Genomic DNA, 57,671 nt, shown 5'->3' with positions numbered 1-57,671 from the left:
ACCGCGTCGTGGGCCGCCCGGGCCAGGGCGCCGAACTCCGGGTCGGCGGACAGGTCCACCGGCACCGGCAGCGGGTTGACCAGGTAGGCGACCAGGTCGGCGAAGCGGCCGCGGACCCGCCCGGCGTGCACGAAGCCGAGCGGAAACGTCGCCTGGCCGGCGTAGCGCGACAGCACCGCCGCGTAGCCGGCGAACAGCACGGCGGTGCGGCTGACCCCCTGCGAGGCGGCGAGCGCGTCGATCCCGGCGCACAGGTCGGCGTCGAGCCGGAAGGCGTGGGCGGCGCCCCGGAAGGTGCGCACCGACGGGCGGGGCCGGTCGGTCGGCAGGTCCAACGGCACGAGGTCGGCGACCTGGGCCTGGCACGTCGCGGTCAGCTCCCGGCCGGCCGGGCCGTCCAGGAAGGAACGCTGCCAGGCCACGAAGTCGGCCGGGTGGGCGGCGGGTGCGGGCGGTGCCGCGTCGTCCCCGGCGGCGTGCCGGCCGTAGCCGGTCGCCAGGTCCTCGACCAGCACCGCCAGCGACCACACGTCCATCACGCTGTGGTGGGTGCAGAGCAGCAGCGTGTGGCGGTCCGCCGCGTGCCGGAACAGCACGGCGCGCAGCAGGGGCGGGCCGGCGAAGCCGACCCCGAGTTCCGCCTCGATCTCCTCGTCGAGCCGGCCCGCCGGCCAGCCCGCCGCGTCGCGCACCTCCAGCGTGACCTCGGCGTCGTCGGCCACCCGCTGGGTCACCTCGGCGCCGGTGTCGTCGTAGCGGGTGAGCAGGGCCGGGTGCCGCACGCCGAGGTCGCGCACGGCGCGGGCCAGCGCCCCGGCGTCCAGCTCGCCGTCGACGGTGACCGCGCGGCACAGGTTGAGGTTGGCCGGGTCCTCGGCGAGGGCGCCCTGGAACCAGATCGCCCGCTGGCCGTACGACAGCGGGTAGGGCCGGTCGGCGGCGGCCGGGGTGGCCGGCGGGTCGGCCGACGCGGGCGCGGACGGCAGCGCGGCGGCCAGTTCAGCCACCGTGCTGTCGCCCAGCAGGTCGGTCAGGGCCGGGCGGACGCCCCACTCCCCCTCGATCAGGTGTTGCAGCTCCACGGCCCGCAGCGAGTCGAACCCGAGCTCCGGCAGGGAACGGTCCGGGTCGATCCGCTCCGGGTCGACGTCGAGCAGCCCGCCGGCCAGGGCGCGCAGTCGCTGCGCCTGCTCCGGCGCGGCGGCCGGGGCGGGGCGCGCCGCCGGGCGCAGGGGATCGTCCGCGACGATCGTGGCGCTGCCCGCCGCGTACGCCCGCGCGCAGTCGCCACGACGGGTCTTGCCGCTGGTGGTGACGGGGATGGTGCCGGGCGGTACGGCCAGTACCCGATGCAGGTCCAGGCCGTGGACGGTCACCACGGCCCGGCGGGCCGCCTCGGCGATGGCCGGCGCCTCCTCCGACGCCCGGTCGGAGCGGGTCTCGTACCACAGGACCACGGCCTCGCCGACGCCGTGGCCGTCGTCGGCGACGTCCACACCGAACGCCGCGATCCGCCCGCCGAGGCGGGGGCAGGCGGCGCGGACGGTCTGCTCGATGTCGTCCGGGTAGTGGTTCTGGCCGCGGATGACCACGGTCTCCTTGATCCGGCCGCGGACGTACAGCTGCCCGTCCTGGCGGAAGCCGAGGTCGCCGGTGCGCAGGTAGGGGCCGTCGTCGGGGTCGCCGCCGAGGGTGGCGTGCAGGGTCCGCGCGGACTCCTCCGGCCGGTTCCAGTACCCGTCGACGACGCTGCCGCCCCGGACCCAGATCTCGCCGGCCGTGCCGTCGGGGACGGGGTGGCCGGTCGGGTCGACGATCCGGACCTCCGCCTCGGGCAGGATCTCGCAGCCGACCACCTCCGTGCCGGGGCGGTGGGCGGCGGGTCCGGCGGGGTCCGGGTCGGCCACCGTGGTCACGACGGGCCGCTGCGCCCGGGCCCGCCCGGCGACCAGCAGCGTCGCCTCGGCCAGTCCGTAGCAGGGCAGGAAGGCCCGCTCGTCGAAACCGTGCGGGGCGAACGCCGCGGCGAAGGCGCGCAGGGTCGCCGCGCGTACGGGCTCGGCGCCGTTGAACGCCACCCGCCAGGAGCTGAGGTCCAGGGCGGCACGGTCGGCCTCGGCGACCTTGCGCACGCACAGGTCGTAGGCGAAGTTGGGCCCGCCGCTGATGGTGGCCCGGTACCGGCTGATCGCCTGGAGCCACCGCACCGGGGTACGGATGAACGTCGCCGGGTCCATCAGCACCGTCGGCACGCCGAGGTAGACGGGGGTGAGCAGGGTGCCGATCAGCCCCATGTCGTGGTGCGGGGGCAGCCAGGAGGCCATCACCGTCGCGTCGTCGAAGGCGAAGGAGCGGCGGATGGCCCGCAGGTTCTCCAGCAGGTTCGCGTGGCTGACCATCACGCCCTTGGGGGTGCTGGTGGTGCCCGAGGTGTACTGGAGGAACGCCAGTCCGCCCTCGGCCACCGCCGGCTGCCAGCCGGCGGGCGCGGCGTCGAGGGACTCCAGTTCCAGGACCGGCAGCCGACGACCGGGCATGAGCGTGGTCAGGTCCACGGCGCTCGTGACCGCGCGGGCGGCCAGCACCGCGGTGGCCTGCGCGTCGTCGAGGATCCGCCCGACGACCGGGGCGCTGGCCCGGTTGAGCCGGGCGGCCAGCGGAACCGGCACGGTGCCGGCGTAGAGGCAGCCGAAGAAGCCGGCGAGGAAGTCGACACCCGCCCCCACGAGCATCAGCACCCGGTCACCGGGGCGGCAGTGCCCGGCCAGGGCCGCGCCGACCCGGCGGGCCCGGGCGTCGAGCGTCGCGTAGTCCACCGTGTCGGCGGAGCCGTCCTCGGCCACCAGGTGCAGGGCGGGGCTCTCGGGCTGGATCCGCGCCTGGTGCGACAGGGCGGCACCCAGGTTGACGACGTCGGCCGCCTCGTGGATCAGGGCGCCGGTGTGCTCGGTCATCTGGCTCTCCACTCGCTGCACAGGGGTCGGACCGGGGGTCACGGCTGCCCGGGCGCGAGCCGGGCGGCCAGCTCCGCGACCGTCGGCGCGTCGAAGATGACCGCCACCTCGACGTCCGCCCCCAGCTTTGCGCCGGCCAGGGCCACGATCCGGGTGGCCGTGAGGGAGTCGCCGCCGAGGTCGAAGAAGTCGTCGTGGATGCCGATGCCCTCGCGTCCGAGCACGTCGCACCAGATGTCCAGGAGCACCCGCTCGCGCTCGTCACGCGGCCCGTCGGCCCCGGCCTTGCCGGGCTCGTCCTGCCCGGGTGGCGGCAGCGCCGCCACGTCGAGCTTCCCGTGGTTGGTCAGCGGCAGCCGGGGCAGGCTGACGAAGGCGGCCGGCACCAGGTAGTCCGGCAGCCGCCGGCGCAGGTGGGCGCGCAGGTCCGCGGTGCCCGGCAGGTCGTCGCCGACGACGTAGCCGACCAGCCGGGCGTCGCCGCCGGGCGGGTCCCGGCGTACGACGACGGCGGCCTCGCGCACCGCCGGGTGGCGGCGCAGCGCGGACTCCACCTCGCCCGGCTCGATGCGGTAGCCGCGCAGGTTCAGCTGTCCGTCGCCCCGGCCGAGGAACTCCAGGACGCCGTCCGGGCCGAACCGGGCCAGGTCGCCGGTGCGGTAGACGCGGGCGCCGGGCGTGTCGGCGAACGGGTCGGGCAGGAACCGCTCCGCGGTCAGGGCGGAGTTGTCGAGGTAGCCCCGGGCCAGCCCGGCGCCGCCGACGTACACCTCCCCCGCCACGCCCGGCGGCACGGGCTGCATCGCGTCGTCCAGCACGTACACCCGGACGTTGGCCATCGGCCGGCCGATCGGGACGAAGGGCCGCTCGTCGGCGGGGTCGCACGGCCAGGCGGTGCAGGAGACCGACACCTCGGTCGGGCCGTACAGGTTGAACATGGTGACGTCGAGCCGGTCGAAGACCAGCCGTTGCGTCTCGGGGGTGAGTTCCTCCACGCCCGAGACGATCCGCCGCAGCGACTTGAGGTCCGCGGCGTCGGCGGTGAGCAGCACCTCGCGCAGGGCGGTCGGCGCGAAGTCGGCGTCGGTCACCCCGTGCTGGGCGATCACCGCCGCCAGCCGGCGCGGGTCGAAGGTCGCCGTCTCGGGCATCAGCACGCTGGCCGCACCGTTGAACAGGGCCCGGAACAGCTCGTCCAGGGAGACGTCGAAGGTGCAGGCCGCCTTGCGCAGCACCCGGTCGTGCGGGTCGAGCGGGAAGTTGCGCTGTGCCCACAGCATCCGGTTGGTGAACCCGCGGTGGGTGACCTGCACGCCCTTGGGCTGCCCGGTGGAGCCGGAGGTGAACAGCGTGTAGGCCAGGTTGTCCGGGTGCAGCGGCACGGCGGGGTCGGTGGCGGGACACGTGGCGGTCAGCGACGACTCCCCGTCCAGGTCGATGATCCGCCGGCCGGGGCTCCACACCTCGTCGCACAGGTCCCCGGCGGAGATCGCGACCGCCGGGCGCACCTGCCCGAGCAGCGCGTCCCGGCGGGCCTGCGGGTCGCGCGGGTTGACCGGCAGGTGGTAGCCGCCGGCCTTCAGCACCGCCAGGATCGCCACCACCTCGGCGGCGCAGCGGGGCAGGCACACCGCCACCGGGTCCTCCACGCCGACGCCGAGGTCACGCAGGTGGTGCGCCAGGCGGTTGGCCCGCTCGTCGAGTTCGCGGTACGTCGTGCGGACGTTGCCCTCGACGACCGCCACCGCGTCCGGCGTACGCCGCGCCTGCGCCTCGACGAGGCGGTGGACGAGCGCCTCGGGGCCGAGGTCGGCGGCGGTGTCGTTCCACTCGTGCAGGATCCGGTGGCGCTGCGCGGCGTCGAGCAGCGGCAGCCGCCACACGCTCGTGTCGGGCTCCCGCGCCGCCTCGACGAGCAGCAGCTCGAACTGCCGGGCCAAGTCGCGTACGGACTCGCCGGTGAAGAGGCTGGTGTCGTACTCGAACTCGCCGACGAGTCCGTCGGCCGTCTCGGTGATCTTCACCGTCAGGTCCATCCGGGACCGGCCGGTCTCCATCTGGTGCACGTCGACCCGCAGCTCGGGCAGGTCCAGCCGGCCGGTGGGCACGTTCTGGAGCACGAAGGCGACCTGCGCGAGCGGCTGGTGGCTGCGGCTGCGCTCCGGCTGCAACGCGGCGACGAGCCGCTCGAACGGCACGTCGCGGTGCCGGAACGCGTCCAGCGAGGCCGCCTTGACCCGGCCCACCAGCTCGGCGAAGGTCGGTTCGCCGGACAGGTCGGCGCGTACCACGATCATGTTCAGGAAGCAGCCGATGAGGTGCTCCAGCTCGTGCTGTTCCCGCGTCGCGATGGGGCTGGCGACGACCATGTCCCGCTGCCCGCTGTGCCGGGCGAGCAGCACGGTGAAGGCGGCGAGCAGGGTCATGTAGGTGGTGGCCCCCTGACGCTGCCCGAGAGCGCGGATCCGGTCCGCGTCGGCGGCGCCGAGCCGGAACCACTCGGAGGCGCCGACGAACTGCTGCACCGCCGGGCGTGGGCCCCGGGTGGGCAGGGTGAGCAGGGGTGGCACGCCGGCCAGTTCGTCGACCCGCTCGCGCAGGTGCGCCGCCATCCGCTCCTCGCCGACCGCGGTGCGCTGCCAGGCGGCGTAGTCGGCGTACTGGATCGGCAGCTCGGGCAGGTCCGGCGTCGCGCCGGCGGCGAAGGCGGCGTACGCGGCGGCCAGCTCGCGGCAGAAGATGGTGAACGACCACAGGTCGCAGACGAGGTGGTGCACGGTGACCCCGAGCACGTGCACGTCCGGGGCGATCCGGTAGAGCACCGCCCGCATGCTCTGGCCGGCGGCCAGGTCGAGCGGGACCCGCATCTCCCGCTCGACGGCGGCCCGCAGCACGGCGTCGTCGGGGCGCGCGGTGGCGCCGGGCAGGTCGACCACGTCGATGCTCAGCGGGGCGGGCGGCGTGACGGCCTGCACGACCCGCTCGCCGAGCTGACAGAAGGCGGTACGCAGGATCTCGTGCCGGCGGACGACCTCCTCGATGCTCCGGCGCAGCGCGACCTGGTCCAGCGAGCCGGTCAGGATCAGCAGGGTGGCGTCGTTGTGGTGGACGGCGTCGTCCTCCAGCCGTTCGATGAACCAGAGCCGCTCCTGGGCGAAGGACAGGGGTGCCTCGGCGGCGTCCAGGCGGGGGATGGCGGCGCTGGCGGGTGCCGGATCGGAGCGGCTGGCGCGCAGCCGCTCGTCGAGCAGCGCCCGCGCCGAACTGGACAGCCGCGCCACACGTTGCGTGACGTCACTCGCGACCGGATGCTCCTGCCGTCCCACTGGTCCTCCGTTGTCCGTCGGTGATCCGGCCGCGGTCCGGGGCCTCCACCGGATGCGAGCGTCGCACCGATGCGGGTGCCGATCCTCGATCTCTACCAGGCTGACTGAGCGCTTAGTCAGCATGATGAGCGGTAATAGGGGTTTGACCTCACAATTCATGACATCTGTTCCGAGTCCTAGGGGTTGGGCAACCGGTTTCCCTGCCACATGATGGGCACGCTTGTGACGCCGCCGGCGCGCCAGCACGCAACCCGTTCGACCGGCCGACCGGAGGTGATGCCAGGTGCGCGACGACCTCCGGATCCTGGCCGACCGGTCGTACCGGATGCTGTTCCTGGCCCGCACGCTGTCACTGCTGGGCAGCGCCGTGATCCCGGTGGCGCTCGCCTTCGCCGTCCTCGACGCGCCGGGCGGCTCCGCCACCGACCTCGGCCTCGTGCTCGCCGCCCGGTCGCTGGCGCAGGTCGCGCTGCTGCTGTTCGGCGGCGTCCTCGCCGACCGGATGAACCGCTTCCGCCTGATGGTGGGCTCCGACCTGCTGGCCTTCGCCGCGCAGGCGGTCCTGACCGTGGTGTTCGTCAGCGGCCAGCCCTCGCTGCCGGTCGTGATCGCCCTGTCCGCCGTCAACGGCGCCGCCGCCGCGCTCTTCCTGCCGGCCTCCCGCGGCGTCGTGCCGCAGGTGGTGGCCCAGGAGCAGCTCCAGTCGGCCAACGCGCTGCTGCGGCTGTCGCGCAACAGCACCACCATCGGCGGCGCAGCCCTGGCCGGAGTGCTCGTGGCCGCGTTCGGCGCCGGCTGGGCGCTGGCGGTACCCGCGGCCACCTTCCTCGGCTCGGCGCTGCTGCTGGCCGGGGTCCGGGTGTCGCACCCCGGCCGGGCCGCCACCGGCACCATGCTCGCCGACCTGCGGGAGGGCTGGCGGGAGTTCAGCTCCCGGTCCTGGGTCTGGCTGGTGGTCGTGCAGTTCGCGTTCGTCAACGGATGCTTCTCGGCGATCTACGTGCTCGGCCCGCTGACCGCCAAGGAGCAGCTGGGCGGCGTCACCGCCTGGTCGGTGATCGTCACCGCGCAGGCCGTGGGCCTGGTCGGCGGCAGCCTCGTGGCGATGCGGATCCGCCCCCGCCGGCCGATGCGGGTGGCGGTGCTGGCCACCTTCGGTTTCCTCCCGCCGTTCGCGCTGATCGCGGCCGGCGCGCCGGTCTGGCTGATCGCGGCCTCGATGCTCGTCAACGGCGTCTGCATCGACATCTTCGAGGTCCTGTGGGACACCGCCCTGCAAAACCACGTGCCCAACGAGGCGCTGTCGCGGATCAGCTCGTACGACGCCATGGGCTCGTTCGTGCTCGGCCCGCTCTGCCTGGCCGTCGTCGGCCCGGTCGCCGAGCGGATCGGCGTCGCCCAGACGCTGCTCATCGCGGGCGGGGTGCTCGGTCTCGTGACCGTCGCGACCTTCTCCGCGCGGTCGGTGCGTCAGCTGCCCGCAAGAGTCCCCGCCGCACAACCCGCCACGGTGTGAATCCGGCTACCTCGCCGGCCACGGATCAGGGTGGAGATCGGAGCAGGATGGAGCACCGGATAAGTCGGCAGATGACCGACGCGACCGACGCGTACGGACGGCGCTTGGGGGCCTACCTCGAGCAGTCCTCCTACTCGCGGCTGCGCGGCGGCCCGGGCGTGATCGACCTCGCCTTCGGCGATCCGCACGAGTTTCCCGCGCCGGCCCTGGTCGAGGTCCTGCAGCGGCACCTGAGCCCGCAGCACACCGACTGGTTCGCCTACACCCGGGACCACCCGCCGGCCCAGGAGTCGGTGGCGGCCATCCTCAGCCGGGAACTCGCCCTGCCGTTCACCGCCGACGACGTCGCCCTGACCAACGGGGCGTTCGCGGGACTCACCATCTGCCTGCGCAGCGTCTGCGACCCGGGCGACGAGGTGATCTACCTCGACCCCGCCTGGTTCTACTACGAGCCGATCATCGCCTCGGTCGGCGCGATCCCCCGGCCGGTGGCGTTGACCCCCGGTTCCTGGCGACTCGACGCGGAACTCGTCGCGGCGGCGATCACGCCCCGGACCAGTGCCGTCATCGTCAACAGCCCGAACAACCCGACCGGCGCCGTCTACACCGACGAGGAGTTCGCCGCCCTCGCCGAGGTGCTGCGGGAGGCGTCGGCCCGCAACGGCCGGCCGATCTACCTGCTGTCCGACGAGGCGTACCGCCGCATCGTGTTCGACGGCCGGACGTGTCCCAGCCCGGCGACGCACTACCCGTTCACGTTCCTGGTGCACACCTACACCAAGACGCTGCTGCTGCCCGGGGAGCGCGTCGGCTACGTGGCGATCCCGCCGACCATGCCCGACCCGGCGGTGCTCCGCCGGGCCCTGACCGTGGCCCGGCTCACCACCGGCTGGGCGTTCCCCAACAACTCGCTGCTGTTCGCCCTGCCCGAGCTGGAACAGCACGCGCTGCAGGTCAAGCCGATCGAGCAGCGCCGCGACCTGCTGGTCGACGCCCTGCGCGAGGCCGGGTACGAGGTCCAGCCGAGCGAGGGAACGTTCTACCTGCTGGCCCGCGTGCCGGACGCGGACGACTGGGCACACGCGGCCCTGCTCGAGGAGCACGGCCTGCTGGTGCTGCCGGCCTCGGTGATGGGCGCGCCGGGCTACCTGCGGCTCTCCCTCACCGTCACCGACGACATGCTGGAGGAGACCATCGGCCGGCTGCGGTCGGCGCGGCCCTCGACCCGGGAGCACGCCAGTGTCCAGCGGTGACCTCCGCGAGGCCGACGCGGCCGTGACGCTCACCGCGGCGCCGGACGCGCCGGCCCCGGGCCGCCGGGACGCGACGGTGTCCACCGAGGAGGCCCGGCCCGACGTCGAGGCCACCATGGCCCGTGCCCGCCGGGCGCAGGCGGAGGTCGAGTTCTGGCCGCAGGACCGCGTCGACGACCTCATCGCGGCCCTCGGCTGGGCGGCCTACCAGGAGGACACCGCCCGGTCGCTGGCCGACCTCGCCTACCGGGAGACCGGCCTCGGCGACCAGGAGCACCTGTTCACGCTCTACCGGCGCCGGGTCCTCGGCACGCTGCGTGACCTGCACGGCGTCGTCACCAGCGGGATCATCGAGGAGCTGCCGGAGCGTGGCCTGCGCAAGCTGGCCAAGCCCATCGGGGTGATCGCGGTGGCCAGCCCCGCCACCGCGCCCTGCTCCGGGGTGGTCGGCAACGCCCTGCCGATGCTCAAGACCCGCAACGCGGTGGTCATCACCCCCAACCCCCGGGCCCGGCACTCCGCGGCCCGCACCGTCGAGCTGCTGCGTCGGGCCCTGGAGTCGGTCGGCGCCCCGCCGGACCTCGTCCAGTGCCTGCCGGTCACCGACCGACAGACCACCGAGGCCCTGATGGCCGCCGCCGACCTGGTGATCGCCGCCGGCGGGCCCGGCACGGTACGCCGGGCGTACCGCAGCGGCACCCCGGCGATCAGCGCGGGCGTCGGCAACCCGGCGGTGATCGTGGACGACTCGGCCGACGTGGCCGCCGCGGCGGAGCTGATCGTGCTGGGCGGCAGCTTCAACAACGGCACCTCCTGCTCGTCGGAGAGCAACGTGCTGGTGGACGCCCGGATCGAGGCCGCCTTCCGCGACCAGTTGGCCCGGCAGGGCGCCCACCTGTGCGACCCGGCCGAGACGGCACGGCTGCGTACGCTGCTCTGGCCGGACGGGCGGGTGCTCAACCGCGACGCCGTCGGTCGACCCGCCGCGGCGCTCGCCGCCGCCGCCGGGATCGACCTGGCCGAGCCGACCAAGACCACCGCCCTGGTGGCCCAGCTGCCGCCCCTGGCGCCCGGCGGTGTCCCGGCGCTCGACGACCCGATGCTCGGCGAGAAGCTGGCGCCGGTCTTCACCGTGTCGACGTTCAGCGCCTTCGACGACGCGCTGGCCGCGGTGGAGACGCTGCTGGGCCGGATCGGGCAGGGCCACAGCTGTGGCATCCACACCGACCGGCCCGACCGGGTGGTCAGGCTGGCCGAGCGGGCCCGCGCCGGACGGGTGATGGTCAACCAGTCGACCGCCGTGGGCAACAGCGGCAGCTTCGACAACGGGATGCCGTTCACCCAGGTCATCGCCAGTGGCAGCTGGGGCGGTTGCTCCCGGTCGGAGAACGTGACCTGGCGCGACTTCCTCAACTACACCTACGTCTCACATCCCCTGCCGTTCAGCCTGCCGGACGAGGAGACCCTCTTCGGCGCCCACTGGCGACGCCTTCCCTGACGGAGACCCCGCACATGGACATCAGCCCTCCCGAGGCGCCACCGCGCGACCTGACCCAGGCCGAGATCGACGCGTTCCACACCGACGGCGTGGTCCGGCTCTCCGGCATGATCGACGACAAGTGGCTCGGCCGGATCGCCGAGGGCGTCGAGTACCTGCTCGCCAACCCGACCGTGCTGGCGCAGGCGACGGCGTTGCTGGGTGGCGGCGGTTTCGCCGGGGACGCCTTCATGTGGAAGACCCACGACGGCTTCCGCGACTTCATGTTCTTCTCCCCCGCGGCGCGCATCGCCCAGCAACTGTTCGGCTCCACCGCGATCACCGCCTTCTACGACCAGATCTTCGCCAAGCCGGCCGGATCGGGTGCCCCGACGCCGTTCCACGAGGACGTCAGCTCCTGGCCGATCGCGGGCGACCAGGTGTGCGCGATGTGGATCCCCCTCGACCCGTGCACCCCCGACACCGCCGCGTTGCAGGTGGTGCGCGGTTCGCACCGCTGGGGCCGGCGCTACGTGCCGATCACCCCGGGGGCCACCCACCTCGGCCGGCGCGAGGAACTCGAGGCGGTGCCGGACGTGTCCGACCACGAGATCCTGAGTTGGGACCTCACGCCCGGCGACATCGTGCTGTTCCACCCGGCCGCGTTGCACGGCGCCACCGGCACCGGCCCCGAGCGGCAGCGTCGGGCGTTCGTCTCCCGGTGGGTGGGCGACGGCGTCACCTTCCAGCCGCAGCACGCCGTCCTGCCGCTGCTGTGGGAACACGGCCTGCGGCCCGGCGATCCCATCGGAGGTCCGCTGTTCCCGAGGGTGCTGCCGACGCCGGTGCCGACGGAGACCGGCGCCCGCTTCGACGGCCCGCAGCAGCCCCATGCCGAGCGGGCGGAGGAGTTCCTCACCATCCTGAGGATGCTGTAGGTGTTCGGAGAGCTCACCGCCACGACCGCCGCCGGCCGGGAACTGGTCTCCCTCGCCGAAGGCCACGTCGACACCCTTGCCGAACGGGCCGGCCGGCACGACCGGGACAACACGTTCGTCGCCGACAACTTCGCCGACCTGCGCGACAGCGGGGTGCTCGCCGGGTGCGCCCCAACCCGGCACGGCGGGCTGGGGGTCCGCTCCCTGCACGACGTGCTGGTGGCCGTCTCCCGGCTGGCCCGGGGCTGCGGGTCGACGGCCATCTGCGCGAACATGCACATGGCCTCGGTGTGGGGGCAGGTCCGCCGGTGGGAGCGGGCCGAGGCGGACGGCGACCGGGTCCGGGCGGCGCAGCTGGACGCGATCCTGGAGGCGTTGGGCGGCTCCGACCTGATCATGGCCGGGGCCTCCACCGAACCGGGCGCGACGTGGAACGGCGCGCTCACCGAGGCCGTCCGCAAGGGCGACGAGTACGTCGTCACCGGGCGCAAGACGTTCGTCACCAACTCGGCGGTCGCGGACTCGTTCAACGTCGCGGTCCGGGTCGCCGATCCCGACGGCGGGTGGCGGCAGGCCGAGGCCGTCGTCCTGGCGGGCACGCCCGGGCTGACCGTGCTCGGCGACTGGGACGCGTTGGGCATGCGGGGCTCCGGCAGCCACGGCCTCCTGCTGGAGGACTGCGTCGTGCCCGCCGGCCGGGTCACGGTCGGGGAGCCGGTCGGCCCGCCGACGCCGGCGGACCTGGCGCGCTCCTGCGCGATCAACTTCCCCCTGCTGGGCGCCTCACTGGGAATCGCCGAGGCGGCCTTCCAGATCGCCGTGGAACACGCCACCAGGGTGCCCCGGCAGCCCGGACGGGCGGCGCCGGCGCACCACCCGTCCGTGCAGCGCGAGATCGCCACCATGGAACTCGACCTGGCGGCCACCCGGGGGGTACTGGAGCGCTCCGGGCGCCTGGTGGACGCCCTGTTCGCCGCCGACGACCCGGCGCAGCGGTCCGAGGCCGCCGTCCGCGACGTCGTACGGGGGTGGCAGACCGCGAAGCTCCTGGCGAACCGTACGGCGGTGAGCACGGTCGACCGGGCCATGACGATCTGCGGCGGGGCGTCCTTCAGCAGCCGGCACCCCCTGTCCCGGTTGTACCGCGACGCCCGCGCGGGCGGCTTCATGCAGCCGTTCGGATCGCTGGACGGCTACCCGTACATCGGGCGGGTCGCGCTCGGACTCGACCCGCACGCCGACTGAGGCCGGCGGACGCCCGGCCGCCGGCGCGGGCGCGGTGGCGTTGCGCCCGGGGCGGCCGGGCAGGGAGCTACCGTCGCGCGGCGGGCCTGCCGGGTGCCGGCAACGCGCGCACGTCCAGCTTCCCGCTCGGCGTGCGGGGCAGCTCGTCGAGGCACACCACGGCGCCGGGCAGCAGGTAGTCGGGCAGCGTCTCGCGGAGCTGGTCGCGCAGCTCGCGGGCGGTCGGCCCGGGCGGCTCACTCGGCACGACGTACGCGACCAGGCGCGGGACGGAGCCGGTCCCGGCGACCGGCACCACCGCCGCCCGGCGCACCCCGGCGCACCGGCGTACCGCCTGTTCCACCTCGCCCAACTCGACGCGGTGGCCCCGGATCTTGACCTGGCCGTCGCGGCGGCCGTGGAACTCCACCAGTCCGTCGGGGTGGCGGGTCACCAGGTCACCCGTGCGGTAGCACCGGCCTTCGGGATGGTCGGTCGGGAACATCTCGCCGGTCGTTCCGGGGTCGTCGCGGTAGCCGCGGGCGAGCCCCGCGCCGAAGATCAGCAGCTCCCCCTCGACGCCCGCTGCGACCGGGCGCAGGTCAGCGTCGACGACGGCGACCCGCGCGTTGTCGATCGGGCGGCCGATCGGCACGGTGGCGGTGCCCGGGCGCGCCGCCGGGTCGGTCGGCACCTCGAAGGTGAGCGCGCCGACGGTGGTCTCGGTCGGGCCGTAGTGGTTGACCATCCGCACGTCCGACAGCTCTCGAACCTGGTCCACCAGCTCCCACCGGCACACCTCGCCACCGACGATGAGCAGGCGGCGGGGCAGGGCCCGCTCCGCCGCCTCGTCGAGCAGCGCCGCCAGGTGCGACGGGGTGATCTTCAGGACGTCGACGCGGTGCTCGTCCTGGTAGTCGGCGAAGTCGTCGGGATCCGTCGCGGTCTCGGTGGGCACCAGGTGGACCGTGTCTCCCCCGGTGAGCGCCGGGAAGACCGCGGTGTGCCCGAGGTCCGTCGCGAGGCTGGTCACCGACGCGAAGCGCAGCCGTTCGCCGTCGGCCCGTTCCGGGTCGACCAGCCGGGCGACGAAGGCCGCGTAGTTGGCCAGGGCCGCGTGGGGGATCTCGACGACCTTGGGTACGCCGGTGGAGCCGGACGTGAACACGGTGTAGGCGAGCTGGTCCCCCGCGACCGGCAGCGGACCGCCCAGCGCCCCGGCGCGCTCCGCCGCCGCCCCCGCGCCGATCCAGCCGGCCAGGTCGACGGCGAGCACCACCTGCCCGGCCACCGGCGGGTCGTCGCGATCCGTCACCACGACGGCGGCCCCGCAGCCGCGCAGCTGGCTCTCGACGCGGGCCCGGGGCTGGTTGGCGTCCACGCAGGCGTAGCCGACCCCGGCGTGCAGCGCGGCCAGGCACGCCACCAGCTGGGCGGCGCCGCGGTGGGCCAGGACGGCCACCGGGGCGGCTGTCGCACCGTGGCGCCGCAACACGTCGGCGAGACCCGCGACGGCGTGGCGCAGCTCGGCGTAGCTCAGTGTCGCGTCCGCGCCGACGACGGCCGTACGGTGGCCGTGCCGTTGGGCGGCCGCCCAGATCAGCGCGGGCACCGCCCGGTCGGGGTGCCACCCGGTCGGCGGTCCGGTCACCTCGGGATCGGCAGGCATGGCAGGTCCCTTCGGTTCGACGGCGGCGGGCCGACAGGTCGCCGGTCGACCGTGGGGTCGCGCGGCACGCGCTTGCGGTGGCAGCGATCGTGACACGGGGGCCGCACCGCGACAACACCTCATTCGTGCCGCGAACCCCTATCGTCGGGGCCGCTCGGCGGACGACGACGCGTCCGGTGTGGTCAGACGGCCACCATGCAGTTGTCGGAGCCGCTGTCGCGCCCCCGGGCGCTGACGATCCCGGCGGAGCCGTCGCCGTAGTAGCGGCAGAACAGGCCCGCCGCGCGTCCGCCGAACAGCAGCGGCCCGATCACCGGGGCGACCTCGACGTCGTGGGGTTCGTCGGCGCCGTCGGCGACGAGCGAGACCCGGCACGTGCGTGGCGCCACGAAGTCCTGCACCACGCTGGTGCCGTCGGCGGCGGCCTCGGCGACGGCGGACTCCCACGTCGCCTGGTCGAGCTCGCCGCCGATGACCACCTGCTTGCCGCTCTCCCCCAGGCCCGCCTTGAGCACCAGCAGGTCCCGGTTCGCCAGGACGAACGGGAGCAGCTCGACCTCGCGACCCGCGCGGCTGGTGCGGCGGTCCGCGAGGATCCGCGTCCACGGCACGTACCTGTCGACGAGGCTCCGGTCGGCCGCGCTCATCCACGGCCGGCCCTCCGAGAGCAGGCCCATGGTCAGCTTGCTGTGCATGAAGGTCGACGTCTGGGTGCCCACGAGCAGGCAGCCGTTGTCCAGCGCGTCCTGCACGTAGCTGGTGTCGAGGCCGGCGTCGAGCCAGTCCGGGATGGTGAAGTTGCGCAGCCCGATCGGGTAGCGCAGGTGGGGCGGGCAGTCCCACGCCTCCGGCAGCTCCTCGGGCTCGAAGAAGCGGGCGGTGAGGCCGTGGTTGTTGAGGTAGTCGGCCTCCAGCTGGAAGTAGCGGCTCTGCACGCCGTAGACCCGGGCGCTGCCGACGATGGCCACCCTGGGCGCCAGCCCCAGCTCGGCGCAGAGCGCGCGGTACATCTCGGCGCGCACGGCGAACGGGTCCGGGGAGCTGAACGGGGTCCTGCCCGCCGCGTCGGCGTGCAGCCTGCGCCACACCTCGAGGCGGCAGCGCGTCTCCACCACGCCGCCGAGCGCGCCGCTGACGTTGAACTCCAGGAACTGGGGCCCGTCCGGCCCGATGACGACGTCCGGCCGCACGACGCAGTCCGGATAGCGCTCCTCGACGAACGGGTCCCGCACGAACAGCTGGTCCTCGCTCTGCGGCATGCGGTAGGCCGCCAGCCGGCCCTGCGTGGTGGGGGCCGTCTCGAGGGCGGTGCGGCGGAGCAGGTCGACCAGCGCGGCGGCCGCCCGGAAGATCTCGGCGTAGGACGCGCGCGGGATGGCGATCGGTGCCGCCGGCAGCAGCCGCTGGTAGGGCCAGCCCGTGTCCCGCAGCTCGTGGCGGAGCATCCCGCGGATCGTCTCCGCCGGCGCGGCCGGCGCCACGCGGTGGGTGCCGAACCACGGATGCCCGGCCGGCCCCGCACTGCCGACATGCTCGCGCACGGTCATCTGACGCTCCCCGGAGTAGCACGTCGGGCCGGCGCCGGTGCGTGCTCGCCGCGGGACCGGTATCTCCGAAACGATGATCGACATAGACTAACATTCACGTCCGACGGGGACCGCGTCGGTTCGTCCACCTCCGACACGGGAGAACCGCCGATGACCTTGCGTCATGTCCAGGGCAACGAGTACCGCGAAGAGCACGGCGGGGACTACGAGGACTTCGAGCCCGGCATGGTGATCCGGCACTGGCCGGGCCGCACCATCTCCGAGACCGACAACACCTGGCTGACCCTGCTCACCATGAACCAGCACCCGCTGCACTTCGACGAGCACTACGGCGCGGGCAGCGAGTACGGGCGGGTGCTCGTCAACAGCGGGATCACCCTGTGCCTGATCGGCGGCATGACCGTGCAGGCCCTGTCGGCGCGGGCGGTGGCCAACCTCGGCTGGGACAAGGTCCGCCTGCGGGAGCCGGTGTTCGTCGGGGACACGTTGTACGCCACCAGCCGCATCCTCGACAAGCGCCTGAGCCGGTCCCGGCCCGGCCAGGGCATCGTCACGGTGGAGACGACGGGCGCGAAGTCCACCGGCGAGACGGTCATCGTCTTCGAGCGTTCCTTCATGGTCCGCTGCCGGGACAGCTCCGCCTGACCTACGCCACGGACGCCGCCCCCTCGTGCAGCGCCACCGCGGCGGCGGTGTCCTCGATGGCCATTCCGACCGTACGCAGGACGGACGTCCCCCCGCCGACGCGCACCCCGCCGGTGACCAGCGTGCCCAGCTCGTGCAGGTCGTCCACGCCGAGCAGGCCGGCGGCCAGGGCGGCGCGCACCTCACCGGCGCCGTCCAGCGCCGCGGTCCGGTCCTCGACGACCGCCACGGCGTCGGCCAGCAGGGCGGGGTCGAGTTCGATCGCGTCCGGGTGGGTGCCGCCGATGACGTTGACGTGCGCCCCGGGCGCCACCCAGTCCGCCTCCACCAACGGCGTGTTGTCGCTGGTGGAGGTCGCCGTACAGATGATCGCCGCGTCGGCGACGGCAGTCTTGGCGCTGTCGCAGACGCTCGCGTGCACCGGGTGGGGCACGGCGTCGCGCACCCAGTCGGCGAACTGCTCCGCCCGGTCCCGGGTCCGCGAGAACACCCGTACGCTGCGGATCCGGCGTACAGCCGCCACCGCGCGCACCAGCGACCGCGCCTGCACCCCCGCCCCGATGACCGCGAGGTCCTCGGCGTCCTCGGCGGCGCACCAGCGGGTCGCCAGGGCGGCGACCGCACCGGTGCGGACGGCGGTGAGCTCCGCGCCGTCGAGCAGGGCCGTGATCTGCCCGGTGGTCAGGTCCGTCAGCGCGACGACCCCGTGGATCAGCGGCAGGCCGCGCCCGGGGTTGTCGGGGGTGAGCGTGGTGATCTTGACGCTGCCCACCCCGCGCCGCTCCCAGACCGCGGGGCTGACCAGCAGGACCCGCTGGGGGCCGTGTTCGATGACGGTGCGCGCCGGGGAGTCGGTCCGACCGGCGACCAGGTCCGCGAACATCTCGCCCAGCGCGTCGATCACCCGCACCAGCTGGGGCGTGCCCGCCATCTGTGCGGCGTCGACCGTCACCGGCCCGGTCATCCGGCAGCTCCGTCGGTGCCGAACCGGGCGGCCCAGGCGTCCTCGCGCGACACGGTGGCGCGGGCCATCCGGGCAAACGGCGGGCCGACCATGTTGCCGTCCAGCACGGCGATCCCGCCGTTGGCCGCCCGTACGGCGTCGGCCACCCTGCGCGCCAGGCGCAGGTCGTCGGCCTGGGGGCGCAGCACCCGGTTGATCTCGTCGAGCTCGCCCGGGTGCACCGTCGCCTTGCCGTGGAAGCCGAGCGCCCGCACCCGGGCGGTCTCCTGCGCCAGCACGGCCGGCTCGGCGAGCCGGAAGTTGGCGGTGTCGATGCAGGCGGTGCCGTGCCGGGCGCAGGCCAGCGCCATCGCCTGCCGGGCGGCGAGCATGGCCTCCCAGGTGATCTCGACCCCGAGCGTGGCGGCCAGGTCGGCCGAGCCGAGGACCAGCCCGTCACTCGCCCCGGCGATCGCGTCGATCTCCGTGACCGCCTCCACGGTCTCCACCGTCACGTAGATCTCCGGGTGCGCGTCCGTGCTGGCCAGGATCTGCCGCAGCAGGGCCACCTCGGCCGCCGACGTCACCATCGTCATCATGACGATGCCGGGTCGCACCGAGCACTCCGTGAGGGCCACCAGGTCCTGCACCGCCGCGACGCTGCCCAGCTGGTTGATGCGCACCGCGACGTTCTCCGGCCGGGGCGCCTTCTCCAGGGCGGCCCGGCACACGGTGCGCGCGGCCGGCTTCTCGGCCGCCGGTACGGAGTCCTCCAGGTCGATGAGGTGCACGTCCGCGTCGTAGGACCAGGCCTTCACGACCCGGTCCAGCGACAGCGCCGGGGTGTAGAGGATGCTGCGCGGGATCGCCCGCGCGGCGCCGGTCATCGGGTCACCGGCTCGGGTCGTTCGGCGGCCGGGCGGGCGCCCGCCTCGACGAGCACGGAGCACAGCCTGGTGATCTGTTCCTCGGTCTGGCCCGCGCGCAGCATGACCCGCAGGCCGGCGGTGCCGCGGGCGACGATCGGGAAGAACACCGGCGAGGTGTAGAACCCGGCCGCGAAGACCCGCTGGGCCGCCTCGACGACGGTCTCGTCGGTCATCGGCACCACCCGGATCGGGTACGTGCTGCCGGACTGCTCGGTGGCCAGCAGCGAGTCGAACAGCGCGATGTTGGCCCGCAGCCGCCCCTGCAACTGGGTGAGCTCCTCGGTGCGGTGGATCTCCGCCGAGGCGAGCGCGGCGCCCACGGCGGCGGCGTTCATCTTCTGCGAGTAGCCCAGGGGCCCCGCGAAGCGTTCGACGATCCGCCGCGTCTCCTTGGGGAAGCCGTCGAGCAGGATCGCCGTGCCGCCCGCCCCGAAGCCCTTGCTCAGGGTCGCGACGGTGATGGTGCGGTCGTCGCGCACCGGGCAGTGCGAGCGGACGTAGCCGATGCCGCGCTCGCCGTACGCCGACAGCGAGTGCGAGTCGTCGTAGAAGACCAGCAGGTTGTACTTGTCCTGCAGCACGGCCAGTTCCTCGACGGGCGCGTAGCCGCCGAGGCTGTCCGAGCCGTCCACGACGTAGCAGACGCGTTCGTAGGTGCGGCACATGTCCTCGAGGTAGTCGAGGTCGTGGTGGCGGCAGGTGACGACCTCGGTCTCGTCGGCGCAGTTCGGCTTGGCGTTGGCCATCGACACGTGCGCGTTCTTGTCGAAGACCATCAACGGTCGGGTGCCGTTGCCGAGGTGCCCCGACGCGATCAGCGGCAGCAGGCCGGTGCTGGCCGCCGCCGTGGAGATCGCGCTGATCACCATGGCGTCGAACAGCTCGCCCAGCGACTCCTCCAGCTCCAGCAGCACCGACGTCTGGACGCGGGTGCGCGGGATGCAGTGGTCCAGCACGCCGAAGCGGCGCAGCGCGGCGACGGCCCCGTCGATCACCTTGGGATGGGTGTCCAGGTCCAGGTAGGAGCAGACGGTGAAGTTGACGAACTCGTGGCCGTCGGCCATCCGGAACACGCCGTCGGAGAGGTCGCCGACGATACCGGCGACCCCGTGCTCCTCGGACATGTTCCAGAAGGTGTTGCCCACACCGATGAGCTTGTCGTTGTTGCGGTAGTGGTGGGTGGGGGTGATGGACTTGCGTTCGCTCATCAGGAGTTCACCTCGGTGGGCTTGTAGCTGTAGACACCCTTGACCCTCCGGTAGGCGTACGTGTACAGCGCGACGCCGAGCGCGTGCGGCCTGCGGAGGATCTTCTTCGACTTCAGCCAGAAATTGACGTTGATGTTCATCTCGTCCAGCGACTCGGCCTGGTGCCACCAGCCGAGCGGCAGGTAGAGCATGTGGCCCGGTTCGAGGACGAAGTCACGGCGCTGGGCCAGCTTGGGCGCCACCCTCGGGAAGCGCGCCAGGTCGACGTTGTCCAGGTCGAAGACCTGGGACTTGTCTCCGAACCCGCGCAGCACGGAGCGCGGGTAGTACTCGCGGGAACCGGGCGGGGCGATGATGAACCGCTTGCGGCCCTCCAGCGCGATGTTGAAGTTCTCGAACTCGTCGAAGTGGTTCTTGGTGAACACGCCGCGGTGGCTGATCCACAGGTTCGCCGCGTACAGCGTGTCGCCGTAGCCGAAGAACCTGTCCGCGTCGAAGCCGATGACGGCGTTCACGTCGGCCGGGCTGTTGCGGATGTTCGACACCACCCGGTGCCACGTGCCCGGGGTCGTCAGGTGGCGCTCGTCGGCGAAGAAGTCGCGCAGCTTGATGTCGCGGGTCTCCCAGCGCCCCGGGTGGTTCTTGTCGCCCGGCTCGGTGAACAGGGTGACGGTCATGTCGGCCAGCCGGCTCGCCACGCCGTCGCGGCCGAGCCCCTGCACGTCGGGCGGCAGCGCGATCACCACGGGCACGTCGGCCTTGAACAGGCCGCCGGGGCCGACGGCCATGAACTCGTCGAAGGTCATGCGGGCCACGGGGACACCTGCCGACCCGTGCGCGTTGGACACTGCGTCCGGAACTCCCATGTCGCCTTTCCTCACTGCTGAGGGCCGCGGTGCGCGGCCGGTCACGCGTTGGCCCTGCGGGCGCTCAAGTCCGCCACCACGTCCACGATCAGGTCCTCCTGGCCGGCGATGGCCTGCCGCCTGCCGAGTTCGAAGAACACGTCGCGCGCGTCGACGCCGGCGCGGCCGGACAGCTCGACCACCCGGTGCTTGAACCCGGAGAACACCCCGGCCAGGCCGCTCACGATGGACATCGAGGCGGTGACGGGAGGTGCGGGCATGAGTTCGCGTTCCGCGAGGTCGGCGGCGTCGAGGAGCGCGTACAGGTCGATGCCGGTCGCGAAGCCGCTGCGCTCCAGCACGGGGACGAGCACCTCGAGCTGCGTGTTGCCCGCCCCGGCGCCGAAGCCCCGCGCGCAGCCGTCGATGATCAGGGCGCCGGCCTGCGCCGCGGCCACCGAGTTGGCGACGGCCATGCCGAGGTTGTCGTGGCCGTGGAAGATCACCGGTGTGTCGACCGCCGCGGTTATCGCACCGATCCGCGCGGTGACGTCGGCGGGCAGGAAGTGGCCCGCCGAGTCCATGATCCCGACCGCCTGCGCGCCGTAGGCGACGGCCTGCGCGGCGTGCTCGGCCAGCTCGGCGGGGGACGCCATGTGGCTCATCATCAGCACGCAGTGCGCCTCGGTGCCGGCCTCGCGCAGGACGTCGAGGTGGCGCTCGGCCAGCGACGTCTCGGTGGCGTGCACGCCGATGCGGACGACGTCGGCGCCGTGGCCGATCGCGCGCCGCAGGTCGTCGGAGGTGCCCCAGCCCGGCAGCATGAACACGCCCATCCGGCTGTGCCGCAGCGCCTCCCGGACCGTCGACAGCATCTCGTCGTCGCTGACCGCGGCCTGACCGACCTGTAGGGACGACGCACCGAGGCCGTTGCCGTGGCCGACCTCGACCACCGGGATCCCCGCCGCGTCCGCCGCCTCCGCGTACCGGCGCAGGGCGACGGCCCCGAGCTGGTGGCGGACCGCGTGCTGGCCGTCGCGCAGCGTCGGGTCGTGGATCACGACGTTCCTCATCGGACCGCCTCCGTCCGGGCGGTCCGGCCCAGCCGGGCCGCGTGCTGCTCGGCGACCAGGATGGCGGCCGAGTTGATGATGTCGAGGTTGCCGGCGTACCGGGGCAGCACGTCGCTGTGGGCGGTGACCTGGAGGGCGACCGTCACCCGGTCGTCGACCACGGTGCAGGCGGTCACCGCGTAGCCGGGGGCGAACGACCGCACCTGCTCGGCCACCGGGTCGACTGCCGCGCGCACCGCGGCCACGTCGGCGCCGGGAATCCGCGCGTGCACGGCCGTCCGGAACGTCGCCGGCGGCACCGCCGGGCTGATGTTGAGGATGGCCTTGACGTCGCGCACGCCGGAGAACGTCGTGACGGCGTGCCGGGTGGTCGCCACGTACTCGTCGAGGTTCAGCCGGGTGCCGCGGCCCGCGACGTCGCTGGCCACCGTCGAGACGACCTCGAGGTAGCTCACCGGGAAGCGGGCGGCGAGCGCGTGCGCGACCGGGATGGACGCCTGGCCGCCGCAGCTGATCAGGTTGATGTTGCGCCCGGTCGTCGCCGCCACCCCGGTCACGGTCGGCACCACCATCCGGCCCGCCCGGCTGGGCGTCATGTCGACCACCAGCGTGCCGAGCGGCTCCAGCAGCGACCAGTGGCGCAGGTGCGACGCCGCGTTGGTCGCGTCGAACACGACGTCGAACGCGCCCGGCGCCGCCAGCACCGCGTCGATCCCGGCGGCGCTGACGGGGTAGCCGAACCGCTCGGCGTGCCGCAGGCCCGCCGAGTCCGGATTGCGCCCGGCCACCAGGCGGCAGTCCAGCAGGGCGGATCGGTGGATCTTGCTGATCAGGTCCTGGCCGATCGCCCCGGTGCCGATGACGGCGACGGTGGCGGGTTCGACGACACGGACCTCGGCGTCGGTCACGTCCGCGGTGAGACTCAAGGCGTGCCTCCAGGGCGCCGGAGCCGGCCGGTCCGCGACCGCCGGGCGAGGGATCGGCGGGTACGGGTCGCGCGGCTCACGGATTCCGGGTCGTAGGTTCTCAAGTACGTCGTCCTCACCATTCGAAGTGCGCGGCGCCCCGGGCGGAACCTCGTGCGGCACGACAGGGGTCGGTCGCGCGGGGTCGGCGTGCCGGGCGTCGCCGCCCGCCGTGCCGCTCCGGGGAGCGGGTGCCCGGACGGCCCGCGCGACGCCCACGGCGACGCGACCGCCCTCGGGGCGTCGCGGTCGGTGGGTCGTCGGGAGACGGGTGCGCCGGGCGGATGTCGGGACACGTCGTGACCGGGAGTTGTTCGGCGGAATCCGTTCGGCCGGAATTGTCGAGTCGAACAACAATCGGACATATACCTTGATCTCAGAAGTCTCGACGTATTAACCGAAGAAGCCCCCGTTTACCTGCACGACAATCAATGCGGCCGTTGCGCTCCGTCAGCCGCAGCGTTCCGTCGGCATCGAAGCTATCAGATGGCCACGCCGAGTGGACCCGGCTGTTACGTCACTCTCGCGACAGTCCAGGCTGGAGTGTGAACCGTCACAGAGCCCGCGAACGGGCGACGTGCGGTCGCCGCGACCCGGCCGCTCGCGGCGCTTCGGAGCGCCTCCGGGCAGGCCGTACGCCCGAGCTGCCCGCGCGGTTCTCCGGCGGATCACCGATCCGTCGCGCGGCGCCGACGGCACTTCGCCCTCGACGCCGCCACGACCATTTGCGACTATCCTCGTCAGCTCCACAGTGCCGGCTCTTTCGGACGGTCCGGCCGAATTGTCGACGGCGGTGTATAGGCAGATCGAAAGGGGGAGGGAATGGAACGTCCGCCCGCCCGCCGACGAAGCTCGACCGGCGCCGGATGACGACCGCCGCCGCACCCCCTGCCGGCCCCGCCCGCCCCGAACCGGACGCGCCCCCGCCCCGAGAGGACACACCATGACGACCACCCGGCCGCCCGCAGTGAGCAGGTCGCCACTGGGCCGCGCGTACGCCGAGCACGTCGCCCGGAGCGCGTCGTCGGACGACCCGACGGCCGCCGCCCTGGACTCGGTCATCCTCGAGCCGTACCGGGACCGGTTGATGAGCGCCCCCGCCTTCCTGGCGGAGAGCGAGTGCCGGGCCGTCGCCCGGGACCTGCGCACGGTCTACGACCTGCTGCGCGCCCTGCCGGAGCGGGTGTTCGGCGGGGACCTCACCGCACTGGCCGAGGCCGTCGGCATGGATCCCCGGCAGACGGCGCTGATCACGCGCGGCGCCCGCGCCGGGTCGCTCGTCCCGCTGGGCCGCGCCGACCTCTACCACGACGGCGCGGGGTTCCGGCTGCTCGAGTTCAACCTCACCAGCGCCCTCGGCGGCTTCGAGTCCGCCGACATCAACCGGGCGATGCTCGCGTACCCGCCGCTGCGGGAGTTCGTGGACCGGCACGGGCTCCGGTACCCGGACACGCTGGGCTGCATCGTGCGGATGATGTACGCCGAGTGCGCCGCGACGATCCCCACGGACCGGCCGCCCGTCGTCGCCGTGGTGGACACGACGGAGAACTACCCCATCGTGGGCGGCCGGCTCGAGGTGTTCGCCGAACTGCTCGGCGGCTACGGGATCGAGGGGATCGGCTGCCACCTCGGCCAGTTCACGTACCCGCAGGGCCGGCCGACCGTGGCGGGCCGTGCCGTCGACGTCGTCGTGCGCTACTTCCTGCCCGAGGACCTGGCCGACCCGGTGGCGGCGGCCCAGGTGGAGCCGCTGCTGGTCGCCGCGGAACAGGAGAAGGTCGGCCTGTTCAGCCGCCTGGACGCCGAGCTCTACGGCAACAAGGGCACCCTGGCCATGCTCTCCGACGACCGGCACCGGGGCCTGTTCGACGCCGACGAGCTGGCCTGCGTCGACCGGCTACTGCCGTGGACCCGGCACGTACGCCCGCGCGGCACCGATCCCGAGGGGGCCGAGGTCGACCTGCTCGCCTACGCCCGCGCCCGGCAGGACGAGCTGATCCTGAAGCCGACGCTGCTGCACGGGGGCAACGGCGTACTCGCCGGGTGGACGGTGGACGGCGACGAGTGGCAGGCCCGGCTCGACTCCGCGCTGGACGGCCCGTACGTGCTGCAACGCCGGGTCCGGCCGGCCGCCGAGCCGTTCGCCGACGGCGCGGGCGGCGTGCGGGACCTCTACCTCAACTGGGGGGTCTACCTGGCCGACCGCGACGTCGTCGACGAGGACGGCTACGCCGGTTGCCTCGTCCGTGGCAGCACCGACCCGGGGGTCGGGGTGGTCAGCATGGCCGGCGGCGCGAAGATCGGCTGCACCTTCCACGGCGGCTGAGCGCCCGTCGCCGGCCGGGTGGGGCCGTCACGCCCGTACCGCCGCCCGCCGGGCACCGGATCACGGTGCCGGCGGGCTCAGCGGTGTGCGACGGCCGGTGGGGCCGGCACGACCGGGCGCTGAGCGCCCGCACGTGCCGGCCGGTCGGTCGCGGGGCGCTCAGGCACCCGCGCCGGAGCGCACCCGGTCGATCCAGGCCTCGACGCCGTCGGCGGTACGCGGCATGGCCGACGACAGGTTCTCGTGGCCGTCCTCGGTGACCAGCACGTTGTCCTCGATCCGGACGCCGATGCCGCGGAACTCCGCCGGCGCCAGCAGGTCGTCGGCCTTGAAGTACAGGCCGGGCTCGACGGTCAGGATCATCCCGGGCTTCAGCTCGCCGTCCATGTACTCCTGACGCAGCAGCATCTGGCAGTCGTGCACGTCCATGCCGAGGTGGTGGGAGGTGCCGTGGACCATCCACCGCCGGTGCCAGCCGCCACTCTCCCGGTCCAGCGTCTGCTCGAGGGTCACTCCCTCGGGCAGCAGTCCCCACTCGTGCAGCCGCCGGGCGATGACCAGGTTCGCGGCGGCGTGGATGTCGCTGAACTTGTTGCCCGGCTTCACCGCCGCCAGGCCGGCCTCCTGCGCCTCCAGGACCGCCTCGTAGATCTTGCGCTGCACGTCGGTGAAGCGACCGGTCACCGGGAGGGTGCGCGTGATGTCGGCCGTGTAGAGGGAGTCGACCTCGACACCGGCGTCCACCAGGATGAGGTCGCCCTCGCGGACCGGACCGGTGTTCTTCGTCCAGTGGATGGTGTTGGCGTGGTCGCCGGACGCGCAGATGGTCTCGTAGCCGATGCCGTTGCCGTCGTGGCGGGCGTACAGACCGAAGAGACCCTCGACCCACCGCTCGCCGCGCTCCTTGCCGACGGCCTCGGGCAGCCCGGCGATGATGGCCTCGAAGCCCCGGTGGGTGGCGGCGATCGCCTTGCGCATCTCGCCGACCTCCCACTCGTCCTTACACAGTCGCATTCCCGACAGGTGGCGGGCCAGCTCCTCGTCCGCCTCGTGCTGCTGCGTCACCGACGTGGGCGTCTCCGCCTGGGCCCGGGTCTCGTCGACGAGCCGGGCGAGCTCGCCGTCGGCCCCCCGCACCACGCGCACCACGGTCGCGCCGGCGTCCTTGGCCAGGACGTCCGGGAGCGAGTCGATGTGCCGGGTGCCGATGCCCAGCCGCTGCTCGATCTCGCGCATCGTCGGGCGGGGTCCGACCCAGAACTCGCCGAACCGGGAGTCCGCGAAGAACTCCTCGCTGTCGCGCGGCGCGAGCGGCCGGAAGAACAGGATCGCCTCGTGGCCGTCGGGCCTGGGGTCCAGCACCAGGACGCTGTCGGGCTCGGTGTCGAACCCGAGACCGGTCAGCCAGGCGAAGGCCGTGTGCGGGCGGAAGGTGTAGTCGGTGTCGTTGCTGCGCACCTTGAGGCCGCCGGCGGGGATGATGAGGCGCTCGCCCGGGAACCGGCGTGACAAGGCCGCCCGGCGGCGGGCCGCGTGCTCGGCGACCTCCGCGCGCGGGACAGGTGCCGCATCCGTACTGGCCCAGCCGGAGGCGATAAAAGCGCGGAATGCGTCGCTCGTCGGGGTGTTACGGTGGCTGGCTTTCACCTGCTCGTCGCTTGTCATGGCCGATATCCTGCCATGCGCTGCGGAGCCACGGCAAAGCTGCCGCGACCCTCGACTGTGGCCCCTGGAGCGCCCCGACGGCAGGCGTGGTCGCGGTCGTCGCCGCCGGGCGTCCGGCGCGTAAGCGGGTATCGACGTTTGGGCCCACGACACGGGCCGGGGAGTTTTACCGGAACGCCGAAATCGATCGACGTCTTGACATCCGTTGTAACATTTCAAAAGCCGCTCGATCGGCATCCGTGGCGCGCTTGTGAACGCCACCGTTTCCGCTTTGTTTGATCCGACCGTCCGATGCGGTCGCCAACTCACGGAAAGCGAAGTGTCCATGCAATTTTGTGCGTTGAGTTCTGCGGTGAAGACGGCTTTCGGCCGTGATTCGGGTGGTCGGGGCAGGCGGATCGCCGTCGCGGCCGCGCTCGGGGTGGCACTCGTGGGCGGGGCGGGCGCGGGTGCCGCGGCCGTGGCCCCCGCGCCGCCGCCGGAGCCGGCCGCGGCGCCCGTCGGCGGCCACGCCGTACGGCAGGGCACCGTCACGGTCGACGGCGCGTCCCTGCGTTACACCACCAGCGGGAGCGGCTCGCCGCTGGTGCTGCTGCACGGCTGGCCGCAGACGTCGTGGGTGTGGCACAAGGTGCTGCCCAGCCTCGCCCAGCAACACACCGTGATCACGTTCGACCTGCCCGGCCTGGGCGCCTCCACGGCCCCGGCCGGCGGCTACGACAAGGCCACCACGGCGCGCCGGATCCGGCAGGCGGTCAACCAGCTCGGCTTCACCCAGGTGGCCCTGATCGGTCACGACCTCGGCGCCATGGTCGCCTACAACTACGCCCGCGACTTCCCCACCGAGGTCACCCGGATCGGCGTCGTCGAAAGCCCACTGTCGGGGTTCGGACTGGAGAACTTCTACGGGATCAGCTGGCACTTCCTCTTCAACGCCTCACCCGCGCCCATCCCGGAACGCATCATGGACAACGAGGACGTCCCCACCTATCTGGGAATGCTCTTCGACCGCGCGCAACATCCGGAGGCGATCGACCGCAACGTCTACTACCGCGCGTATTCCGACCCGGCGAAGCGCACGGCGGGATACGAGTACTACCGGGCGTTCAAGGCCGACGCCGCCGACAACCAGGCCCACGCGCAGACGAAGCGCCTGACCATTCCCGTGATGGCCATGGGCGCCCAGTCCGTGTTCGGACCCGCCGTCGCCGCCTCCTACCAGCAGGTGGCCGATGACGTCCGTACCGTCGTGGCCCCCGACACCGGCCACTGGATCGCCGAGGAGAACCCGACGTTCTTCAGCGCCTGCGCGTTGCTCTTCTTCGGACCCTCCACCGGCACCCCGTCCAGCCCCGAACTCACCGGCTGCGCCCCCTGACCGGAGCCTCTCCCGCACGTACCGCGCCACGGCGAGGGCGACCTGCGTCGACCCGGGCCGGCGGTGGCGACGCCACCGCCCCTTCCGGTCGGCCCGGCTGCCCTCGCCGTGGCGTCGGCGTACGGCGCCGGCCCGGCCCGTGGAAATGGTGATCGCGGACGAGTGGGAGCGGCGGCGGCCGACGCCCCCGGCACGGCCGGCGGCCCGTGGGCCTAGCTGTCCTCGTAGACGAGGTCCAGCACGTCGGTGCGCCCGGACCAGCGCAGTTCGAGGTTCCAGCAACCGGCCCGCGGCAGGTCGACGATCGACGGCCCCGGGCCGCCGGCGACCTCCCGGGTCACCCGGGTTCCGGTGCCGTCCAGGGTCGCGGTGATCCGCAGAGCGTCCGGGGTGGTCGCGGCGGGGGGCGTCGCGGCGGGACGGGCGACCCAGAGGATCTTGTTGTTCGTCCCGTGCTTCCTGGACCGGCTCAGCGGGTGTCCGAACAGCACCGCGACGATCTCGCCGCGCGCGCCGAGGACGTGCGGCATCCGGGTGCTCCCGCTGAACCCGGCGTCCGCCCAGTCGGGCAGCGACCCCGTCTCGACCCGGGAACCGCAGCCGGTGGTGGCGGCGCCCGAAGCCGCGCCCGTCGACGCCGTCACGGCCGGAAAGGCGGCCTGCGGACCGGCCGAAGAGGCAGCCTGTGGGGAGGCGGCCTGCGGGGCGGGCGGCCCCGCTGTCGTACACCCCGCCAACAGGACCACTGCCCCCAGCAACACCCTGCGCGCTGAACCCATCTCACGCCTCCCGACGACCTGCTCGTGCTTTCTCACTGTCGGGACACCGGCCGGCTCCCCCGGGTTCCCGACCCGGGTCCCGTAGTGGTGGGCCCGGGTCGGCACGACCGCCCTAACCCAGCGACCTGGCGATCTCGATCGCCTCGTGCCTGGGGAGGTCGCCCTCGATGCGGTAGCTGACGTCGCCCCCCTGCCAGATCAGGGTGGCGGCGGCGAGCCGCGCGGTCTCCACCCGGACGGTGCCGGCGCGATCCACGTAGGAGACCGGGTGCGGGGCGCCGATCCAGACGGCGAAGCCGCCGTCGACCTGGACCCAGCTGGCACCCGCCGCGCTGCTCTCCTTGTCGAAGGCCAGGTCGAGACGGCCGTCGAAGGCGTCAATGCGCAGCGCTCCCCCGCGGTAGAGCAGGGTCACCACCCGGCAGAAGCCCGCGCCGTCGGGGTCGGCGACCAGCACCTGCTCGGGCGGGCCCAGCTTCGTCGGGGTGCGGACGGGGAAGCGCACCTTCCGCTGCGCCTCGGCCACGGTGGCGGGCCGCTGCGTCGGCAGTGGCGAGGCGGCGCCGGTGGGACGCGCCGGATCGGGCGTCGTGGCGACCGTGATGCCGGCGAAGCGCAGCAGCCCGGCGGCGGCGTCAGCGAGGGCGGCGCGCCCCGGCGGCAGCGCCGCCACGACCAGGACGGTGAGTGCCGCGGCGACGAGGTGGCGCCACCGGCGTCGCCTCGGCGCGGGCGCGGCGAGGCGTGCGCGTACCCGGGCGGTCACGTCGGGCGGGTCGGGCGTCTCCAGCCAGGCGGCGAGGTCGCGCAGTTCGCGTTCGAGGTCATCCACGGCGCACCTCCGCGACGTCGAGCAGGCCGCGGAGCTTCGCCAGTGCCCGGGAGGTCCGCGACTTCACCGTGCCGCGCGGCCAGCCCAGCATGGTCACGGTCTCGTCCTCGCTGAGGTCGAGGAAGAACCGGCACACGATCACCTCACGGTCCTTCACCGGCAGCGAGCGCAGGGCCCGTACCAGGGTGGCCCGTCGTTCCCCGGCGAGGACGGCCTCGACGGCGGCGTCCTCGCCGATCTCCGCGGGCGGGTTCGCCACGGCCGCGCGCAGGGCGAGCCCGTCGCGCCGGCCGCGCGACCGGTGCAGGTTGCGGGTCTCGTTGGCCACGATCGCCAGCAGCCACGACCGGAACGACGACTCTCCCCGGTAGCGGGAGATCTTGCGATGTCCCTTCACGAACGCCTCCTGGATGACGTCCTCCGCGTCCGGACCCGCGCCGAGCAGCACCGCCGTCCGGTACGCGGACGCGGTGTGCCGGGCGACCAGGAGTTCGTACGCCTCCAGGTCGCCCGCCCGGGCACGGGTGACCAGGTCTTCGTCGTTCAGGGGTACCTCCGATGGGGACACGTTGATGACACCACCGGCGCCCTGCGGGTTCCGCCGCGTCGGGGGAAAGGTGTCCGGTCGCGTCCTTCGCCGTCCCGCCGGCCACGCCGGAGTTCGGCCCGGCCTGTAGCAATCCTTCTTGACGATTAATCGATGCGTAGCTAAGTTTCAGCCATCCGGACTGAGAGGTCGTCGTCGATGAAGGCCCGACTCGTTACCGCGACCGTCCTGGTGGTCACCCTGTCGACCACCCTCGCACCGCTGCCCGTCCAGGCCTCCGCCGCGCCAGCACGCCCACCGGGCGGCGAGCACGGCTGGGTCACCTCGACACTGCGGCACATGAGCCTGGCGCAGAAGGTCGGCCAGCTCTTCGCCACCTACGTCTACGGCGCCGACGCCACCGAACCCTCGGCCGCCGACCGCGCCGCCAACCGCGCGGCGTTCGGCGTCGAGACGCCGGCCGAGGTCGTCGACGAGTTCCACCTCGGCGGCGTCTGCTACTTCTCGTGGTCGCACAACCTGGACAGCCCGCGCCAGATCGCCACCCTCTCCAACGGGTTGCAGCGGGCCGCCGTCGGCGACGGCACGAAGGGGCGGGTGCCCCTGCTCGTCTCCACCGACCAGGAGCAGGGCGTGGTGCTGCGCATGCCCGCCCCCGCCGCGCAGTTCCCCGGGTCGATGGCCCTGGGCGCCGGGCGGTCGCCCGGGGCCGCCCACGAGGCCGCGAAGATCACCGGACGAGAGCTGCGCGCGGTCGGCATCCACCAGCCGTACGCGCCGATCGCCGACGTCAACGTCGACCCCGGCAACCCGGTGATCGGCGTACGGTCCTTCGGCGCCGACCCCCACCTGGTGTCCGCGCTGACCGCCGCCCAGGTCGCCGGGTTCCAGGACGGCGCCGGCGTGACGGCGGTGGCGAAGCACTTCCCCGGCCACGGCGACACGGCCACGGACAGCCACACCGACCTGCCGGTCATCGACCACACCCGACAGGAGTGGGACCGGATCGACGCGCCGCCGTTCCGGCGGGCCATCAGCGCGGGCGTCGAATCGATCATGACGGCGCACATCGTGGTACCCGCGCTCGACCCCTCCGGCGACCCGGCCACGCTGTCGCCGACGATCCTCACCGGCGTGCTGCGCGGCGAGCTCGGTTTCCGGGGCGTCATCGTCACCGACGCGCTGAACATGGCCGCCGTGCGGCGCAAGTACGGCGACGACCGCGTGCCCGTGCTGGCGCTCAAGGCCGGCGCAGACCAGCTCCTGATGCCGCCGGACCTGCGGCTGGCCCGGGACGCGGTGCTGCGGGCCGTCGCCACCGGCGAGCTGACCGAGCGGCGCGTCGACGAGTCGGTCCGGCGCATCCTCGCCGTGAAGTACCGGCAGGGCCTCGCCCGGTCGCCGCTGGTCGACGTCGAGCAGGCCGTACGCACGGTCGGGGCACCCGAGCACCTCGCCGCCGTGGCGCGGGTCACCGACCCGACCCTCACCGCCGTCCGCAACGACACGGGGCTGCTGCCGCTGGGCCCCGGGCAGCGGTCGGTGCTGGTCACCGGCTGGAACAGCGCCGCCTTCGCGCCGGTCGAGACCGTCGCCGACGGGTTCACCGCCCGCGACGCCCGGGCCACCGCCCGGCCCGCGACCCTGCCCTCGGACCAGACGATCGCCGCGACGGCCGCGCTGGCGGCCGAGCACGACCTCACCGTCGTGCTGACCAACAAGGCGTGGGACACGACCGTCACCGATCCGCGTGGCACCCAGCGGCGTCTCGTCGCCGCGCTGCTCGACACCGGGAAGCCCGTGGTGGTGGTGGCGGTCCGGGACCCCTACGACGTCGCGTACCTGCCGGGCGTGACCACCTACCTGGCGACCTACTCGTACACGCGGGCGGCGATGGACGCCCTCGTCCGCGCCCTGCACGGCGAGTTGTCCCCCCGTGGGCGGCTTCCCGTCACGATCCCCACGGCCGAGGGCGCGGGCACCGTGCTCTACCCCTACGGCCACGGCATGAGCTGGTAGGAGGCAACCCACCATGTCGTCGCTCCGCCCACCCGCGCTCCGCCCCTTCGCGATCGGCCTGACCGCGGCCGTCCTGGGCGCGGCGCTGCCGGCCACGGCGGCCGGGGCCACGCCGCCGCCGGCCGGCTCGGCGCCGCTGGTCGTCACGCCCGCCGACATCCACTTCCGGCACGACACGCTGCGGCCCGGCCACGTCCGCCAGGTCGGTCTGCTCCCCGAGCACGTGGACCGCATGCCCGCCGACCTGGCGGCGTATCTCGAGCCGACGCCGGACCACCCCGGCCATCCCGCGTACGCGGGCGCCGTGGTCCTGGCGGCCAAGGACGGCGTGGTCGTGCAGCACGCCGCGGTGGGTGCCGCGGTGAAGTACGCCGCCGTCGGCCCGCCGCCCGGGCTGGCAGGGGTGGAACTCCCCGCCGACGAGCAGATCCCGATGCGGCCCGACACCATCTTCGACCTGGCGTCGGTGTCGAAGCTGTTCACCACCATCGTGACCATGCAGCAGGTCGAGCGGGGACGGGTGGACCTCGACGCGCCGGTCGCCCGGTACGTCCCGGAGTTCGCCGCCGGCGGCAAGGCGGCGGTCACCGTACGGATGCTGCTCACCCACACCTCGGGTCTGCCCGCCTTCGTCCCGCTGTGGAGCAGGTACCCGACGCCGGCGGAGCGGTTCGCCGCCGCGCTCGCCACGCCGCTCGCGCCCGGTGCGGAGCCCGGTACCCGGTACGTGTACTCCGACCTAGGGCTGATCGCGCTGGGCGTGCTGGTGGAACGGGTGACCGGCCGTCCGCTGGCCGCGCTCGTAAAGGACGGAGTCACCGCGCCGCTGGGCATGACCGACACCGGCTACAACCCGGGGCCGCAGCAGCGGTCGCGGATCGCCGCCACCGAGTACCAGCCGTACGCCGGACGGGGCATGGTCTGGGGTGAGGTGCACGACGAGAACGCGTGGTCGCTCGGCGGCGTCGCCGGGCACGCGGGGGTGTTCTCCACCGCGGCGGACCTGGCCGTGCTCAGCCAGTCCCTGCTCAACGGCGGCGAGTACCGGGGGCGACGCATCCTGCGCGCGGACACGGTGCGCGCGATGCTGGTCAACTACAACGCCCCGCTGGAGCAGGCCTACCCCGAGAGCGATCGCGGGCTGGGCTTCGAGCTCGACAAGCACTGGTACATGATGGGGCTCTCCTCCCCGGTGGCGTTCGGGCACACCGGCTTCACCGGGACATCGATCGTCGTCGACCCGCTCTCCCACTCGTTCGTCATCCTGCTCAGCAACCGGGTGCACCCCGATCGCGGCTGGGGCAGCAACAACGTCGCCCGGCGCGCCGTCGCGCGCGATCTCGCCGAGGCGATGCCGGTGCGACCCCGGTCCCGCGAGGCGTGGCGGGCCGACCCGCGCGACCTCGCGACGGTCACCCTCACGGCCCCGCTGCGTCGGGCGGCGCGGGGCGGCACGGCGAGCTTCCTGCTCTGGTACGACACCGAGCCCCGCTTCGACAGCGCCCGCTTCGAGGTCTCCACCGACGGCGGAGCGACGTGGGCTCCGGGACGCCTGCTGCTGCGCCACGCCGACCGGCGCTGGAGCAGTGACGGCACGGTCACCGGCCACGGCGGCCGGGTCTGGTGGCAGGTCTCGGTCGAGTTGCCCGACGGGGCGACCCACCTGCGCTTCAGCAGCACCACCGACGCCTCCAGCCAGGGTCGGGGCGTCTACGTCGACCGGATCGTGGCGGCGGACCGGGACGGGTTGCTCTTCCAGGGCGAGGGCGCCGACGCCGCCCGGCTCGTTCCCGCCGGCTGGTCGCCTGCCCGCGCCTGACCGGGCCACCGCGCGCGCCGGCCCGTGTCGCCCGTGCCACCACCGCTCGGCCGGGTGCCGCAGCGTGACAGGAGTTTCGAAAACGCCGGCGGCGCCTGCCGAGGTGTGACGATTCGCCGGACCGACCTGGGGTTTCCGGTCGCACCTGCCGGGCCTTTGTCGGTCGCCGAAACCGCGCGTCCGGAGAACACATCGCGCCGAACACGGTCAAGCCACCATGAAGGGCCACGACCCGACTCGGCCCGCCGAATGCAGTCAATTTATCGACGCCTACGCGTCACCGTTTTTAACCGAAGCGAGACGAGCCACCACTAGGGTCAGTGAACCGATTGATCGGCGTCGTGGCTGAATCTGTCCCCGGGGTGGGTGGGGAACCGGAAGGGGTGGGAATGAGGGGGGTGGCTCCGCTGGTCATCGGCATTGCCTCCTCGCCGGCCGAACGCAGGCAGCTCGCGCGTCTGCTCGGTGGGACCGAGGCGTTCCTGATCGTCTCGAGCGTCGACCAGGCGCGCACGTTCCTCGGCGTGTCCGGCACACCGGTGCTTCCGCCCGGGCCCGTCGTGACGGCCCAACGCGTCGTGACGGCCGAACCTGTCGTCACGGCCGGACCAGTGGCAGCCGGACCTGTCGTCACGGCCGAACCGGTCGTGACGGCTGGACCAGTGGCAGTCGGACCGCTCGTGACGGCCGAAACCGTCGTGACCGCCGAGCCGGTCGTGACCGCCGAACCGGTCGTGACCGCCGAGCCCGGGCTGGGCGTCGGGACAGCGCCGCCGACCGATTTGAGCGTCGACTCCGACCGACGGGTGCTGCGCTGGCTGGACCGCGAGGTCGAGTTGACCCGCCTGGAGCACGACTTCCTGCGGTGCCTGATCGGCGCGCCCGGGCAGGTCTGGACCTACGAGCGGCTGCACCTCGAGGTCTGGGGCAACGTGCACCTCGGGCGGGGCTCCGACATTCACTCGGTGGTGCGCAGGGTGCGGCACAAGCTCGCCCGGCTGGGCGCCTCGGCGTCGATCCACGCGGTCCGCGGCGTCGGCTTCCGTCTCGCGTCGGTCTGACCCGTCCGGCCTCTTCGAGGTCCTCCGACGCGGTCCGGCCCGCCTGGTCGCAACCAGGCGGGCCGGATCTGTCAACTGACGGTCGGTGTCAGCAGCGGACGGGAGACAACGCGAAGTCCTCCACCGTGGGGGTGGTGGTGTTGATCCTCGTCTGCCGGGTCTGGGGCTTCCAGTTGTCCTTGGCGACGATCATCGTCAACGGGTTGTTCCGACGGTCCATCCAGTAGGCGTACTTGCCCTCGGCGTCCGTGGAGAACGTCCAGGACATCGCCCACGAGTCGACCTGGACGGTGGCACCGGAGAGCGGCGAGCTGGCACCCTGGCAGCTCGTCCCGGTGACCGTGCCCGTCAGCTTGCCCCAGGTCGTCGGCTGCAGCACGTTCATCGTGACCGCGACCGGCTCGACCGTGTACGGGGTGTTCTCCTTGATGGCGACCGAGGCGGTGTAGGTGCCGGGCTGGTCCACGTTCGCCGTCATGCCGACGTTGACCGTGACGGCCTCGCCCGGCGCCAGGGTGGCCGCCGTCTTGTCGATCGTCATCCAGCTGACGTCGGCGGTGCTGACGGCGCACTCGTCGAACCCGGGCAGCGCCTCGCTGTCCCGCGTCGCGGTGAAGCCGCCGGAGGAACCGCCGACCTTGTAGAAGCCGCACGCCGCGCCGCCGCGGTACCGCGCCGTGTTGGCGTTCGGCAGGCTCGACCACGAGGAGGTGGCCGGGTCGTAGGCGAAGCCCACGTTGGTGATGGCGCCACCCTGCGAGCCGCCGACGACCAGGAACTTCCCGTTGGCCACGGCGAACGAGCTGGCCCAGTTGTCGGCCGGCGCGTCGGCGATGGCCGTCCAGGTGTTGGCGCCCGGGTCGAAGGCGTAGCTCGCCTTCTGCGCCACGGAGCCGTCGTTGCCTCCGGTGCAGTAGACGATGCCGTCGATCCCGCCGCAGGAGAGGAAGGCCACCGACTTCGGGTAGTCCGCCAGGGTCTCCCAGCTGTCACTGGCCGGGTCGTACCGCACGACGTCGTTCGACATCGGCGTGCAGGACGCCGTGGTGCAGCCACCGATGGCGTACAGCTTGCCGCCCGCGACCGCCTGGCCGGCGGCGGAGCGCGGCGCCGGGTTGTCGGCCTTCTCCGTCCAGGTGTTGGCCGCCGGGTCGTACGACCAGGTGGTGCCGTCCGGGCCGGCCGCCGCCCAGCCGCCGGTCGCGATGATCTTGCCGTCCAGGACGCCCACCGTCATGGCGGTACGCGCGCCGGGCAGATCGGCGATCGCGGTCCAGGTCTGCGCGACCGGGTCGTAGGCGTAGTTCTTCGCCGAGGACGCCGAGCCGGTGCCGCCAGCGATGGAGTACACCTTGCCGCCCAGGTTGACCACCCGGTTGTCCATCACCACGGCCGGGTAGTTGGCGATGTCGGTCCAGGGCGCGGCCTGCGGGCCGGCCTCGGGCGACGCCGCCGCCGTCGACTTGCCGGACGTCTTCGCCGCGAACGAGGTCGGGACCTCGAGCCGCTGCACCGGCGCGCCCTGGGAGCCGAGCACCTCCTGCTTGCTCATCCGGGACCCGTCGGCCCGCAGCAGCTCGAACCCGCCGGCGCGCTCACTGAACTCGACGGAGACCGGGGCCCCGCCGGTGTTCGTCACCGTGAACGCCTTGGTGACCTTGCCGCTGGGCATCCGAGCAGTGCCGGTGACCTGGGCCGGCTTGACCGACAGGCGGCCGGCCGCGAGCTGGAAGTTCGCCGCCGTGGCCCAGTCGGCCTGGACGTCGACCTGCTTGCTCTGGCTGACGTAGTTGCCGGCCCGGGCGGTGAACTTGTGGGTGTCCGTCAGCGTCGAGAACAGCCAGTAGAAGCCGTCCGCCAGCCCCGGGTCGTCCGGGGTCGCCACGGTGGTGGCCTTCTCCGCCGGCCGGTCGTCGCTGGTGACGGTGGCGCCGTTGACGTAGCCGTTGTCGTTCTTGTCGCGGACGTGGCCGAGCACCAGGCCGCCGTCGACCGGCGTACAGGTGAGCTGGCTGCCGATCAGGACGTTGTCGATCGACCACCACCACTCGTACGAGGCGTCGTAGTAGCGGAACCGGACCCGCGCCTGGGCCTGGCCCGCCGCCTGCGGGATGGCGACCTCGGTCACCTTCGGGCCGCGGACGTCGGCCGCCTGCCGGAGCACGTTGGTCCACGTGGTCCCGCCGTCGAGGCTGAGGTCGACGTCGGCGCGGTCGCTGCCCAGCCAGTTGTAGTCCTGGTTGAACCGGATGACCGGTGCGGTGACGCCGGTCAGGTCGACGACCGGGCTGACGAGCGAGGTGTCCTGCTTCCCGCCCGAGCCGTACTCGTCGCTGTCGACGATCGCGAAGTTGCCGGTGCCGCCGGTCAGGTTGCCCCGGGCGCCGTCGTCCGTGAACTTCCAGACCTGGCCGCTGGCGGCGTGGTCCACGACGGACCAGCCGGCCGGCACGGTGCTGCCGTCGAAGGTCTCGTACTCGCCGTCGGAGCCGAAGCGGTAGCCGGGTGCGGTCGTGCAGGCGTTGGTCTGCACCGGCACCGCCACGTTGGCCGTGGCGTTACCCGTGCCGACCACGACCTGCTTGGTCACCGTCTGGTAGCCCGGGTACTGCGACTCAACCTTCAGGTCGTAGGTGGCACCGGCCGGCAGCTTGAGGCTGTAGCGGCCGTTGACGGGGGTGGTGTAGTCGGACACGCCCGACGGACCCTGCACGGTCACCTTGGCGTAGAGCGGCCAGCCGTGCCCGGAGCCGTCGGTGACGGTTCCGCTGACGGTGACGCTCGGCACCGCCGTCAGCGCCACGTCGACGGTCGTGGTCGCGTTGCGGGCGACCGTGGCCGGCGTGGTCTTCGCCTGGTAGCCGAACGCCGCCACGGCGACCTGGTAGTCGCCGGCCGGAAGCAGGGACGAGTACGTCCCGTCGGCCCCGGTGGTCAGCTCGCGGTCCGCCGCGCCCGTCAGGGTCACCGTGGCGCCGGCGATCGGGGCGCCGGTGGTCGCGTCCGTGACCTTGCCGGCCAGGGTGCCGGTGTCGCCGATCGGGGCGGCGCTGAGCAGCGCGAGCGCGTCCAGGCGGCCCTCGCCGAACACGTTGTTGTCGTCGGTGGTGCCACCGCACTGGGTGTCGGCCTTGTCGGTCGCCGAGTTGTCCAGCAGCGCGCGGGTGGCGTTGACGTCGCCGACGAGCGCCGGTGCGGCGGACCACAGCAGCGCGATCGCGCCCGCGAGGTGCGGGGCGGCCATCGAGGTGCCGTTGTAGCTGGCGTAGCCACCGCCCGGAATGCTCGACCGGACGTTCACCCCGGGCGCCGCGATGTTGGGCTTGATCTCGCCGTTCTGGCCGGCGCCGCGGGAGGAGAAGCTGGCGATGTTGTTGTTGACGTCGTAGGCGCCGGCGGAGTAGTTGCTGACCAGGCTGCCCGGCGAGCCGCTGGTCTGGCAGGCCGATCCGCTGTTGCCGTTGGACCAGACGCCGAAGATGCCCGACGCGGTCCAGGCCAGCGTCACGTCCTCCATGAACGGGTCGTTGGAGGGCAGCGTGGTTCCCCACGAGTTGTTGATGATGTTCGGGCGCTTGCTCGCGTCCGGGTTCTGGCCGGTGAGGTCCGTCGGCTCGAGCATCCACTGGCCGGAGGTGACCAGCGCGGCGTCGCTCGGGCAGCAGCCGTTGGCCGCGATCCACTTCACGTCGGGTGCGACGCCGATCTGGTTCGCACCGGCGGAGCCGGCCATCGTGCCCATCGTGTGCGTGCCGTGGCCGTTGGTGTCACAGGGCGCGGCGCAGGAGCCGGTGGCGCGGTACCAGTTGTAGTTGTGGTCGAACGTGCCGTCGCCGTTGTTGCCCCGGTAGGAGTTCACCAGCGCGGGGTGGTCGAACTGGACCCCGGTGTCGATGTTCGCCACCGTGATGCCGGCGCCCTTGGCACCGTACTGGGACCAGACGTCGTCGGCGTTGATGTTCGCGATGCCCCACTCGAGGGCGTTCACCGTCTTCTCGTCGGTGCCCTCGGAGACCTCGGGCACCTTGTAGGCGACCGGGGCGTACAGGCCCTCGACCTCGGCGTGCGCGGCGAAGCTCTGCGCCATCGTCAGGGAGCCGCCGCTGACCTTGATCGCGTTGGTCGCCCAGAAGGTCTCGTACTTCGTGCCCGTACCGTCGAGCTCTGCCCGGATCTTGGACTGGCTGCCGGCGGCGGTCTTCTTCAGGGCGTCGGCGACGGCGGTACCGCGCTTGGCCCAGTCCTTGATGGCGGCGGCCTGGCTGAGGTCCGCCTTGTCCTTGAAGCGGATCCAGAAGTCGCCCTCCGTCTTGCCCTGGAGTGCCTTCGTGAGCTCCGGCCGGATCTTGTCGGACGGGGAGGCTTGTGCGCCTGACCCTGTCGCGGCCAGGCTTGTCGCGGCGAGGATCATCGCCGCACCGGCGCTGACCAGTGATCTGGCCCAGCGCCTGGTGGGTGGACGTGTGAACATTCGGTGGTGCCTCCTCCAGAACGACCCAGAGTGGAACGAGCCATGGTGGAGGGCGCAGGGGCTCGTCTCCGTTCGGATGAGCGGGATCCGACCCCTCCATGCCCCCCAAGGAACCGCGCGGGTCACGCCGGCTGCCCGTCTGGACACTATGATCGACAAGAATGGGCGATCAAGAACTTGCCGTAAGCAATTTGTCACTAGCCGTTGGCCGGCAAATGGGGAGCTTGCCAATGATTGTCACGGTCATGACGAAGATGGGCAGAGGTTGCCCGTAGTTTCCGGGTGGGTGCTGTGGGGGCACGCGACGAAAGCACTGCGTCGGGCGGACCAGATCCGGCCGACGAACCATTTCCGCTGGTGATCGCGGTGACGCCGTCGGCGGCCGAGCGGATACGACTCGCGGAACGACTCGACGGGGTCGCGCCGCTGCTGCTGGTCGCCGACCTCGACGAGTTGCGCCGGCTGATCGCGGCGGCGCCGGGGCCCGCCCCGGCGGCGTCCGCGCGCCCGCCGACCGCCGACGACGACGCACTGCTGATCGACTCGGCCCGGTCGACGGCCCGCAGCCGGGGCCGCGAGATCGGCCTGACGCGCCTCGAGCACGACCTGCTGGCCTGCCTGACCACCGAGCCGATCCGGGTGTGGAGCTACGCCGAGCTGCACCGCTCGGTCTGGCGTGACGAGGGACGGGAACGCAGGGCGGACGTGCAGTCCCTGGTGAAGCGGCTGCGTCGCAAGCTCCACGAACTCGGCACCGGGGTGGCCATCGACGCGGTGCGCGGCGTCGGGTTCCGGCTGACCGACCATCAGCAGCCGAAGGTCAGCGGTTCAGGATGACTGCCTGACTTGGGCAGCCCGGGTCCGGCCCCGCGCGACCGGCGGGCCGAACCCGACCGGGACGCCGGGGGAATACAGCACGCTCACCGGCGCCCCGGCGGGCGGCGGCAGCCCGGCGGCGGCGACCAGCTCGTCGTCCAGGTGCAACAGCTCCGCCCGGTGCAGCGGCCAGCGGGGATGCCAGTTCGGCAGGTGCAGCGTCCGCCCGTACGCCCGGGTGTGCAGCCCCCAGCGGGCGGTGACGAAGTGCTCCAGCGGGGTCGGCTCGGCGACCGGCTCCCCCACCCGCACCACCATGCGGCTCGTCGCGCCCACCGGGCCGGGCCAGCGGCGCCGGCACCGGTAGGTGCGGCGGTCGCCGTCCCGGACCAACCGCATCGCCGACCACATGTACGGCAGCCCCAGGGTCACCCGGGCGACCAGCACCGGGACCAGCCGCGACGCGTCGAGCGAACGGAACACCACCGCGCGCCGGCCGGTGTCGTCCACCGAGTAGAGCCGGACGTTGGTCTCCCAGAAGCTGCCGAAGTACGGGATCCCCGGCCCTCGGCCGAGGCCCAGCCCCACCATCCGGAAGCCGATCAGACCCACGTAGCTGACCCCGTCGAGGGTGTCGGGGCGGGTTCCCTCGGGCAGCAGCGGCGCGACGAGTTCCGGCGCGACCGCCCAGTGCAGAAAGGTCAGGTCCTCCCAGCGCTGCCGCAGGATCCCGCACCGGAACGCCTGCTCGGGCGCGGCGTCGACCGGCTCGATGTGCACGTACCCCATCCTGCCCCGCCCGGGCGGGTGACGTCACCCCGGGGCAGCGCCCGGTCCGCCGCCCCGGGGCCGTCGCCGGCGACCCGCGCCGACGCGCGGCCGGTCAACGATGAACGGCGGCCTCCGCGCCCTCGCGCCCCCTGGGGAGGACCGGATCGGGCGCGCTCCAGGACCGCCACAGGCGGCTGTACCCGCCCCCGGCCGCCAGCAACTGCTCGTGCGTGCCGTGCTCGACGACGCGCCCGTGCTCCAGGACGACGACGCGGTCCGCGGTGGCCGCCTGGCTGAGGCGGTGGGCGACGATCAGCGTGGTACGGCCCTCGGTGGCCGCCGTGGCGGCGCGGTCGAGGTCACGCGCGCCCGCGCTGCCGGCCTCCGCGGTGGCCTCGTCGAGGACCGCGACGGCGGGGTCGGCGAGGACGAGGCGCGCCAGGGCGAGCTGCTGGGCCTGGGCGGCGGTGACGTGCCGCCCGCCCTCCCCCACGCACGTGTCGAGACCCTCGGGCAGGGTACGCAGCCAGTCGGCGACGCCCACGAGCTCGAGCGCGGCGGTGATCTCGGCGTCGGTGGCGTCCGGGTCGGCGAGGCGCAGGTCGTCGCCGAGCGTCCCGGCGAAGACGTGCACCTCCTGGCTGATCAGCGCGATCTCGCGCCGGACGCGGTGCTCGTCCAGGTCGGTCAGCGGCACGCCGCGCAAGCGGACCGAGCCGCGGGTGGGCGCGATGATTCCGGCGGCGACACCGGCGAGCGTGCTCTTGCCCGCGCCGCTCGCGCCGACGAGGGCGACGCGTTCCCCCGGTGCGAGACGGAGGGCGACGTCCCGCAGCACGACGGGTCCGTCGTCGTAGCAGTGCCGGTCGACGACCACCTCCAGCGCCGCGGGTTCGAGCGCGCCCGGCCCTGCCGTCCCGGGCCGTTGCGCACGGGCGGGCCCGGAACCGTCGGGCCCAGCGGTGTCGGGCAGCGCGGTGACGCCCACGAGCCGGGCGAGGCTCGCCCCGGCCTGGAGCACGGAGTCGGACTGGAGCAGCAGCAGGCCGATCGGGTTGAAGAGGCGGTGGAAGTAGAGGGCGGCGGTGGTCGCCGCCCCCACGGTCGCCAGGTCGTCGCGGACCAGCAGGAAACCGGCGAGCAGTACGGCGGCGAGCCCCACGAACTCGGACCGGTTGATCCGCAGCCCGAACCGGGTGTGCAGGCCGAAGATCTCCAACGACAGGTCGCGGGCCGTGGCGGAACGATCGGCGATCCGACCGACGTGTGCGTCCTCCATCCGGTACGCGCGCACCGTCGCCGCGCCGCGCAGCGCCCCCGCCATGGCCTGTGCCCGCTCGCCGGTCGCCACCCGCTCGCGCGCGTAGTACGGAACGGACCGCCTCAGGTACCAGTACAGCGCCACCGCGTAGGCGGGGGCGGCGGCCAGCCCGGCGAGGCCGAGCCGCCAGTCAAGGGCGAAGAGCCCCGCCGCGGTCAGCACGATGGACAGCAGCGCGCCGAGGAAGGCGGGTCCGCTGGTGGCGATCACGTTCGTCACCACGGCCACGTCGTCGCCGGCGCGGGCCACCAGGTCCCCGGTCCCGGCCCGCTCCAGCGTGGCCGACGGCAGGTGCAGGGCACGGTCGAGGACCCGCTCCCGCAGCCGCGCCAGCACGGTCTCGCCGAGGCGTGCGGTGAGCGCGGCGCCGATCGCGGTGAGGACGCCGGCGAGCACCGCGGCGCCCGCGATCACCCCCGCCCAGGCCACCATCCGGGGCGTGTCGGACCCGGCGATGACGTCGTCGACGAGGCGGCCGAGCACCCAGGGGGCGACCAGCCCGGTCGCCGCCGCGGCGACCAGCAACGTGCCGGCGGCGGCGCTGAGCCCGGGCAGCCGGGCGAACTCGACCCGGAGGGCGGCCCAGGTCTGCCGCGCGGTGGCCGTGGGCAGCAGCCGCCTGGTCCGCACGCCGGGCGTGCTCGACTCGTCGGTCATCGCAGGACCTCCTCCCGGTAGCGGGCGTCGCTGGCGAGCAGGTGCTCGTGCGGGCCCTCGGCGACGACCCGCCCGCGGTCGAGCACGACCACCCGGTGCGTGCTGCGCAGCAGGACCGGGCTGTTGGTGATCAGCACCGTGCCGCGGGCCGCCGCCGCGCGGGCCGAGGTCAGCCCCTCGGCGAGCAGCGCCTCGGTCACCGCGTCGACCGCCGTGGTGGGGTTGTGCAGCACCAGCACCGGTGGGTCGGCGACGAGCGCCCTGGCCAGCCCGATCCGCTGCCGCTGCCCGCCGGAGAGGTTGGCGCCCCGCTCGGTGAGCAGCCGGTCGAGGCCGTGCGGGTGCGCGGCGAGCACGTCCTCGGCCGCCGCGGCGCGTACGGCAGCGCACAGGACCGCCTCGTCGGCGTCGGTGCCGGCGGCGAGGTTGGCGCGCAGCGTCCCCTCGAACAACGCCACGTCGTGCTGCTCGACCAGGAGGATGCCGCGTACGGCGTCGACGTGCAGGTCCTCGGCGGGCACGCCGTCGACGTACAGCGTGCCCCGGTAGTCCTCCCGGGGCACGCGGCCGGACAGCAGCGTCACCAGCGCCTCGGCCTCGCTCGGGTCGTGGGCGAGCACACCCAGGACCTCACCGGCGCCGACGCGCAGGCACAGCCCGTCGAGTCCGGCGTAGCCGATCGCGTCGAGGGTGAGCCGCGCCGGGTCCGGGGCGGGTGGCCCGGCGGTACCCGGCCGGGTGAGCGGCTCGGCGCCGAGCACCCGGGCGACCCGTCCGGCGCTGGCGCGGGCCATGGCGAACAGCTGCACGGACCAGCCCAGCGTCTGCACGGGCTCGGCGACGAACTGGGCCAGCCCGACGACGGCGACGAGTTCGCCGACGGTGAGTCGGCCCTGGATCGCGAGCCAGCCGGCGACCCCGGCGACCGCCGCGAGGAAGAGGCCGTTGACCGTGGTGGTGAGCCCGAGGTGCAGGCCCTTGGTGGTGGCGGCGCGCAGGGTGACGTCGAGGGCGTGGCGGCTGGCGGCCGCGTACCGGCGGGCGGCGTGGTCCTGCGCGCCGATGCCGCGCAGCACGCGCAGGCCGGTGACGAGGTCGACGGCGAGCGAGGTCGTGGCGGCGAGGGCCTCCTGCTGCGCGGCGCTGCGCCGGCTGAGCAGCGGCGCCATCCGTTGCAGGGCGACGACCACCAGCGGCACGCCGACGAGCACACCCAGCCCGAGGGGGACGTCGACGACGAGCAGCGCGACGGCGGAGACCGCGATGGCGGTGAGCGCGGCGGCGCAGAGCCCCGCGACCCGTACGACGAGCGCGGTCAACTCGGCGTCGGAGGCGGTGACGGACAGCAGCTCGCCGTCGCGCATGCCCGAGCGGTTCCCGCGCGGGTCGAGGGCGCTGCTGGCGATCTCGACGCGCAGCAGGTGGGCCTCCTGCTCCAGGGCGGCGTACCCCAGGCGGGCGCCGGTGCGGTAGGCGAAGGCGAGGACGGTGAAGAGGACGGCGAGACCGGCGAGGGAGAGCAGCAGCGCCCGTACGTCCCCGGTGGCGACCGCGCGGTCGATGATCACGCCGATGGCGACCGGGACCAAGGCCTCGGTGGCCTGGTGGGTGCAGAGCAGTGCGGTGCCGGCCACCACGCGGCCGCGCTGGCGGCGCAGGGCGCGGCGCAGGACCGTCCCGCCGCTGATCTTCTCGGCTGCCACGGGCGTCAGGCCCCGACGAGCGCGAACGACGATGTGTGCACGAGCTACGCCCTCCCAGCGATCGAGGGCCAGGTTAGCCTCACCTAATGGCTCCGGTGAACGGGGGCTCGGCGACCGTCAGGCGCGCCGGGGCCCGGGCTGGTCGCCACGTGATGGCGGCCGATCGGCAGCATCAGCGGCTTCTGCGACGTCGGATCGACGATCACCTGGCTTTCGAGGCCGAACACCGCGCGGACGCACTCCTGCGTCAGGACCCGCGCCGGCTCCCCCTAGGCGTTGGCCGGGTCCTCCCCGGCTGCGGGCCGGTAGCAGTCAGTCGCCAGGATCAGGGCGACGCGGTCCCGGCTCGCGGTGGTCGTGAGGCTGATCGTGATCCCGGTGTCGGGGTCGCGCATCGACACGGCGCCCCGGGTACCGTCGGCGAAGGTGCGGTCCTCGGTGATCTCGTAGCCCTGCTGCCGCCACATGTCCCGGATGCGCCGCAGCGTGGTGATCTGGTCGGCGGGCGGGACCGGGAGTCCGGCGAAGCCGCTCAACGTCCACCGTCCGTCGTCGGCGATCTCGCCCCGCTGGCCCTGGCAGGGCGAGGTGTTGGTCCGCCAGGCGTCGAGCGCGACGCCGGCGGTGGTGGCGACGGCCTGGGCGCGAGCCTCGGCCAGGGTGCTCACCTCGGCGGCTGCCTTGGTCTGCAACGAATCGTCCTTTCCTGACGACGAGCCGGGTTCCCCGCCCGCGCAGGCGGTGGCGGGCACCAGCACGGCCGTCACCGCCACGGCGCGCCACCGGGGCGTGCGGTGACGCGGGGTCATGGGGCTGTGCCGTGGTCGAGGGCGGCTGCCTCGTAGTCGCCGACGATGACGGCCGCCTGGGAGCGCAGCATCTGACTGTTCTGCGCCCAGTATCCGCTGTGGCCGGAGGTGTCGACGTGCAGGACGTTGCCGCCGAACTCCGGGTCGTGCGGGGCGGGGCCGTGGATGCCGACGAGGCCGTCGACCATCCATTCCCCGACGACGGGCACGCGGTCGAGCCAGCCGATCGTCTCCTCCGGTCGCGCGACGACGGTGTCGTCGGCCGCGGCACCGGCCCACACGTGTCTCGGGTCGATGTTGAACTCGCCGGCGTTCTCGACGCGCATGCCGGGACTGCCGACGGCGATCATGTCGTCGACGGCGAGGCCGTCGCCGTTGCTGGCGGCCTCGCCGAGGACTGTCGACCCGTAGCTGTGACCGATGGCCGTGAGGTGGGACGGGCCGTCGTCGTGGGAGGCGCGGAGCCCGTCGACGAAGCCGTCGAGCGCGCGGGCGCCGGCCTCGGACCTGGCTCCGAACACGGCGCTGACGATGTCGAGGTCCAGCGACGGGGTGTCGTAGCCGAGCCAGGCCACGACGGAGACGTCGCTGCCGGCGGGAGCAAGCTCGACCGAGGCCTCCCGCAGGTCGTTGGCCCGACCGATCAGGCCGCGGATGTCGTCGAGCTCGGTGCCGACGCCGGGCACGAGGACCGCCGTGTGGGCGGCGGTGTCCGGGTTGCCGATCGCGACCGCCGCCTTCCCGTCACCCGCCGGATCGACCGAGAGCAGGTAGAGCCGTTCGTGCGGAGCCGCGTTCTCCGTGCCTTCCAGTTTGTCCAGCAGCATGAGCGCGGCGGCGTGCTGCGGGTCGTCCCGATCGCGGTGCCGGCCCACGTCGTCACCGACGAACGTACGCAGCGCCAGTTGGTTCGCCGCGTCGCGGTCCGTGGCGGGCAGCCCGTCGAGTGCGCCGATCCGCTCCGGGTAGGCGGTGAGGTAGACCTGCCGCTCGTCGTCGGACAGACCGCTCCACCAGGCGTGCACGTCGGCGGGGCTGCTGCCCGGCGCCGGGATGCTGTCCTCGCTGAGCTGGAGCGCCGCGGCGGCGGCGAGGGCGCCGTCGTTGGCCCTGTCGTACTCCCAGGCGAACTGCCCCGGCGCGCCGGGCTTCAGCTGGCTCAGGGCGCGGGCGATCCGGCTGTCGGCCTCGGTGGCCTCGGCGACGATCCGCGTGATGAGGTCGGTGTGGATCGCGGCGTTCCGGACATGTCGACGGTGCAGCGTCTCCGCGTCCGGGTCGTGCCTGTCCCCTGCCGCCATCGCCGGCGCGGACACCCGCCCGGCCTCGTCCACGGTCAGTCCGAGGGATCGGGCGGCGCCGACGGCCGACTCCAACCGCCGCTGCAGGTCGCCGAACTCCTCCGCCGCTTCCCGCAACACGCTCGCGGCGGTCCGCGTCTGCAGGCTCGCGACCTCGAACTCGTCGTCGAGCTCGCTGAGCCGGCCCATCGCGGCGCTGGCGGCCGGCCCCTGCCAGCCCGAGGAGCGCAGCGGCCCGGTCAGCTCGGCCCCACACCGCGCCTCCAGCTCCGCGCAGGCCCGCGACAGATCCGTCCAGGCCTGCGCGGCGTCCCGCAGCGGGGCGACGCGCGCCTCGCGCAGGTCCGCGTACGTCACCACCGTGCGGTCACCGCCCGGGGATGTCGAAACGGGCGGCGCTGGCCTCGTCGCTGTAGCGGTAGTCCATCGCGCAGCCCTGCAGGGCGTCGCCGACCTGGGACAGATAACGTTCCAACCCGGCCAGGTCGTCCGACCACGACCAGCGCAGCTGCTCCAGCGCCACCCGGGTCTGCCAGCCGGGCAGACCGGAGACCGCGGCCCGCGTCTCGTCTCCGACGTCGGACACACCGCGCCGCAGGTCGTCCCGCAGGTCGTCGCACACCCGCGACGCCTTCTCCAGCAACTCCGGCTCGACGTGAAGTTCGATCACTGACTGGCCTCCCGCGAAGATCGATGCGAGCCTACCTAACCGCCCTACGCACCGCGCGGATCGGTCGACTCAGCCGGTGCCCAGCCCGGCCAGCACGTCGCCGGCGCGCAGCACCGTCCACGGGTGGCCGGGCGTGCCGGTCACCGTCACCACCGTCGAGCCCGGCGCGACCGGGGCGGGCGCGGGGACCAGCCGGTCGAGGGCGTCGGGGTCGACGGCGCCGGCCAGGACCGTGCGGCCGGCCAGGTCGGGCGGCACGCGGATCCCGCCGGTGTCCACCGACGCCGCCGCGCGGACGGCGGCCACGTCGGCCGGTACCTCGGTGTAGGTGCGGTCCGCGTGGCCGACCAGGATCCGGTCGGCGCGCCCGACCGCGTGCCACGCCAGCAGGTCGAGGACCGTGGCGTGGTGGCCGCCCAGGAAGTGCTCCCACTGGTCGGCGGCCGCTCGGGCGAGCTGGTCACCGTGGCGGTCGACACTGTGGCCGTAGCCACGGCCGGTCAGGGTCAGGTCGGTCCAGAGCAACCGTCGGGAACGCAGATCCACGACCATCGGCAGCAGCATCCGGGCGTTGCCGCGCAGGTCGAACCGCTGCGCGACCCGGGCCCCGTCGAACTGCTCGCCCCTGGTGAGGGGCAGCATGACGCCGGCGAGCGCCTCCGTGAGGGCCTCGAACGGCACGGCGTTGTAGCTGAGGACGGTCGGCACCGCGTAGTGCACGCCGCGCTCGGCGAGACGGGCCAGGTGGAGGTCGAGGAACTCGGTGGCCCCGAGCGGAGCCGGGGCGGAGGTGAGGTCGCCGGAGTGGATCGCGCCGTCGCCGGCGAAACGCAACCGGGTGAAGTCGCAGTGGCCCACCCGCCGCCAGTCCCGGTCGAAGAACACACAGGACAGGTCGAGGTCGACCCGCGTGGCGCCCGGGTCCTCCCAGTGCAGGAAGAACCGCAACACCTGCGCGCCGGGCAGCGCCCGCACACTGCCCCGGGGCCACCCCGCCAGCTGCGCCGAGGCGGCCCGCTCCCGCGTCGGCGCGGGCACCTCGGCCAGGGCGGCGTCGAGGACGGCCACGTCGAACCGGCCGAGCCGGGCGGCGCGGACGGTCAACTCGGCGTCGACCAGTTCGCGTACCGCGGTGATCGCCGGCGCGGGCACCGGCGGGCGGCGCTCGGGCTCGGTCCAGGTGGTCACGACGCTGCCGCGGGGATGGAACACCCGCCGGGGCATACCGGGACCGGGACGGCCACCGACGATCCCGGACTCCTCGACGGTCCCGGACTCATCGACGGTGCCGTCTCCGGGCGGCGCCTCGGCGGGAGGGGCTGCCTCGCCGCCCGGCCGGAGCGCCCCCCGCAGGAAGCCGGGGCCGACACCGCGCACGCCCCGCGCGACGGCGCGCAGGACGTCGCCCAGGCCGACGGTGAGCGCCGGTGCGGCACCGGTCTGCTCCGAGCTGCGGGCCCGCGCCGCCGCCCGCGCCCGGGCGGTGGCCGCCAGCTCGGCGGCCGTCGCCCGTACCGTCCGGTCGCGGCCGGTCAGCTGAGCCGCCGCCGCGGCGAGCACACCTGGTGCCACCCGGGCCACGGTCCGGCGCATGGCTGTCTCGACGGCCGCGTACGCCGCCGGATCGTCCCCGGCGACCCGCAGCAGGTGGTCGAGCCGGCGCCACATCTCGCCCGGACGTTCGGTGAGCAGGCGGGCGGCCTCCGCCGCGTCGTCGCCGGTCAGTGCCTCCTCCACCAGGGACGCGTGGGTCCGCACGCGGACCGTGACCGTGCCGTCGGGGTGCCCGGTCGGCACGAGCCGCCGGGGCTCGCGGGCGCAGGCCGCCACGATGGCCGCGCCCAGGACACCGGTGCGGGCCGCGCGGGTGCCGCGCAGCGCGGCGAAGGCGACGGCCGCCGCCGGGTGCGCGGCCACGTTCTCGTACGGGTGCAGCCGCTCGCCGAGGCGCTTCCAGACGGTCGGATGCCGCCGCAGATCCTCGGCCGCGCCCGCGGCACCGCAGGCGTCGAGATGTGCGAGAGCCGCGCGCCGCAGCGGCCGGGGCAGGGCCCGCACCCGGGTGACCGGCACGACGACGGCGGGCTCGTGGGCCGGACGCCAGGCCACGCCCGGAGCCGTGGACTCGTCGTCGCGCCGCGGCAGGACCAGCCCCGGGTCCCCACCCGAGTACGCCCACAGGGTCCGCGCCACGTCCGTCGCGGTCGACCACCGCCGCCGGGCCGCGGCGACCACGTCGCGGTAGCCGGGGGTGCCCGTCGCGGCGTGCAGCGCCCGGGCGACGACCAGCGCGAGGGTCTCCCGCGCGGGCACCACCTCGGGCAGCCAGTCGAGGCGGCCCGGCGCGGTGGCGTCCACCAGCACCCCGAGGTCGGCCCGGTCGGACTCGCTCAGCGCGGCGGGCCGGGCGACCAGCTCGTCCCGGAGCCGGACCGCGGCGCCGACCGGGTCGGCCTCGAGCCCGGCGAGGCGCATCGGTGCGGCCGGGACGGGGTGCTCGCCGGCGTCCCCGGCCGACGCACCGGCTCGCCGCAGCGGGCGTCGCGTCGGGGCCGAGGGCGCGACGATGGGAAGGTAGGTGTCGTCCGCCGCCAGCCGGCGCCCGCAGATCGGGCACGCGGTGATCTGCTCCGGCGGGAAGCACGCCGGGCAGACGGGATGGCCGCACGGATCCAGCGGCGCGCCACCGTCCTCGCGGCCGCACAGCACGCAGGGCGCGCCGGGCACGGCGAACAGGTGGGTCAGCAGCCGCCGTACGTAGACCGCCTCGACGTCGCGCGGGGTGTCGGGGAACGAACGGTAGAGCGGCAGCATCGGGCGGTCCGCGCCGACCATCTCGTCGATGGTCGCCAGCAGCCAGTCGGCCCACCGGACCCGCACCACCGCCGGCAGCCGGGCCGCCGCCGCGCGCAGGTCCTCCCGGAGCAGCCAGCCACGACCGGCCAGATCGGCCTCGAGCGCGGCCACCCAGGCGACACCGTCCGCAGGGGCGGCGCCCGTGCCCACCACCGCGACCCGGCCGGTGCGTCGCAGCAGCACCACAGCCAGCGGATCCATGCTCGCGCCTCCCGTGCGAAGCGGTGGGCGGAGAGTCGCGACGCTAGTTGCCAGGACAGGGTGAGAAGGAAGCACCGCGGGGAGCCGCCCACCGCGGGGAGGATCATACGGGCAGCCACGGCCAACCTCACCCCGATTCCCGGTCAGCACACGCCCGTCTGGCTCGCCAGGGACAACGCCCGCCGGACGGATCGGATTACCCTCGCCGGTATGAGCCGACGCACCGATCCGGTTCTGCGTCCCCTGTGGCGCGATCGCGACTTCGGCGCCTACTGGGCTGCGCAGTCGCTCTCCGCCGCCGGCGACTCGTTCGCCTACATCGCGGTGCCGCTGCTCGTGCTCCACGCGACCGGGTCGGTCGCCCAGATGGGCCTGCTCACGGCCGCGGCCGGTGCCGCGTCTGTCGGCGCGGGGATCTTCGGCGGCGTCCTGGTCGACCGGTACGACAGACGGAAACTGATGATCACCGCCGACCTGGTCCGGCTGGTGCTCTACGGCCTCATCCCCCTGGCCTGGCTCGGTGGTCCGCAGGTCTGGCTGCTCTTCGTCGTGCTGCCGATCTGCGAGGCCGCGGGCATGGTGTTCCAGGTCGCCGCGGTGACGGCGGTGCGCAACCTCGTCGACCGGCCCAGGATCACCGAGGCCAACGGTCGCCTTCAGGCGGCGTACGCGGCGGCGGCCGTGCTCGGGCCGCTGCTCGCCGGCGTGGTGTCGGCCCGCTTCGGCGCCACGGCGGCCATCGCCATCAACGCGGCCAGCTTCGCCCTGTCGGCCTTCGGCCTCTGGCTGGTGCGGCTGCGGCGGCCCGACGAGGGTGAGCGGGCCGGCGGCGCGGCGGCGCGCGGGGGCCGGCTGGCCGAGTTCCTCGCCGGCGCGCGGTTCCTCTGGCGGCAGCCCGTGCTCCGGTCGCTGACCGTCCTGCTGTCGGTCTTCATCTTCCTGACGTACGGCTTCACCGACGTCCTCGTCTACCACGTCAAGCACGACCTCGGCGGCTCCGACGGCACGGTCGGCACGGTGCTGGGGTTGGCGGCCCTGGGCACGGTCGTCGGGGCGCTGCTGGTGGCGCCGCTGCGCCGCAGGCGTGGCTTCGGCATCACCTGGATCGGCGCGCACGCGGTGTGCGGTCTCGCCATCGTGGGCATCGGCGTCGTCGGGAGCGTACGGGGCGTCACCGTGCTGACCGCGGTCTACCTGTGCGGCGTCAGCGTGGGCGGGATCTGCTCGATGTCGCTGCGCCAGGAGATCACGCCGGACCACCTGCTCGGGCGGGTCACCTCGGCGTTCTGGAGCACGCACTACGCGCTCGGTCCGGCCGGCGCCGCCGTGCTGACCTGGGCGGCGGGCCGCTACGGCGTCACCGCGGTCACTGTCCTCGCGGGATCGGGGTGCCTCCTGGTCGCGGTCGGCGGGCTGTTCACCCCGATCCGCCGCGCCGGCTCGGAGCCGGTGACCCGCACGCCGGCGCTCCCGCGGCCCGCGACCAGCCAGGCGTCGTGACCTCGGGACGTACCACCCGCACGCCGGCCCGCGCGCGGCACCGACGCAGCCGTGCCGCCACCCTCGCCGGGGGTCAACGGTAGCCCTGCCCGGAGCCGCCGAGCCGGCGTGCCGAGGGTGCCGCCGGGCCCACCGGCCGGCCGACCCGGGCCACGTGCAGCAGGCGCTCCGACGCCACGCCCAGCAGCGCGCCGAGGGCGTCGCGGGTCGCGGCGGTGTCGATCAGCTGGCTCAGCGGGTGCGCCGCCAGCCCGGCCGCGTGCAGGGTCAGCCACACGCGCGCGAGCACCCGACCGAATTCGACATGTGTCGCGTCGTCCGTCCCCGGCGGTCCGATCAGGACGATCACGGCGCCACCGCGTGCGAGCGGGTTGCCGGACGCCGCCGCGAGGAGCCGGGGCAGGCCCAGCGGGCGCAGGACCGGGTACGCCGCCAGCGCCGCCCGCAACGCGGTCGCCTCGCGCCCGGACAGACCCAGGCACCGGTCGGTGAGCCCGTCGGCGTGGTAGTCCGGGTGCGCTGGCGTGAGCCGCAGCCACGACCGCAGCTCGGCGACCACCGCGGGTTCCGCGTACGTCTGCCGGTCGGCGGCTCTCAGCAGGCGGGCCAGCCGGCCGGCGTCCGGTACGGCCCGGACCGTCCCGCCCGACGCCCGCGCGACGGCGTCGGCGGCGGCCAGCACCTCGGCGTCCGGGCCGGCCGAGAACCGACCCCGGTGGGTGCGGCGGGTGAGCACCTGCGCCGCGTCGAACGGGGTGTCGTAGCGGTGCGGGGACGCCCGCAGCCAGCCCGCCCGACGGTCGGCGGCACAGTGGTCGGCGACGAAGCGCAGCCGGAGCCCGGCGTCGGCCGCGACGACCAGACAGGTCTCGACGAAGGCGCCCAGGGACAGCCGCAGGTCCCGGCCGGACGGATCGGCCGCCGGCAGGGTGTACGCCAGTTCCCAGCCGACCCGGACCGCCCCGGGCTGATGGTCGAGGCGCCACGGCTGGGTGTTGTGCGCGCTCGGCGCCCGCCAGCAGAGCGGCGCTAGGGCGCGGAACGCCGCGAGGTCCATCTCTACAGCGCCTTCTCGTAGAAGGTGTACCCGTGCAGCGGCCGGCCGCCCGACGCCCGGTACTGCGCGGCCGAGGCCGGGTTGTCCCGGCCGACGTAGGTGCTGCGCAGCGTGGTGTACCCGCCGGCGTGCAGGTTGCGGCGCAGCGCGCCGGAGAGCAGCCGCTGGTACCCGCGCCCCTGGTACTCGGGCAGCACGCCCTTGACGATCAGCACCGCCTCCCGCCGGTACCGGCGGCGGACCGCCAGCAGCCGGAGCTGGTGGAGCAGGTTGAGGTCGCCCCGGACCCGGACGACGAACTCGCTGATGTCCGGTACGCAGAGCACGAACGCCACGGGCCGCCCGGCCCTGGTCAGGTAGAGCAGCAGTGACTCGTCCAGCAGGTACGCGAGCCCGTCGGTCTGCCGGCGCAGCTGCGCGGCGGAGATCTCGGTGTAGTAGCCGAGCTGGGCGAAGGACGCGTTGAGCATCCCGCGCAGCAGTTCGAGCTGCTCGGCGAGGCGCCGGATGTCGCCCCGGTGCACCCGCAGCTCCGCGCCGTCGGGGTCGGTGCCGGGCTGGTCGGTGCCGCGCGGGTCGGTGCCGCGCGGGTCGTCGTCGCCGGCGGAGACCGGGCAGATCCAGGTGTCCGACTCGAACCGCCGGCGGAAGCCGTACGACTCGTAGGCGGTCACGTACCGGGGCGGGTTCCAGGCGCTGTCGATGAAGCCCCGGTCGGCGTACCCGGAGGTGATGACGCCGCCCGACTGGTTGGGCAGCAACGCCACCGGCCCGAAGAGCGCCTCGCGGTCGCCGGCGGCGCGGGCGGCGGCGACGATCGCCTCGAACAGCGGTCGCGCCGCCGCCTCGGTGAACTCGGTGAGCCCGAAGAGCTGGCACCGCCGGCCGAGCTTGGCGTCGAGGGCGGCGTCGGTGTGCAGGGTGGTGCGCCCGACGACCACACCGGTGCCGCCGTCGCGCAGCACGTACATCGGCACGCCGTCGCGCCACCACCGCCGCACCTGCTGGCGTGTCGGCGGCACGAAGCGTGGCTCACCGGCGTACACCCGGTCGGTGAGCGCCAGGAACTCGCGCAGGCCGCGCCGGTCGACGACCCGTTCCAGGCCGCGCGGGGCGGTCATCGCCGCACCGCCGGTCCCACCGTCTCCGAGCCCAGCGGCGTGAACGTCTCGATGTGCCCCAACTCGGTGGACTCGGCCCGCCACAGCCCGTTGGAGTAGCCGTCGGGTTCGGCGGTGAAGAGCCGGATGAAGCCCGCGGTGGCGTTGCGGTCGCCGTCGGTGAGCCAGACCATCAGCTTGCGGTGGTGGCGGGAGCGGGCGAAGCGCATCAGTGCCTCGCGGTCGGTGAAGAACGCGACGGTGCCGAGGGTGAACGGGAACTCCCAGTACACCCGGTGCCAGCGGTATCCGGACATGCGGTGCATGTCGCGGACCATCCGGCGCCAGGCCGGGAAGAGCCGCAGGATCGCCAGCGGCCCGCGGTAGCGGGTGGCGCCGAAGAACATGGCGCCGGCCTGGGCCCGCGCGGGGGCGCGGGAGAAGTCACGGGTACGCATCGCTCAGCCCTTCAGGTAGACGTTCTTGATCTTCTGTTGTCCGGCGAACGGGCCGCCGCCCGGTTCGTGCAGCTCGATGCGGAGATCACCGGCGGTCGGGTCCTCGGTCAGCGACTGCGCGAAGTCGCGGGAGACGGCCGCCAGGTGCCGGCGTACGCCGCTGCGGCAGGCGGCGGCGAGAGCCTCGCGGTCCGACCCCGACAGCGGGCGGCGCAGTTCCAGGTGGACCACGGGCCGGGTCTCCAGCGCGGCGTCCTCGGCCAGCGACAGGCAGAACCGGCTGATCTCGGCGGCGTACGGGTTGTCGGCGTAGAGGCCGTACTCCACGTCCTGCGGATAGAGGTTGGCGCCCAGGTACGACACCGTCGAGTCGCGCCGGCCGAACAGCAGCAGCACCGGCAGGGTCATCCGCTCGCTGGCCAGCGCCGCGCGGCACTCGGCCCAGCGCTGCGGGTCGCGGCGGACCAGGTCGAGGATCCGTCGGTACCTGACGAGCAGCGCCTCGTCGCCGACGTTGTACCGCAGCCGTGGCTGCAGGACGTCGGGACCGGTGATCGTGCAGAGCAGTTCCCGGCGCCCGTTGGTCTCCAGGTAGGTGGCCAACGGGTTGTACTGGAACGCCATCGGCAACCGCTGCTCGTCGGCGCCGAGCAGTGCCGCCCGCAGCTCGGGGTCGCTACGCAGGCGCCCCCGCAGCCACACGGTGAACCGGGTCTCCGCCCCGATGCCGATGGTCAGGTCCGAGGCGCCGTACGCCGACCGAACCCGCAGGAACCGCTCCTCCAGGTAGCCGCGCAGCGCCTCCGTCATCCCCTCTCCCCCGCAGCTCGCGAAGATGCGGTGGCGCGACCAGTCGAAGCCCTCGGCGTCGAGCCGGTCGCGCAGGTGCTTGAGGAACGGCGGGTACGCGGTCACCAGGTAGTCGAAGTCCGGGCCGAACTCGCGAAGCGTGTCGACGATCTTGCCGAGGTCCGGGCCGGTGTTCTTGACCACCGCGATCCGGGCCATCGCGGCGCCGGTCGTCGTCCCGGTCGCCCACGCGCCCATCGAGTAGGCGTTGATGACGAACGGGCGACGCATCGGGAAGACCAGGCCGGTGTAGCCGACGATGTCGCGGTGCACCGCGCGCAGCTCGCGCTCGCCCCGGGGCCAGTTGAAGGGCCGACCCGACGAGCCGGCCGACTCGTCGACCACCACGCCCCGCTCCGGCAGTCGTCCGCCCCGGCAGCGCCGGGCGGCGTCGAAGGGGACGACGTAGCTCACCTTGTCGGTCTCGGGGAAGTCCCGTAGCCGGCGGCGGGCCCCGGCCGGCCGGGCGCGCAGGAAGGCGCGGTACGCCGGGACGTCCAGCGCGGCGAGCGCGCAACCCGCCCGCGCGTTCGCCGCCGCGAGCAGGTCCAGTGCCCGGTGGTGCCGCCGGGCCGACCACCGCCACGAGGCGGGATGGCTGCCGGCGAGCCGCACCGCCGCCCCGATCAACCGACCGAAGATCGTCAGACGTGCCCGTCGCCAGCGCTCGCCGGCCGTCAGACGTGGTGCCGTGAGAAAGGACGGTTCAGCGTATCGATGCAGCGTCTCGGCCATGTCAGAATCCTCGGCGCAGCCGACCGCGGATGCCTGAGCTGTCGCACCGACCGACGCTGAGTATCCGCACCCATATCGATCCGGGCGCCGGCCCCTACCCGAGGTGGGTGCAGTGGGCGACCGTGGCGTCGTCCGGAACCGGCGCATCGGGGCCGCCGCGGGCGCCGGCCTCGGCCTGCCGGACGCGGCGGATGACCTCGGCCGGCCCGTGCGCGCCGAGCAGGTCCGCTACGCCGGACCAGTCGGTCAGGCCGTACGGGCTGACGATGCGGCTCGCGCCGTTGCTCAGCAGCGCGACGCCGTTGAGGTCGTCGAGGGGCCGGCTGCCGGTCACCGCCTCCTCCGCCGCCTGTGGATCGTCCTTGGCGATCCAGTAGCCGCCCGGCTGGTTCCGGCGCGCCCGCAGCGCCGCCACGCAGGAGTCCCGGATGCGGTCGTACTCCCGGGTTCCCCTGGGGACGCCGTCCAGCGGCGCCGAGCAGACCCGCCTGGCAGCGACCTCGCGCTCGTCGGTGCGGACCTGCGGGCCGCCGCGGACCTGGTCGAGGACGAGGAAGGAGTCCGCGAGCAGGAGATGGTCCAGGCGACCCCGGTGTGCGCGGACGATCACCACGGTCGCCTGCGGGCTGCCGGGGTTCGTGAGGTCGCAGGTGTCGCGGTGGTCGGCGGCTGTCTCGTCGATCGCGCTGGCGAGGATCGCCGCGAGGTCCCGCCCGTCGTCGCGCGACAGCCGGCCGAGCAGCGCGCCGCCGAGGCGGTGCGTGTACCAGGCGACACCGTGGGAGCAGATCGACTCCGTGCCCGGGATGCCGGCGCCGTCCAGCAGCACGGCGGCGCCGGGGACAGCGCCCACGAAGTCCTCGTTCGGCCTGCCGGCCCTACCGGCGCTGGTCGCCATGCTGACGTGCACTCGCGGACTCCTCTCGGTCGCCCGGCCCGCCGTCGCGCCGCTGAGCGTCGCCGGTCAGGGGCGGGAAGGGAAGCCGGTCACCGGACCAGTCGCTGCGAGATCCAGTCGGCCGCCTGCTCGACCGCCCGCCGGGACTCGTCGGTGTGGGTCCAGCATGTCGAACCCGCGCCGCCCGCCCGGTACGTCGATCACCCGCCGCGACGATCGCGCCCGGCGCGACGCGCGGGTCGGCGCGGACCCGCTCCACGGCCGAGGCGACGTCGAGGGCGGCGGTCGGGCAGTCGGTGACGGGGCCGGCCGTTGCCGTGCGGCTCAGGCCCCGGTGCCGGGCGACCCGGGCGGCGGCAACGGCAACTCGACGGCGTCCACCGTCGCGACCCGCACGGCCGAATGCGCCGGCGGCAGCTTGTCGGCTCGCGGCGAACGACTGTGCACCCGGCCCCGGGCGGCCCGGGCCCGCCGGCCCCGCCCCACGCCAGGGACCCGCGGGAACGGGGGGGGCGGGGGGGTGGAACGGCCGGCCCCCCCCCGCCCCCCCCGCCGGGGCC

The 57,671-nt window shown here is 73.8% G+C and carries 40 protein-coding genes (1 of these 40 only partly in view); 13 read left to right on the top strand and 27 right to left on the bottom strand.

From position 1 onward, the window contains the following. A protein-coding gene (locus ACPXCB_RS15035) for an amino acid adenylation domain-containing protein (protein WP_425875831.1) crosses the window boundary here: on the bottom strand, positions 1-2,954 show its 5' portion. The gene continues 3,595 nt to the left of window position 1, outside the view; the window shows 2,954 of its 6,549 coding nt (coding positions 1-2,954); the start codon lies at positions 2,952-2,954; the stop codon falls past the left edge of the window. Positions 2,955-2,992: 38 nt separating this feature from the next. Further along, complete coding sequence (locus ACPXCB_RS15030) at positions 2,993-6,280, bottom strand: non-ribosomal peptide synthetase (protein WP_425875829.1); 3,288 nt, start codon at positions 6,278-6,280, stop codon at positions 2,993-2,995. A 283-nt stretch (positions 6,281-6,563) separates the two neighbouring features. Between ACPXCB_RS15030 and ACPXCB_RS15025 the strand changes: the two genes are divergently transcribed. The 5 genes from ACPXCB_RS15025 (at position 6,564) to ACPXCB_RS15005 (ending at position 12,709) form a co-directional block, all read left to right on the top strand. Continuing rightward, entirely contained in the window at positions 6,564-7,796 is a 1,233-nt protein-coding gene (locus tag ACPXCB_RS15025; protein ID WP_425875827.1) for an MFS transporter, read from the top strand. Between the two features lie 71 nt (positions 7,797-7,867). Then, on the top strand, positions 7,868-9,049 hold the full coding sequence (locus tag ACPXCB_RS15020) for an aminotransferase class I/II-fold pyridoxal phosphate-dependent enzyme (RefSeq protein WP_425875825.1): 1,182 nt from the start codon (positions 7,868-7,870) through the stop codon (positions 9,047-9,049). Next, positions 9,036-10,547, top strand: coding sequence for an aldehyde dehydrogenase family protein (locus tag ACPXCB_RS15015; protein ID WP_425875824.1), 1,512 nt, complete (start codon positions 9,036-9,038; stop codon positions 10,545-10,547). The genes ACPXCB_RS15020 and ACPXCB_RS15015 overlap by 14 nt, the downstream gene beginning before the upstream one ends. A gap of 14 nt (positions 10,548-10,561) precedes the next feature. Continuing rightward, positions 10,562-11,464 (top strand): phytanoyl-CoA dioxygenase family protein, encoded by a 903-nt coding sequence (locus ACPXCB_RS15010; RefSeq protein ID WP_425875822.1) that lies wholly within the window; start codon positions 10,562-10,564, stop codon positions 11,462-11,464. After that, positions 11,465-12,709: an acyl-CoA dehydrogenase family protein gene (locus tag ACPXCB_RS15005; protein WP_425875820.1), complete on the top strand. Its 1,245-nt coding sequence runs from the start codon at positions 11,465-11,467 to the stop codon at positions 12,707-12,709. 67 nt (positions 12,710-12,776) lie between these two features. On the opposite strand, the gene ACPXCB_RS15000 is transcribed toward ACPXCB_RS15005, so the two are convergent. Next, complete coding sequence (locus ACPXCB_RS15000) at positions 12,777-14,357, bottom strand: amino acid adenylation domain-containing protein (RefSeq protein WP_425875818.1); 1,581 nt, start codon at positions 14,355-14,357, stop codon at positions 12,777-12,779. Between the two features lie 182 nt (positions 14,358-14,539). Then, entirely contained in the window at positions 14,540-15,904 is a 1,365-nt protein-coding gene (locus tag ACPXCB_RS14995) for a hypothetical protein (protein WP_425875816.1), read from the bottom strand. Between the two features lie 150 nt (positions 15,905-16,054). On the opposite strand from ACPXCB_RS14995, the gene ACPXCB_RS14990 reads away from it, so the two are divergent. After that, entirely contained in the window at positions 16,055-16,549 is a 495-nt protein-coding gene (locus tag ACPXCB_RS14990; RefSeq protein WP_425875814.1) for a MaoC family dehydratase, read from the top strand. A 1-nt stretch (position 16,550) separates the two neighbouring features. Here the strand turns inward: ACPXCB_RS14990 and ACPXCB_RS14985 are convergent, their stop codons facing one another. From ACPXCB_RS14985 to ACPXCB_RS14960, 6 genes are all read right to left on the bottom strand, one after another. Then, the gene (locus tag ACPXCB_RS14985) at positions 16,551-17,513 is read right to left on the bottom strand and encodes an ornithine cyclodeaminase family protein (protein ID WP_425875812.1); all 963 of its coding nucleotides are present in this window, start codon (positions 17,511-17,513) and stop codon (positions 16,551-16,553) included. Beyond that, a complete protein-coding gene (locus ACPXCB_RS14980) occupies positions 17,510-18,379 on the bottom strand; it encodes an HpcH/HpaI aldolase/citrate lyase family protein (protein ID WP_425875810.1) in 870 nt (289 codons plus the stop codon). Before ACPXCB_RS14980 ends, ACPXCB_RS14985 begins: the two co-directional genes overlap by 4 nt. Then, positions 18,376-19,629 carry an aminotransferase class I/II-fold pyridoxal phosphate-dependent enzyme gene (locus ACPXCB_RS14975; RefSeq protein WP_425875808.1) on the bottom strand — a complete coding sequence of 418 codons (1,254 nt, stop codon included), beginning with the start codon at positions 19,627-19,629 and terminating at the stop codon, positions 18,376-18,378. Before ACPXCB_RS14975 ends, ACPXCB_RS14980 begins: the two co-directional genes overlap by 4 nt. Then, positions 19,629-20,435, bottom strand: coding sequence for a cupin-like domain-containing protein (locus ACPXCB_RS14970; protein ID WP_151454074.1), 807 nt, complete (start codon positions 20,433-20,435; stop codon positions 19,629-19,631). The genes ACPXCB_RS14975 and ACPXCB_RS14970 overlap by 1 nt, the downstream gene beginning before the upstream one ends. Positions 20,436-20,536: 101 nt before the next feature. Continuing rightward, the gene (dmpG, locus tag ACPXCB_RS14965; RefSeq protein ID WP_425875806.1) at positions 20,537-21,547 is read right to left on the bottom strand and encodes a 4-hydroxy-2-oxovalerate aldolase; all 1,011 of its coding nucleotides are present in this window, start codon (positions 21,545-21,547) and stop codon (positions 20,537-20,539) included. Next, complete coding sequence (locus ACPXCB_RS14960; protein ID WP_425875804.1) at positions 21,544-22,473, bottom strand: acetaldehyde dehydrogenase (acetylating); 930 nt, start codon at positions 22,471-22,473, stop codon at positions 21,544-21,546. Before ACPXCB_RS14960 ends, dmpG begins: the two co-directional genes overlap by 4 nt. A gap of 982 nt (positions 22,474-23,455) precedes the next feature. On the opposite strand from ACPXCB_RS14960, the gene ACPXCB_RS14955 reads away from it, so the two are divergent. Beyond that, entirely contained in the window at positions 23,456-24,838 is a 1,383-nt protein-coding gene (locus ACPXCB_RS14955) for a hypothetical protein (protein ID WP_425875802.1), read from the top strand. A gap of 159 nt (positions 24,839-24,997) precedes the next feature. Here the strand turns inward: ACPXCB_RS14955 and ACPXCB_RS14950 are convergent, their stop codons facing one another. Then, positions 24,998-26,503, bottom strand: coding sequence for an aminopeptidase P family protein (locus ACPXCB_RS14950; RefSeq protein ID WP_425875800.1), 1,506 nt, complete (start codon positions 26,501-26,503; stop codon positions 24,998-25,000). Positions 26,504-26,855: 352 nt separating this feature from the next. Here ACPXCB_RS14950 and ACPXCB_RS14945 point away from each other — a divergent pair, with 352 nt between their 5' ends. Further along, positions 26,856-27,881, top strand: coding sequence for an alpha/beta fold hydrolase (locus ACPXCB_RS14945; RefSeq protein WP_425875798.1), 1,026 nt, complete (start codon positions 26,856-26,858; stop codon positions 27,879-27,881). 212 nt (positions 27,882-28,093) lie between these two features. Here ACPXCB_RS14945 and ACPXCB_RS14940 read toward each other — a convergent pair whose 3' ends face one another. From ACPXCB_RS14940 to ACPXCB_RS14930, 3 genes are all read right to left on the bottom strand, one after another. Then, positions 28,094-28,525, bottom strand: a complete 432-nt coding sequence (locus ACPXCB_RS14940) for a hypothetical protein (RefSeq protein ID WP_425875796.1) — start codon at positions 28,523-28,525, stop codon at positions 28,094-28,096. A gap of 247 nt (positions 28,526-28,772) precedes the next feature. Further along, positions 28,773-29,492, bottom strand: a complete 720-nt coding sequence (locus ACPXCB_RS14935; RefSeq protein WP_425875794.1) for a hypothetical protein — start codon at positions 29,490-29,492, stop codon at positions 28,773-28,775. Beyond that, positions 29,485-30,060 (bottom strand): RNA polymerase sigma factor, encoded by a 576-nt coding sequence (locus tag ACPXCB_RS14930; protein WP_225852509.1) that lies wholly within the window; start codon positions 30,058-30,060, stop codon positions 29,485-29,487. The genes ACPXCB_RS14935 and ACPXCB_RS14930 overlap by 8 nt, the downstream gene beginning before the upstream one ends. 177 nt (positions 30,061-30,237) lie before the next feature. On the opposite strand from ACPXCB_RS14930, the gene ACPXCB_RS14925 reads away from it, so the two are divergent. The 3 genes from ACPXCB_RS14925 (at position 30,238) to ACPXCB_RS14915 (ending at position 34,938) form a co-directional block, all read left to right on the top strand. Further along, positions 30,238-32,058 (top strand): glycoside hydrolase family 3 protein, encoded by a 1,821-nt coding sequence (locus tag ACPXCB_RS14925; protein WP_425875792.1) that lies wholly within the window; start codon positions 30,238-30,240, stop codon positions 32,056-32,058. A gap of 13 nt (positions 32,059-32,071) precedes the next feature. Next, entirely contained in the window at positions 32,072-33,877 is a 1,806-nt protein-coding gene (locus ACPXCB_RS14920) for a serine hydrolase (protein ID WP_425875790.1), read from the top strand. A 329-nt stretch (positions 33,878-34,206) separates the two neighbouring features. Beyond that, on the top strand, positions 34,207-34,938 hold the full coding sequence (locus ACPXCB_RS14915; protein ID WP_425875788.1) for a winged helix-turn-helix domain-containing protein: 732 nt from the start codon (positions 34,207-34,209) through the stop codon (positions 34,936-34,938). 88 nt (positions 34,939-35,026) lie between these two features. On the opposite strand, the gene ACPXCB_RS14910 is transcribed toward ACPXCB_RS14915, so the two are convergent. Next, positions 35,027-39,409 (bottom strand): S8 family serine peptidase, encoded by a 4,383-nt coding sequence (locus ACPXCB_RS14910; protein WP_425875786.1) that lies wholly within the window; start codon positions 39,407-39,409, stop codon positions 35,027-35,029. Positions 39,410-39,766: 357 nt separating this feature from the next. On the opposite strand from ACPXCB_RS14910, the gene ACPXCB_RS14905 reads away from it, so the two are divergent. Then, the gene (locus ACPXCB_RS14905; protein ID WP_425875784.1) at positions 39,767-40,246 is read left to right on the top strand and encodes a winged helix-turn-helix domain-containing protein; all 480 of its coding nucleotides are present in this window, start codon (positions 39,767-39,769) and stop codon (positions 40,244-40,246) included. On the opposite strand, the gene ACPXCB_RS14900 is transcribed toward ACPXCB_RS14905, so the two are convergent. From ACPXCB_RS14900 to ACPXCB_RS14870, 7 genes are all read right to left on the bottom strand, one after another. After that, positions 40,238-41,005 (bottom strand): YqjF family protein, encoded by a 768-nt coding sequence (locus tag ACPXCB_RS14900; RefSeq protein WP_425875782.1) that lies wholly within the window; start codon positions 41,003-41,005, stop codon positions 40,238-40,240. The two genes, ACPXCB_RS14905 and ACPXCB_RS14900, sit on opposite strands and share 9 nt — an antisense overlap. A gap of 103 nt (positions 41,006-41,108) precedes the next feature. Continuing rightward, positions 41,109-42,974, bottom strand: a complete 1,866-nt coding sequence (locus ACPXCB_RS14895; RefSeq protein WP_425875780.1) for an ABC transporter ATP-binding protein — start codon at positions 42,972-42,974, stop codon at positions 41,109-41,111. Further along, positions 42,971-44,677, bottom strand: coding sequence for an ABC transporter transmembrane domain-containing protein (locus ACPXCB_RS14890; protein ID WP_425875778.1), 1,707 nt, complete (start codon positions 44,675-44,677; stop codon positions 42,971-42,973). Before ACPXCB_RS14890 ends, ACPXCB_RS14895 begins: the two co-directional genes overlap by 4 nt. Positions 44,678-44,946: 269 nt before the next feature. Then, the gene (locus ACPXCB_RS14885) at positions 44,947-45,486 is read right to left on the bottom strand and encodes a hypothetical protein (protein ID WP_425875776.1); all 540 of its coding nucleotides are present in this window, start codon (positions 45,484-45,486) and stop codon (positions 44,947-44,949) included. Then, positions 45,483-47,147 (bottom strand): alpha/beta hydrolase, encoded by a 1,665-nt coding sequence (locus ACPXCB_RS14880; protein WP_425875774.1) that lies wholly within the window; start codon positions 47,145-47,147, stop codon positions 45,483-45,485. Before ACPXCB_RS14880 ends, ACPXCB_RS14885 begins: the two co-directional genes overlap by 4 nt. Positions 47,148-47,154: 7 nt before the next feature. Continuing rightward, positions 47,155-47,457, bottom strand: a complete 303-nt coding sequence (locus ACPXCB_RS14875; RefSeq protein ID WP_425875772.1) for a WXG100 family type VII secretion target — start codon at positions 47,455-47,457, stop codon at positions 47,155-47,157. 69 nt (positions 47,458-47,526) lie between these two features. Further along, a complete protein-coding gene (locus ACPXCB_RS14870; protein ID WP_425875770.1) occupies positions 47,527-50,514 on the bottom strand; it encodes an MXAN_6230/SCO0854 family RING domain-containing protein in 2,988 nt (995 codons plus the stop codon). Between the two features lie 210 nt (positions 50,515-50,724). On the opposite strand from ACPXCB_RS14870, the gene ACPXCB_RS14865 reads away from it, so the two are divergent. Beyond that, a complete protein-coding gene (locus ACPXCB_RS14865; protein WP_425875768.1) occupies positions 50,725-52,014 on the top strand; it encodes an MFS transporter in 1,290 nt (429 codons plus the stop codon). A gap of 73 nt (positions 52,015-52,087) precedes the next feature. Here the strand turns inward: ACPXCB_RS14865 and ACPXCB_RS14860 are convergent, their stop codons facing one another. The 5 genes from ACPXCB_RS14860 to ACPXCB_RS14840 all read right to left on the bottom strand — a co-directional run bounded on the left by ACPXCB_RS14860 (position 52,088) and on the right by ACPXCB_RS14840 (position 57,123). After that, positions 52,088-53,071, bottom strand: coding sequence for a nitroreductase (locus tag ACPXCB_RS14860; RefSeq protein ID WP_425875766.1), 984 nt, complete (start codon positions 53,069-53,071; stop codon positions 52,088-52,090). A 2-nt stretch (positions 53,072-53,073) separates the two neighbouring features. Next, positions 53,074-54,192 (bottom strand): hypothetical protein, encoded by a 1,119-nt coding sequence (locus tag ACPXCB_RS14855; RefSeq protein ID WP_425875764.1) that lies wholly within the window; start codon positions 54,190-54,192, stop codon positions 53,074-53,076. After that, a complete protein-coding gene (locus tag ACPXCB_RS14850; protein WP_425875762.1) occupies positions 54,189-54,629 on the bottom strand; it encodes a DUF4188 domain-containing protein in 441 nt (146 codons plus the stop codon). The genes ACPXCB_RS14855 and ACPXCB_RS14850 overlap by 4 nt, the downstream gene beginning before the upstream one ends. Before the next feature lie 3 nt (positions 54,630-54,632). After that, entirely contained in the window at positions 54,633-56,108 is a 1,476-nt protein-coding gene (locus ACPXCB_RS14845) for a phenylacetate--CoA ligase family protein (RefSeq protein WP_425875760.1), read from the bottom strand. Between the two features lie 199 nt (positions 56,109-56,307). Then, complete coding sequence (locus ACPXCB_RS14840) at positions 56,308-57,123, bottom strand: hypothetical protein (protein WP_425875758.1); 816 nt, start codon at positions 57,121-57,123, stop codon at positions 56,308-56,310. Positions 57,124-57,671 lie beyond the last annotated feature (548 nt).

It is taken from the genome of Micromonospora sp. DT62 (genome assembly GCF_049847285.1).
Lineage (GTDB): Bacteria > Actinomycetota > Actinomycetes > Mycobacteriales > Micromonosporaceae > Micromonospora > Micromonospora reichwaldensis.
This window is presented reverse-complemented; position numbering and strand designations above follow the sequence as displayed.

What these genes read in the sequence shown, in the direction of transcription:
- ACPXCB_RS15020 (WP_425875825.1), top strand. Translation starts at nt 7,868, where the DNA reads ATGACCGACGCGACCGACGCGTACGGACGGCGCTTGGGGGCCTACCTC.
- ACPXCB_RS15010 (WP_425875822.1), top strand. Translation starts at nt 10,562, where the DNA reads ATGGACATCAGCCCTCCCGAGGCGCCACCGCGCGACCTGACCCAGGCC.
- ACPXCB_RS15000 (WP_425875818.1), bottom strand. Translation starts at nt 14,357, where the DNA reads ATGCCTGCCGATCCCGAGGTGACCGGACCGCCGACCGGGTGGCACCCC.
- ACPXCB_RS14995 (WP_425875816.1), bottom strand. Translation starts at nt 15,904, where the DNA reads ATGACCGTGCGCGAGCATGTCGGCAGTGCGGGGCCGGCCGGGCATCCG.
- ACPXCB_RS14990 (WP_425875814.1), top strand. Translation starts at nt 16,055, where the DNA reads ATGACCTTGCGTCATGTCCAGGGCAACGAGTACCGCGAAGAGCACGGC.
- ACPXCB_RS14985 (WP_425875812.1), bottom strand. Translation starts at nt 17,513, where the DNA reads ATGACCGGGCCGGTGACGGTCGACGCCGCACAGATGGCGGGCACGCCC.
- ACPXCB_RS14980 (WP_425875810.1), bottom strand. Translation starts at nt 18,379, where the DNA reads ATGACCGGCGCCGCGCGGGCGATCCCGCGCAGCATCCTCTACACCCCG.
- ACPXCB_RS14975 (WP_425875808.1), bottom strand. Translation starts at nt 19,629, where the DNA reads ATGAGCGAACGCAAGTCCATCACCCCCACCCACCACTACCGCAACAAC.
- ACPXCB_RS14970 (WP_151454074.1), bottom strand. Translation starts at nt 20,435, where the DNA reads ATGACCTTCGACGAGTTCATGGCCGTCGGCCCCGGCGGCCTGTTCAAG.
- dmpG (WP_425875806.1), bottom strand. Translation starts at nt 21,547, where the DNA reads ATGAGGAACGTCGTGATCCACGACCCGACGCTGCGCGACGGCCAGCAC.
- ACPXCB_RS14955 (WP_425875802.1), top strand. Translation starts at nt 23,456, where the DNA reads ATGACGACCACCCGGCCGCCCGCAGTGAGCAGGTCGCCACTGGGCCGC.
- ACPXCB_RS14950 (WP_425875800.1), bottom strand. Translation starts at nt 26,503, where the DNA reads ATGACAAGCGACGAGCAGGTGAAAGCCAGCCACCGTAACACCCCGACG.
- ACPXCB_RS14925 (WP_425875792.1), top strand. Translation starts at nt 30,238, where the DNA reads ATGAAGGCCCGACTCGTTACCGCGACCGTCCTGGTGGTCACCCTGTCG.
- ACPXCB_RS14920 (WP_425875790.1), top strand. Translation starts at nt 32,072, where the DNA reads ATGTCGTCGCTCCGCCCACCCGCGCTCCGCCCCTTCGCGATCGGCCTG.
- ACPXCB_RS14910 (WP_425875786.1), bottom strand. Translation starts at nt 39,409, where the DNA reads ATGTTCACACGTCCACCCACCAGGCGCTGGGCCAGATCACTGGTCAGC.
- ACPXCB_RS14895 (WP_425875780.1), bottom strand. Translation starts at nt 42,974, where the DNA reads ATGACCGACGAGTCGAGCACGCCCGGCGTGCGGACCAGGCGGCTGCTG.
- ACPXCB_RS14885 (WP_425875776.1), bottom strand. Translation starts at nt 45,486, where the DNA reads ATGACCCCGCGTCACCGCACGCCCCGGTGGCGCGCCGTGGCGGTGACG.
- ACPXCB_RS14870 (WP_425875770.1), bottom strand. Translation starts at nt 50,514, where the DNA reads ATGGATCCGCTGGCTGTGGTGCTGCTGCGACGCACCGGCCGGGTCGCG.
- ACPXCB_RS14865 (WP_425875768.1), top strand. Translation starts at nt 50,725, where the DNA reads ATGAGCCGACGCACCGATCCGGTTCTGCGTCCCCTGTGGCGCGATCGC.
- ACPXCB_RS14860 (WP_425875766.1), bottom strand. Translation starts at nt 53,071, where the DNA reads ATGGACCTCGCGGCGTTCCGCGCCCTAGCGCCGCTCTGCTGGCGGGCG.
- ACPXCB_RS14855 (WP_425875764.1), bottom strand. Translation starts at nt 54,192, where the DNA reads ATGACCGCCCCGCGCGGCCTGGAACGGGTCGTCGACCGGCGCGGCCTG.
- ACPXCB_RS14850 (WP_425875762.1), bottom strand. Translation starts at nt 54,629, where the DNA reads ATGCGTACCCGTGACTTCTCCCGCGCCCCCGCGCGGGCCCAGGCCGGC.